This window comes from Sorangium sp. So ce176 (assembly GCF_051519835.1).
GTDB lineage: Bacteria > Myxococcota_A > Polyangia > Polyangiales > Polyangiaceae > Sorangium > Sorangium cellulosum_G.
Window position 1 is genome coordinate 1,952,882 of the sequence record NZ_CP150371.1, and the last position, 56,702, is coordinate 2,009,583.

The 56,702-nt window shown below is 72.3% G+C and carries 51 protein-coding genes and 1 pseudogene (2 of these 52 running past the window's edge); 27 read left to right on the top strand and 25 right to left on the bottom strand.

Features of this window, described 5'->3' with window-relative positions; all coding sequences use genetic code 11:
- The 5 genes from WMF42_RS07455 to WMF42_RS07475 all read right to left on the bottom strand — a co-directional run.
- Positions 1–774 carry the 5' portion of an ABC transporter ATP-binding protein gene (locus WMF42_RS07455; RefSeq protein ID WP_437691154.1) on the bottom strand. It extends 1,179 nt beyond the left edge of the window, so only the first 774 of its 1,953 coding nucleotides appear in the window; its start codon is at positions 772–774; its stop codon lies beyond the left edge, outside the window.
- Positions 771–1,694: a hypothetical protein gene (locus WMF42_RS07460; RefSeq protein WP_437691156.1), complete on the bottom strand. Its 924-nt coding sequence runs from the start codon at positions 1,692–1,694 to the stop codon at positions 771–773. The genes WMF42_RS07455 and WMF42_RS07460 overlap by 4 nt, the downstream gene beginning before the upstream one ends.
- Positions 1,695–1,708: 14 nt before the next feature.
- Complete coding sequence (locus tag WMF42_RS07465; protein ID WP_437691158.1) at positions 1,709–2,545, bottom strand: DUF692 domain-containing protein; 837 nt, start codon at positions 2,543–2,545, stop codon at positions 1,709–1,711.
- A gap of 628 nt (positions 2,546–3,173) precedes the next feature.
- The gene (locus WMF42_RS07470; RefSeq protein ID WP_437694223.1) at positions 3,174–3,473 is read right to left on the bottom strand and encodes a glutathione S-transferase family protein; all 300 of its coding nucleotides are present in this window, start codon (positions 3,471–3,473) and stop codon (positions 3,174–3,176) included.
- A gap of 75 nt (positions 3,474–3,548) precedes the next feature.
- On the bottom strand, positions 3,549–5,183 hold the full coding sequence (locus WMF42_RS07475) for a DUF1552 domain-containing protein (protein WP_437691160.1): 1,635 nt from the start codon (positions 5,181–5,183) through the stop codon (positions 3,549–3,551).
- Between the two features lie 538 nt (positions 5,184–5,721).
- Between WMF42_RS07475 and WMF42_RS07480 the strand changes: the two genes are divergently transcribed.
- The 4 genes from WMF42_RS07480 to WMF42_RS07495 all read left to right on the top strand — a co-directional run bounded on the left by WMF42_RS07480 (position 5,722) and on the right by WMF42_RS07495 (position 8,045).
- Complete coding sequence (locus WMF42_RS07480; RefSeq protein ID WP_061611329.1) at positions 5,722–6,159, top strand: hypothetical protein; 438 nt, start codon at positions 5,722–5,724, stop codon at positions 6,157–6,159.
- A 261-nt stretch (positions 6,160–6,420) separates the two neighbouring features.
- The gene (locus WMF42_RS07485; protein ID WP_155798819.1) at positions 6,421–6,636 is read left to right on the top strand and encodes a hypothetical protein; all 216 of its coding nucleotides are present in this window, start codon (positions 6,421–6,423) and stop codon (positions 6,634–6,636) included.
- A 130-nt stretch (positions 6,637–6,766) separates the two neighbouring features.
- Positions 6,767–7,072 (top strand): hypothetical protein, encoded by a 306-nt coding sequence (locus WMF42_RS07490; RefSeq protein ID WP_155798818.1) that lies wholly within the window; start codon positions 6,767–6,769, stop codon positions 7,070–7,072.
- A 172-nt stretch (positions 7,073–7,244) separates the two neighbouring features.
- Positions 7,245–8,045 (top strand): hypothetical protein, encoded by an 801-nt coding sequence (locus tag WMF42_RS07495; RefSeq protein WP_155798817.1) that lies wholly within the window; start codon positions 7,245–7,247, stop codon positions 8,043–8,045.
- Positions 8,046–8,133: 88 nt separating this feature from the next.
- Here WMF42_RS07495 and WMF42_RS07500 read toward each other — a convergent pair whose 3' ends face one another.
- On the bottom strand, positions 8,134–8,973 hold the full coding sequence (locus WMF42_RS07500) for a tetratricopeptide repeat protein (RefSeq protein WP_437691163.1): 840 nt from the start codon (positions 8,971–8,973) through the stop codon (positions 8,134–8,136).
- Positions 8,974–9,078: 105 nt separating this feature from the next.
- Between WMF42_RS07500 and WMF42_RS07505 the strand changes: the two are divergent.
- Both WMF42_RS07505 and WMF42_RS07510 read left to right on the top strand, forming a co-directional pair.
- A pseudogene (locus WMF42_RS07505) lies at positions 9,079–9,384 on the top strand (tyrosine-type recombinase/integrase); the annotation flags it as partial.
- Positions 9,385–9,790: 406 nt separating this feature from the next.
- Positions 9,791–9,940 (top strand): hypothetical protein, encoded by a 150-nt coding sequence (locus tag WMF42_RS07510; RefSeq protein ID WP_437691165.1) that lies wholly within the window; start codon positions 9,791–9,793, stop codon positions 9,938–9,940.
- An 8-nt stretch (positions 9,941–9,948) separates the two neighbouring features.
- Here the strand turns inward: WMF42_RS07510 and WMF42_RS07515 are convergent, their stop codons facing one another.
- Positions 9,949–10,074: a hypothetical protein gene (locus WMF42_RS07515; protein WP_267888133.1), complete on the bottom strand. Its 126-nt coding sequence runs from the start codon at positions 10,072–10,074 to the stop codon at positions 9,949–9,951.
- Positions 10,075–10,444: 370 nt separating this feature from the next.
- On the opposite strand from WMF42_RS07515, the gene WMF42_RS07520 reads away from it, so the two are divergent.
- Positions 10,445–10,678, top strand: a complete 234-nt coding sequence (locus WMF42_RS07520; protein ID WP_061611324.1) for a hypothetical protein — start codon at positions 10,445–10,447, stop codon at positions 10,676–10,678.
- Complete coding sequence (locus WMF42_RS07525) at positions 10,675–11,070, top strand: type II toxin-antitoxin system VapC family toxin (protein ID WP_437691167.1); 396 nt, start codon at positions 10,675–10,677, stop codon at positions 11,068–11,070. The genes WMF42_RS07520 and WMF42_RS07525 overlap by 4 nt, the downstream gene beginning before the upstream one ends.
- A 244-nt stretch (positions 11,071–11,314) precedes the next feature.
- On the opposite strand, the gene WMF42_RS07530 is transcribed toward WMF42_RS07525, so the two are convergent.
- The 3 genes from WMF42_RS07530 to WMF42_RS07540 all read right to left on the bottom strand — a co-directional run bounded on the left by WMF42_RS07530 (position 11,315) and on the right by WMF42_RS07540 (position 15,678).
- Positions 11,315–12,898, bottom strand: a complete 1,584-nt coding sequence (locus WMF42_RS07530) for a hypothetical protein (protein ID WP_437691169.1) — start codon at positions 12,896–12,898, stop codon at positions 11,315–11,317.
- Positions 12,899–12,934: 36 nt separating this feature from the next.
- Positions 12,935–14,506 (bottom strand): hypothetical protein, encoded by a 1,572-nt coding sequence (locus tag WMF42_RS07535; protein ID WP_437691171.1) that lies wholly within the window; start codon positions 14,504–14,506, stop codon positions 12,935–12,937.
- Between the two features lie 62 nt (positions 14,507–14,568).
- A complete protein-coding gene (locus WMF42_RS07540; protein ID WP_437691173.1) occupies positions 14,569–15,678 on the bottom strand; it encodes a PEGA domain-containing protein in 1,110 nt (369 codons plus the stop codon).
- A gap of 407 nt (positions 15,679–16,085) precedes the next feature.
- Between WMF42_RS07540 and WMF42_RS07545 the strand changes: the two genes are divergently transcribed.
- Entirely contained in the window at positions 16,086–17,129 is a 1,044-nt protein-coding gene (locus WMF42_RS07545; RefSeq protein WP_437691174.1) for an RNA polymerase sigma factor, read from the top strand.
- 383 nt (positions 17,130–17,512) lie between these two features.
- Positions 17,513–18,130 (top strand): RNA polymerase sigma factor, encoded by a 618-nt coding sequence (locus tag WMF42_RS07550; RefSeq protein ID WP_437691176.1) that lies wholly within the window; start codon positions 17,513–17,515, stop codon positions 18,128–18,130.
- Positions 18,131–18,445: 315 nt separating this feature from the next.
- Here WMF42_RS07550 and WMF42_RS07555 read toward each other — a convergent pair whose 3' ends face one another.
- The 8 genes from WMF42_RS07555 to WMF42_RS07590 form a co-directional block, all read right to left on the bottom strand.
- Positions 18,446–19,999, bottom strand: a complete 1,554-nt coding sequence (locus tag WMF42_RS07555; protein WP_437691178.1) for a dihydrolipoamide acetyltransferase family protein — start codon at positions 19,997–19,999, stop codon at positions 18,446–18,448.
- Positions 20,000–20,002: 3 nt separating this feature from the next.
- The gene (locus WMF42_RS07560; protein ID WP_061613444.1) at positions 20,003–20,977 is read right to left on the bottom strand and encodes an alpha-ketoacid dehydrogenase subunit beta; all 975 of its coding nucleotides are present in this window, start codon (positions 20,975–20,977) and stop codon (positions 20,003–20,005) included.
- 169 nt (positions 20,978–21,146) lie between these two features.
- On the bottom strand, positions 21,147–22,337 hold the full coding sequence (locus WMF42_RS07565) for a thiamine pyrophosphate-dependent dehydrogenase E1 component subunit alpha (protein WP_061613443.1): 1,191 nt from the start codon (positions 22,335–22,337) through the stop codon (positions 21,147–21,149).
- Between the two features lie 191 nt (positions 22,338–22,528).
- Positions 22,529–23,017, bottom strand: a complete 489-nt coding sequence (locus WMF42_RS07570) for a tellurite resistance TerB family protein (RefSeq protein ID WP_233562729.1) — start codon at positions 23,015–23,017, stop codon at positions 22,529–22,531.
- 210 nt (positions 23,018–23,227) lie between these two features.
- Positions 23,228–24,358 carry a lipoyl synthase gene (lipA, locus tag WMF42_RS07575; RefSeq protein ID WP_061613441.1) on the bottom strand — a complete coding sequence of 377 codons (1,131 nt, stop codon included), beginning with the start codon at positions 24,356–24,358 and terminating at the stop codon, positions 23,228–23,230.
- A gap of 87 nt (positions 24,359–24,445) precedes the next feature.
- On the bottom strand, positions 24,446–25,582 hold the full coding sequence (gene mtnA, locus WMF42_RS07580; RefSeq protein WP_081427136.1) for an S-methyl-5-thioribose-1-phosphate isomerase: 1,137 nt from the start codon (positions 25,580–25,582) through the stop codon (positions 24,446–24,448).
- Complete coding sequence (locus WMF42_RS07585) at positions 25,583–25,915, bottom strand: hypothetical protein (protein WP_061613440.1); 333 nt, start codon at positions 25,913–25,915, stop codon at positions 25,583–25,585. It lies immediately after the preceding gene.
- 10 nt (positions 25,916–25,925) lie between these two features.
- Positions 25,926–26,765, bottom strand: a complete 840-nt coding sequence (locus WMF42_RS07590) for an SDR family oxidoreductase (protein ID WP_434046225.1) — start codon at positions 26,763–26,765, stop codon at positions 25,926–25,928.
- A 760-nt stretch (positions 26,766–27,525) separates the two neighbouring features.
- Here WMF42_RS07590 and WMF42_RS07595 point away from each other — a divergent pair.
- From WMF42_RS07595 to WMF42_RS07610, 4 genes are all read left to right on the top strand, one after another.
- The gene (locus tag WMF42_RS07595) at positions 27,526–28,554 is read left to right on the top strand and encodes a CAP domain-containing protein (protein ID WP_081427135.1); all 1,029 of its coding nucleotides are present in this window, start codon (positions 27,526–27,528) and stop codon (positions 28,552–28,554) included.
- A 170-nt stretch (positions 28,555–28,724) separates the two neighbouring features.
- On the top strand, positions 28,725–29,534 hold the full coding sequence (locus WMF42_RS07600; protein ID WP_437691183.1) for an alpha/beta hydrolase: 810 nt from the start codon (positions 28,725–28,727) through the stop codon (positions 29,532–29,534).
- Between the two features lie 78 nt (positions 29,535–29,612).
- Positions 29,613–30,746, top strand: a complete 1,134-nt coding sequence (locus WMF42_RS07605) for an AAA family ATPase (RefSeq protein WP_061613436.1) — start codon at positions 29,613–29,615, stop codon at positions 30,744–30,746.
- On the top strand, positions 30,730–31,302 hold the full coding sequence (locus WMF42_RS07610; RefSeq protein ID WP_437691186.1) for a hypothetical protein: 573 nt from the start codon (positions 30,730–30,732) through the stop codon (positions 31,300–31,302). The genes WMF42_RS07605 and WMF42_RS07610 overlap by 17 nt, the downstream gene beginning before the upstream one ends.
- A gap of 52 nt (positions 31,303–31,354) precedes the next feature.
- Here the strand turns inward: WMF42_RS07610 and WMF42_RS07615 are convergent, their stop codons facing one another.
- Positions 31,355–32,374 carry a hypothetical protein gene (locus WMF42_RS07615; RefSeq protein WP_437691188.1) on the bottom strand — a complete coding sequence of 340 codons (1,020 nt, stop codon included), beginning with the start codon at positions 32,372–32,374 and terminating at the stop codon, positions 31,355–31,357.
- Positions 32,375–34,018 carry a hypothetical protein gene (locus WMF42_RS07620; RefSeq protein ID WP_437691190.1) on the bottom strand — a complete coding sequence of 548 codons (1,644 nt, stop codon included), beginning with the start codon at positions 34,016–34,018 and terminating at the stop codon, positions 32,375–32,377. It lies immediately after the preceding gene.
- Positions 34,019–34,634: 616 nt separating this feature from the next.
- Here WMF42_RS07620 and rlmN point away from each other — a divergent pair.
- A complete protein-coding gene (gene rlmN / locus WMF42_RS07625; protein ID WP_437691192.1) occupies positions 34,635–35,837 on the top strand; it encodes a 23S rRNA (adenine(2503)-C(2))-methyltransferase RlmN in 1,203 nt (400 codons plus the stop codon).
- On the opposite strand, the gene WMF42_RS07630 is transcribed toward rlmN, so the two are convergent.
- Positions 35,815–36,720, bottom strand: a complete 906-nt coding sequence (locus tag WMF42_RS07630) for a DUF5995 family protein (protein WP_437691194.1) — start codon at positions 36,718–36,720, stop codon at positions 35,815–35,817. The two genes, rlmN and WMF42_RS07630, sit on opposite strands and share 23 nt — an antisense overlap.
- A 564-nt stretch (positions 36,721–37,284) precedes the next feature.
- Here WMF42_RS07630 and WMF42_RS07635 point away from each other — a divergent pair.
- Positions 37,285–40,758: a nitric oxide synthase oxygenase gene (locus WMF42_RS07635; protein ID WP_437691196.1), complete on the top strand. Its 3,474-nt coding sequence runs from the start codon at positions 37,285–37,287 to the stop codon at positions 40,756–40,758.
- Positions 40,759–40,858: 100 nt separating this feature from the next.
- The gene (locus WMF42_RS07640; RefSeq protein WP_437694225.1) at positions 40,859–41,824 is read left to right on the top strand and encodes a serine/threonine-protein kinase; all 966 of its coding nucleotides are present in this window, start codon (positions 40,859–40,861) and stop codon (positions 41,822–41,824) included.
- A 46-nt stretch (positions 41,825–41,870) separates the two neighbouring features.
- Here WMF42_RS07640 and WMF42_RS07645 read toward each other — a convergent pair whose 3' ends face one another.
- Positions 41,871–42,140, bottom strand: coding sequence for a CVNH domain-containing protein (locus WMF42_RS07645; protein ID WP_061609160.1), 270 nt, complete (start codon positions 42,138–42,140; stop codon positions 41,871–41,873).
- A gap of 258 nt (positions 42,141–42,398) precedes the next feature.
- Between WMF42_RS07645 and WMF42_RS07650 the strand changes: the two genes are divergently transcribed.
- Positions 42,399–42,614, top strand: a complete 216-nt coding sequence (locus tag WMF42_RS07650; protein ID WP_155798515.1) for a hypothetical protein — start codon at positions 42,399–42,401, stop codon at positions 42,612–42,614.
- A gap of 9 nt (positions 42,615–42,623) precedes the next feature.
- On the opposite strand, the gene WMF42_RS07655 is transcribed toward WMF42_RS07650, so the two are convergent.
- A complete protein-coding gene (locus WMF42_RS07655; RefSeq protein WP_437691199.1) occupies positions 42,624–44,078 on the bottom strand; it encodes a UdgX family uracil-DNA binding protein in 1,455 nt (484 codons plus the stop codon).
- On the bottom strand, positions 44,075–45,322 hold the full coding sequence (locus tag WMF42_RS07660; RefSeq protein ID WP_437691201.1) for a putative DNA modification/repair radical SAM protein: 1,248 nt from the start codon (positions 45,320–45,322) through the stop codon (positions 44,075–44,077). Before WMF42_RS07660 ends, WMF42_RS07655 begins: the two co-directional genes overlap by 4 nt.
- 200 nt (positions 45,323–45,522) lie before the next feature.
- On the opposite strand from WMF42_RS07660, the gene WMF42_RS07665 reads away from it, so the two are divergent.
- The 3 genes from WMF42_RS07665 (at position 45,523) to WMF42_RS07675 (ending at position 48,550) form a co-directional block, all read left to right on the top strand.
- Positions 45,523–46,575 (top strand): hypothetical protein, encoded by a 1,053-nt coding sequence (locus WMF42_RS07665; protein ID WP_233561034.1) that lies wholly within the window; start codon positions 45,523–45,525, stop codon positions 46,573–46,575.
- 166 nt (positions 46,576–46,741) lie between these two features.
- Complete coding sequence (locus tag WMF42_RS07670; RefSeq protein ID WP_437691203.1) at positions 46,742–47,560, top strand: hypothetical protein; 819 nt, start codon at positions 46,742–46,744, stop codon at positions 47,558–47,560.
- Positions 47,561–47,713: 153 nt separating this feature from the next.
- A complete protein-coding gene (locus WMF42_RS07675) occupies positions 47,714–48,550 on the top strand; it encodes a DMT family transporter (RefSeq protein WP_437691205.1) in 837 nt (278 codons plus the stop codon).
- Positions 48,551–48,718: 168 nt separating this feature from the next.
- Here WMF42_RS07675 and WMF42_RS07680 read toward each other — a convergent pair whose 3' ends face one another.
- Positions 48,719–49,828 (bottom strand): VWA domain-containing protein, encoded by a 1,110-nt coding sequence (locus tag WMF42_RS07680; protein WP_437691207.1) that lies wholly within the window; start codon positions 49,826–49,828, stop codon positions 48,719–48,721.
- Between the two features lie 299 nt (positions 49,829–50,127).
- Here WMF42_RS07680 and WMF42_RS07685 point away from each other — a divergent pair, with 299 nt between their 5' ends.
- The 6 genes in view from WMF42_RS07685 to WMF42_RS07710 are tightly spaced (at most 56 nt apart) and all read left to right on the top strand, a layout consistent with a single transcriptional unit that may run on beyond the window.
- Positions 50,128–50,667: a response regulator gene (locus WMF42_RS07685; protein WP_437691209.1), complete on the top strand. Its 540-nt coding sequence runs from the start codon at positions 50,128–50,130 to the stop codon at positions 50,665–50,667.
- Positions 50,667–52,925: a chemotaxis protein CheA gene (locus WMF42_RS07690; RefSeq protein WP_061605834.1), complete on the top strand. Its 2,259-nt coding sequence runs from the start codon at positions 50,667–50,669 to the stop codon at positions 52,923–52,925. The genes WMF42_RS07685 and WMF42_RS07690 overlap by 1 nt, the downstream gene beginning before the upstream one ends.
- Complete coding sequence (locus WMF42_RS07695; protein WP_061605835.1) at positions 52,918–53,454, top strand: chemotaxis protein CheW; 537 nt, start codon at positions 52,918–52,920, stop codon at positions 53,452–53,454. Before WMF42_RS07690 ends, WMF42_RS07695 begins: the two co-directional genes overlap by 8 nt.
- Positions 53,455–53,510: 56 nt before the next feature.
- Positions 53,511–54,002 (top strand): chemotaxis protein CheW, encoded by a 492-nt coding sequence (locus WMF42_RS07700; protein WP_061605836.1) that lies wholly within the window; start codon positions 53,511–53,513, stop codon positions 54,000–54,002.
- Positions 53,999–56,134, top strand: coding sequence for a HEAT repeat domain-containing protein (locus tag WMF42_RS07705; protein ID WP_437691212.1), 2,136 nt, complete (start codon positions 53,999–54,001; stop codon positions 56,132–56,134). The genes WMF42_RS07700 and WMF42_RS07705 overlap by 4 nt, the downstream gene beginning before the upstream one ends.
- A protein-coding gene (locus WMF42_RS07710; protein ID WP_437691214.1) for a CheR family methyltransferase crosses the window boundary here: on the top strand, positions 56,131–56,702 show its 5' portion. Its footprint extends 340 nt past the window's final position; only the first 572 of its 912 coding nucleotides appear in the window; it begins with the start codon at positions 56,131–56,133; its stop codon lies off the right edge, out of view. The genes WMF42_RS07705 and WMF42_RS07710 overlap by 4 nt, the downstream gene beginning before the upstream one ends.

Genomic DNA, 56,702 nt, shown 5'->3' on the forward strand with positions numbered 1-56,702 from the left:
GGGCGTGTGCCAGTTCAGGACCTGGAATCGCTGCGCCCCGAACCGGACGGCGACCCAGCTCGCCGGCACCGCCCCCAGCGCGAGCGCCGCGGGGATCGACCAGTGCGCGCCGGCGACGAGGATCGAGAACGACAGCACGACAACCACGTTCCAGCCCAGATCGGCGATGACCTGCACCAGCATCGCCGGCCGGACGGACGCCTCGCGCTGCGCGCGCTGGAGCCGGTCATGGAACTTCGAGTCGTCGAAGCTCGCGTAATCGACGCGCCGCGCCTTCTCGAGGATATCGAGGTTGAGGCGCAGCGTCACCTCGTCCCCGAGCGATTTCTGGAGCGTGCGCTGGAGCTGGTAAACGACGTGGCTGCCCGTCATGACCGCCAGCAGCAGGCCCAGCTGGAGGCCTAGCGGCCCCGCGAGCGACGCGGGCGAGCGGCCGTCGCGCAGGCCGCCCACGACGACGTCGATCAGCCGCTGGAGGAGCTTCATGGTGAAGAGCGGCATGAGGGCCGAGGCCAGCGTCAGCGCGGCGATGAGCAGCGTGCCGCCGGGGCTCGCGCGCCAGAAGAGGCGCGCGGCCTGGGCCACGTTCGCGCCGGCGCGACGGAGGCGCTCCCACGGGAGCAGCTCGCCTGCCGCCGCCCTGTCGCGGAGCGGCGGCGCGAGAGACGCGGCGCCGGCCGGCTGCGCGGCTGCGCCGCCGATCGCAGCCGGGATGTGATCCGGCGCGAGCCTGTCCGCCGGGCCCGGCGCCGCGACTCCCCTTCCTCCTCTCATGCTGCGCTCCGTCGAGACGCCTCCGGGAGATCCGGCCTGCGCGCGCCCGCCTCGGACGTCACGAAATGAAGCCCGCGGAGCTGCAGCAGCACCTGACAGCAGCCCTGCTCCATGGCCTCCCGCTCCGCGTGTCCCAGCCGCGGATCGAGGATCTCCGCGAGGATCTCCCGGGTCGTCCGCCGGCCGTCGGCGCGCGCCAGGAACGTCTCCATCCTCCGGCCCACGCGGGCCTTCTGGACGCGCTCGTCCCCCGGGACCCTGCCGAACGCGATCAGCGTCGGAGCCGGCCGCGGCGCGGGCGGCTCCGCGCTCCTGGCGAGCGCCTGGACCAGCGGCAGGACATCGCACGAGAACGCGCGCAGCGCGACGTGCGGGCCCACGCGCACGGCGGCGTCGAGCACCTCCTCGCGGGTGAGGAAGGGCCGCGAGGCGTTGCGGGTCTTGAACTCGTTCGCGCTCTCGCCGAACGCTGCATCGCTCCACAGGAGGAACTCGGCGTGCTCGCAGCGCAGCACGTCCGCGAGGTAGGCGATCTCGAGCGCGCCCTCGTCGACGAGGCGCTCGACGAGCTCGGCGAACCAGAGGGCGTCGCGGAGCGAGCGGGACCACCTCTCGGATTTGATGGGTCGATACGCCAGGATGAAGCTCCGCTCCACCGCCGCGAGCGCCCCGTGGCGGCGGAGCAGCGCGAGCGTGGCCGGGTAGTACGACTCCATGCGCAAGAACCGCTTGAGGCCGAGCCCGTCTGCGGCCCATCGCAGCCGCTTCTCGTCAAGGGCCTGCAGCGCGGCCATCTGCCCGGCGTCGAGCGCGTGCTTCTCGGCGAAGCCCGCCGGGACGCCGTAAAAGAGGGCGATCTCCCGCGGATCGGTCAAGAGCCGCGCGAACGCTGCCTGGAACGTCAATGTATCTGTAGTCATGGTCTTCCGCTCCGCTACGCGAGGATGGCCCTCGCGCGGTCGAGCTCCCCCAGCATCTCGCCGAAGTCTTCCGGCGGGTTCGCGTCGCGCTCGATCAGGACGGCGCGCACCGGCGCTCGCTCGCAGAGGTAGGAGAGCAGTCTCCACACTTCAGGGTGGTTGTCGATCGGGTGGCTGTGCGTATCGACCCACAGATCCTCGTCGAAGACCCCTCCGGCCAGGTGCACTTGCACGACGCGATCGAGCGGGATCGCGTCGATGAACGCGTAAGGGTCGTAGTGGAGGTTCTGGGCGTTGATGTAGAGGTTGGTGAGGTCGAGCAGGATGCCGCAGTCGGCCTCGGTCACGACCGCGCTGAGGAACTCCGCCTCCGTCATGGTGGCGCCGGGGATCGCCATGTAATAGGTGATGTTCTCGAGGAGCAGCGGGACCCCCAGCATGTCCTGGAACTGCCGGGCCTTCTCGGCGCAGCGCCTGACGGCGACCTCGGTGAACGCGAGCGGCGTGAGCTGGCCCAGCTCGACGCCGTCGGCCTGCGTGAAGCAGAGGTGATCGCTGTACCACGGGGCGCGGACCGCCCTGGCGAGGTGGGCGACATGGCCGCAGTAGTCCATGTCGAGCGGCGCGTCGGTGCCCACGGACAGCTCGAGGCCATGGGGCGCGACGGGCATGCTCTCGCTCAGCTCGAGGGCGCGCTTGAACCGCCCGTCCGTCCGGCAGATGTAGTGATCGGCGCAGAACTCGATCCAGTCGATGCGATCGCGGTGCTGTTCGATGCCGCTCACGAAGGCGGGCCGGTGGGCGAGCCCCACGCCGAGGCGCGGCAGGTCGAACCTGGGTTTTCTACACATGGAATGATCCCTTGTTTGCACGAAAAAAAAAGGCGCCCGGGCAGCGCGACGGGGCGCGCCCGGGCACCTTCGACATGATCCGAGGGCTCCTCTAGTGATGGCAGCAGTGGCAGCAGTGGTGCGGCATCTCCATCGCCTCGAGATCGGTGCCCTCGTCGCCGACGATCAGCTCGAAATCAAACCCAGCAAACTCGGTGTTCATGATGCAATCTCCTTGGTCAGGGGAATGTCGGCAGGGTCCGCCAGCGCCGGAGGATTCCCGCGCTCGCCTTTCCCGTGCCGACGCGGGACGACATTGCAGCCGTCGTGCCACGGTCACGACGGCGCCTCGCCCACCGCTGCGAGCCCCTGATCTCGCGGCGTCGCACCCCGGGGCCCGTCGGTTGACCGGTCGCGCGCAAGCTCTTGCTCGCAGGGGGTTGCTCACTCACGCAAACGACCCAGATGGCGAGCGCTCGCGGCCTCATCTCCGCGACGAGAGGGGCCGCTGCTCCAGGGCTCCCGTCTCCGTCTCGCGCTGTGCCCCGCTGGTCGTCGGGGTCTCCTTCCTTCCGTCTGGCCGCTCATCCCGGCAGGGCCATCTCGCGCGCGCACCCGCCGCGGGGCCGCTCGGCGTGATCGCGGCGCATCAGCTCGCTCGAAAGGGGTTCTTGTCCGTGCTGCGCACGCTCTCGCGGGACGTGATCCGATCGTGCCAGGCGCGGAGGCGCGGGTGCGGTTCGAGGAGCGCCGCCTCGGGCGTGAGGAGCAGGTAGTGGACGAGCGGCGCGACCAGGATGTCGGCCAGCGTGAGCCGCTCGCTCGCGAGGAACGCGCGGTCGCCGAGGAACCGGTCGAGCTGCGCGAGGCTCGTCCGCGCCGCGGGGATGGCGGCCTGCACAGCCTCCTCGTCGGGCGAGGGGTGCCTGTCCAGGTGCGGCGAAACCAGGTGGGCGCCAAAGGGGACGGCGGTGAGCTCGTAAGGGACCTTCTATGACCCGGGCGCGCTCGGGAACGAGACCGCTCAGGAGCTCGCCCTGAGCGCGGCGAACTCGCCTGGATCGTGGAGGGTGGGGGGATTGATCCCGCCGCCGACGAAGTCCTCCGTCCGGTCGTACATACCGAAGCGGGTCACCGGCTCCGAGCCGCCCGGCGCCGCGAAGCCGTCGCTGCCTGCCTTGACCCCGAGGGCGTTCACCAGGTTGCAGAAGTACTTGTTGATCGGCGCGTTGGCGAGCGACGGATCGGTCCCCGTGGCCTGGGTGGTCCCGTCGACCTCGTTCGGAGCGCCGTCGACACACACGATCTCGCTGTTGCCGGTCGTGAGATCGGGCGAGCCGTCCTCGACGTTCACGGCCCAGCCGGTCTTGAAATAGCCGCCGGCGCTGCCGACCTGGACGATCGGCAGGTTGTTGAGGTTGCGGGCGCAGCCGTCCGACGCGTCCTGGAACCAGACGACCGCGCAGTTGTCGAGGAGCGTCCCGTCGCCCTCGTCGATACGGTTGAGCTGCTCGACGAGGTGGGCGAGCTTCCTCGCGTAGTAGTCGTCGATCTTGAGGAGCATGTCGATCACACCCGGGACGCAGGTGCCCTGCATGCCCGCGTTGCCCAGGCGATACGAGAGACTGGCGCTCTCCATCGTCAGGCCGAGCCCCCGAAAAAGGAAGTTCGCGGGGTACTTCAGGAAGACGACGGGGGTCGCGTTGCACGCCGCCGCGAGCACGGCGAGGTTCGAGTAGAGGTCCGCGCCGTCGAGGCTGTCCGAGATTCGCCGCGTCAGCACGTCATCGGCGCCCGGGGGCGTGCTCGCCATGTCGACGTTCTCTTGCGTCGCGCCGAGCGCCGCGGCGAGGGACGCGTTGCACTGCGCAGAAGCGACGGTGCTCACGGTCTCGTGGAGGATGGCCTTCCAGGCCTCCAGCTTGTTCTTGTCGGCCTGGCTCATGTCGACGCGCGCGAGCGTGTCGAGATCGTCCCGCACGAGGTCGATGATGCTCTTGCCGCGGATGGCCTTGTACGTGTCCGGAGAGGGGCGGGGGTCCGTGAACAGGCCCGTGAGCTTGGCCAGGATCTCCGCCGGCGCGCCCAGACCCGGATACAGGGTCGCTGGCGCCGAGTACGAGATCGCCGAGGGCGGGCCGTCGCGGAAGTTTCCCACGCGCATGAGCAGGGGCTCGCCGTCCGGGCTGAGCTGTCGTGCGATCACGTGGTCCAGCGAGGGACCGGTCGGTTGCGCGTTGAACTTCGTCGCGGACTCGAAGCTGAACGGATCGTCGCTGTTGGGAGTGACCGGGTGGCACGTGAAGTACGACGCGTTCACCTGCAGGTGGCGATCGTTCCCCTGCCCCCGCTCCATCTTCGGCGTCCACTCGTTCATCGCGCGGATGCCTCGGGGCATGAGGAGCTTGTCGACGTGAGGCGCCAGGTGCTTGAGCGTCGTCGACTCGAGGTCCGCGGCGGTGAGCGGGCCGTGCGACCTCCTCGGAAAGAACCGCGTCGTGATGCAGCCATAGTGCGTGTACATCACGATCAGCCGCTTCGGCGGCGTGGCCGGCTGCGCCTTCGCGGTGCGGTCGGCGATCGATCCGAGGAAGGGCGCTGCGACGCAAGCGCCGCCGAGCCCCCGGAGGAAGATTCTTCGGCTCGTGCGCTTTGCCATGGTCGTATTCTCCCAGCCTCAATGAAAACGCCCGGCTGCCATTCGGGACGCCCTATGAATGCCCGCGTCGGCCGGTCTCGATCACTCTTCCGCCGGGGAGCGGCGAGGCGCCGACGCCCGCGGCCACTCCCTGGAGCCCGACCGAGGTTGCCGGGACCCCGACGGCGCATCGCCGGCGCGGGCGGCGGGCGCGGCATGGCGAGCGCTGCACCGTCGGAACCGGAGATCCGGCTGAGCAGGCCCCGCGATCTCGTCCTGCCCCGTCGCCGCCGCTGTCTGCGTCCGGCGCCGCGCTGAGCAATGTTTGCCTCGCCAGGCAGCATCTGCGTTCTCCTCGAAGAGGGCCACGCAGTTCTTGCCGAGTCGCTCCGGCGCGCCCCGCGCATGGCGGCATCTCACGACATCTCGGCCTGGCCCGCGCATTGCTCTCCGCTGCTCGCGTCGCGGCGCGGAGCAGGCGTGAAGCCCGCTGGCCGCGCCGGCGTGTCGCTGTGAGCTCCGGGAGCGCGGGTGCGCTCCCTGAACAGAGAGGTATCTCATGCGCAAGATGATGACGGCAGGGTTGTTGGCGATCTCCGGAGTCCTGGCGGCCTCGATGGGCTGCATCGCGCCGCCCGCGGACGAGCCGATCGCGGACGAGGGGGTCGCCGCCGAGGTCGAGGAGGCGGCGGCGGAGCCGACGGGGGAGGCCGCGGACGAGCTGTCGGTGTGCGGCGGTGGGCTGGTGTGCCAGTGGGCCTTCGCGAGCGGCGCGCCCCAATGCGAACAGTACCCTTCGGGCCCCAGGCTCTACTGCTGTCCGTCGGGGTATGGGCTCGTCAACAACACGTGCGTCCCGAAGTGCGGCTCGGGGCTCCAGTGCTCGGGCAGCAGCATCCCCGGCTCGCACTCCTGCACCCAGCGGGACACGGGCTCGAGCGTCATCCATTGCTGCGAGTCGGGACAGCGCATCTCGGGCGGCCGCTGCGTCTGGTGAGGGGGTTGGTCTGACCAGCTCGCAGGCCAGTGAGCCCGCGAGCTGGCTCGCCCTCGAGATGGGTGAGGGGAGGCCGTCTTCTCGAGGCTGGCCTCCGGGCACGCGTTCCCACCCGGCCTCGGTGAGGCGTCCACCCCGGCCGCCAGCCGCTGGCGCCGGCACCTCGTCTGCCGCTCGCTTGTGGTGGGAGAGCGCGCATGGTACCGCCTCGACAGCTTGCTGGTGGTGGAATGCCGCCAGTCATGGTCCGGAGAGGGTGGGATGGCGAAGCGCGCGGCTCAGGGGTTGGCGGCGGTCGTGCTCGTGAGCCTCGCCGCGCATGCGGTCGTTCCCGGATGCGTCATCCGGGTGGGCCCGGGAGACAGGGACGGCGATGGAGCGTGGCCTGGCTCCGGTGACGGGGACAGCGCCCCCGAGGACGGCGCGGGCGGCAGCGTTCCCGTCGACGACGGCACGAGCGGCAGCAGCCCCGTATGACGGTACGGGCGGCAGCAGCCCCGTTGACGACGGCACGGGCGTCAGCTCGGAGGAGCAGCAGCTGGGCGAGGAACTCTACGCTCAACTTGACCCAGAGGAGCTCGCGTTCGCCTCGGCCCTGGCCGGGAACATGACGTGCGCTCTGGCCGGCGCGGTCGAGGTCACGCAGTTCGATCCGGCCACGCTCGATGATGAGACCCTGAAGGCGCTCCTGGAGCAGTACGCGCCGGGAGCGATGGAGCAGGCGCGGGCGTGGCTCGCGGGCACCGACCCGTCGATGCTCGCGTATAGGGTGACTCCGAAGTTCGAGTGCGCGCGAGACTACGGCTGCGAGCCTACTCTACCGTGCCAGCAAGGCTACATACCCGCCGTGAATCATCTTTGTTACATCGACGACTGCGGAACGGCGAAGTGCCCCACCTGCCGGACTTCGTGAACGGGATCCTTCAGAATATCGTGATACGGTCGTGGTGCTCTTACGTATGCGTCAAGATCGGAACATCGCCGCCCGAGGTTGTCGCCATCGGTGCCAGCGCCATCTCGGCGCTAAGGAACACCTTCTTCGGACCGATCTGCAAATCGTATCCGTGAGCAAGAGAGACGATGTCATGAAGCCCGATCTCCCGAGAGAGTCGCGCACCATCCGCCGAACGTGCCACGGCCACAAGGAGTCCGACGCGCTCAACAACGCCTTCTACCTGCTGAGTGAGATGACCTCGGCCTGCCGGCTGTCGACCCTCGTGAGACGACCGACGCGCTCGGAAGTCCTCCAGGCGGCGGACGACTACATCGCGTACTTCCCGCTCGAGCAGCCCCAAGAGCGAGCGCGCGAGCTCCGGGAGGCGGTCCTCACCTGGAGAGAAGGCGAGGAGATCCCGCAGGCGGTCTACGAGGCCACCCGACAATTCGTGCTCTCCCTCGGCGTGCGGGAGCCCACCGGCGGCTGGGAGAACGACGACGGCTACCAGGCCCGAGCGATCGATCGCGACACGGACGACGCGGAGCCGCCGGAAGCGGCGGCAGCGGGCGTGCCGGGGAGCTACAGCGATGCATCGAAGAGGGCGGCCCGGCTGGCCCAGGCGGTCGCGGGCGCCGTGAACCTCGCCGGCGTGCTCGCCTCGCCGCGCTCGTGGGCCAAGGCGACGTCATGGCCGTCGCGAGAGCACCTGGTCGAGCACGTGGACCAGCTCCTGTCCGCCTTCGGAACGGAGCTCGATCAGCAGAATTTCGCCGCGCCCGCCCGGAGGCTACGCGCGCTGCTGTCGGCCTGGGAGCCGGGGCCCGAGGTCCCCGCCGACGTCTCGGAGGCCGCCCGCGATCTCCTCGCCGCGCTGGGGATCGAAGAGCCTCCCGGCGGGTGGGACGCGCTTGAGGGGCCGCCGGAAGGGCCGAGCAACGACAGCGGATGAGGCTGGCTCGCCGGCTGCGCTGCATGTGACCCGAGCCCACGACGCGAGGTGGACGTTCCCGCCGTGGAGAGCATCCACGGGAGGGCCGTCAACGCAGCGGCTGGTCCTGGGCGAGATCCGCGGCGAGGAGGACGCGCATCGCGCTCGGACCGAGCCCCGCGAGCACTGAGCTCACCCGGAACCAGAGGCCGAGGAGCAAGCTCTCGCGCGCCTTGATGGCGGCGAGGAGCCTCAGCGCGTCCGGATCGCTCACCTCGGTGCGGATCGCCCCGACCGCGTGCTCGCGCGCTCCGCTCACGTCCCCGCGCCGGAGGAGCACGTGCCCGATGAGGACGAGCGCGTCGGCGTGCTCAGGCTCGGCCTCCAGGGCGGCGCGCGCCCAGCGCTCGGCATCGTCGACGCGGCCGCGCGCGAGGTGCGCATCGCCGAGGACGACGAGCGTCTCGACGTCCTCCGGGGCCAGCTCGAGCGCCTGGGTCAGGAGCTCGACGGCGCGATCGTCGCGATCAGGGTACCGCTCGACGGCGGCGAGGCCGCGGAGGGGCGCGGGGTCCGATGGAGCGAGGCCACGGGCCGTGGCGACATGCTCCCGCGCCTCGCTCGGCCTCCGGTGCGCGAGCAGGACGCGGCCGAGGACCAGGTGCGCGAGCGGCGCCTCGGGGGAGAGCCGGCGCGCCGTCTGCACCTCGATGAGCGCCGCCCCGAGCCGCCTCTGCCGCACGAGGGCCACGGCGAGCAGCGCGTGCGCGCGCAGCTTGTCCGGAGCGAGCGTGAGCGCCCGGCGGAACTCGTCGATCGCGGCCGGGAGTTGCCCGCGATCGAGATCCTCGGTCGCGACGGCAAGGGCAGGAACGATCGCCTCTCGATGCTGCCGCTCCGCCTGGTTCCCCCGCTGCGCGATCGCCTCACCGCCGTGCGCGCCCAGCAAGCCGCCGGTCTCGCGGCCGGCACCGGCTGGGTGAGCCTCCCCGACGCGCTGGACCGCAGGTATCCAAACGCCGGCCGGGAATGACCCTGGCAATGGGTCTTCCCCGCGACGCCCGCTTTGCGCGACAAGGAGACAGGGCAGCTCCGGCGGCATCCTCTGCACGAGACGATGCGCCTGCGCGCGGTACGAGAGGCGGCCCTCGCCGACGGGCTATCGAGGCGCGCGCGCTGCCACACCCTCTGTCACTCCTTCGCCGCGCACCTGCTGGAAGCCGGCTACGACATCGGCACGATCCAGGAGCTCCTCGGCCACGACGACGTGAGCACGACGCTGATCTACATCCACGTGCTGAACCGCGGCGGCCTCGCCGTCCGCAGCCCCCTCGAAGGCCCCTTCGATCCGAGGTGGTGAACGGACCGGGTTGTGCCCGGCAACCTGTCGATGAGGTGGTCGGACCGTGGCATCCTGGCGCGACGCGGCGGGATGCGTCGCGACGCCTCCGGCTGCGCGTCCGGCGCGCCCCTCCAGGCGCCCCCAGCCCCCGGAAAGACGGCGACTGCCGCCGGTGTTAGATATGGAGCTACCCTATGGCGCTGGACAGCATTTGGGCCTTGCGGCGCAGAGCCGAACCGCGAGATTTCCCGTGGGGGGAGGTCACAGAAGGCGGCGATCTAGACAGACCTGATCCGGCGGCTTCGGTTGACCAATCGACTGATAGTTCGGCGGACTGGGTTGCCCCGCGATTGGATTCAGCGAGAACGTAAGGCGACATGGTTCCCATCAACAATGCAGTGAACAGCCAAAGGTGGAGGTCGATATGAGCGGCAAAGGTGGCGGTGGTGGTGGCAAGGGCGGTGGTGGTGGCAAGGGCGGTGGTGGAACGGGCGGGGGCAGGCCTGCAAACGCGCCGAGCACCACGGGGAATCTTTCCGGCGGCGGTAGGGGCAACAACCCGCCTTCGAAGTGAGGTATGGCTCACCGCGCCATGTACGTCGTGATCGGATAAGTAGCGGGGAACGGCGTGCCATGATGGTTCACCGAATCCACTTCGGCGAGGTCGCCTTGCGGTTTGCTGGGCAGACGAGCTGCGGAGGTGCCCATGGCGGCTCCCTCCACGCAACGGCGGTCCGCGCTCATGATGGCGAGACGGAAAGCGCGGCACGATGGTTGGAACCGGCAGCAGGTAGCGACCGTGGCGCGTCTCTCTGAGGAGGCCAGCGACCGGCATGCCACATCCGGTGGCCACGGGATGCGGTCGGGCCGAGCCGCGCTGCCGCCCCTCGACGAGAGCCCGGCCTCCAAGGAGAGCCGGGCCTCCAAGAGCCGGGCCTCTCGATGGACCTCGAGCGAGAGATCGAACGCTCGGCTCACCCCCGCCTGCGCCGCCTTCGCCTCACGGTCCTACCGGCACCCTCCGTCTGTCCGCATGCGAAGGATGGACCTTCGGCGTCCGCTGGCGCATGCTAGGAGCATGCAAGCCCTCAAGATGCATGTGATGGTGGATGACACGGTCGTTCGTGCTCTGCCAGCCCTTTTGCCGCTCCGCGGTCAGCGCGTCGAGATCATCGCGCTCGGCGAGGCGCAGCCGCAGGCATCCGTCGCCCCGGTTGCAGGTGGTTTGCGTGGACAAATCCAGCTCAAAGACGACTTCGACGCCCCTCTTCCTGACGACGTTCGGCGAGCATTCGAGGGAGACGGGCCTTGAAGTGGCTTCTCGATACGCACGTCGTGGTCTGGTTTGCCGCTCAACCCGAACGCTTGAGGTCGGAGGTCGTGGATGCGCTCCAGGACCCCGGCGCGCAGATACTCCTATCGGTCGCCTCCTGGTGGGAGCTTGCGATCAAGCACGCCCTCGGACGCCTGGAGGGTAGCCTGCCGCCGGAGCAGCTTCGAGCGTGGTGGCTCAGCTATCCAACGGTGCGAGAGCTGGCCATTGAAGCGGCGCACGTTTGGACGGCGACATCCTATCCACTGCACCATCGTGACCCTTTCGATCGAATGCTGATGGCGCAAGCTCAGATGGAGGGTGCAACGCTGATCACTTCAGATGACATGCTGCGTTCCTACGCGGTGCCGATGCTCTGGGCGTGCAAATGATTGGCGGATGTCACAGGAGCGTTCTCCGAGCGCTTCCTGGGGGTCTCTATGATGTGATAGGAGATGGCCCAGCTACGCCCGCTGCCCTGCGTCGATACGGGTCTCGGTGCGGTCGGCGGTCGGATAGCTCTCGTTGCTCGATGACCGCTCGCGCGCAACAAGCTCAAGCCCAGCTCGCTCGTCCTCCGCTGCTCCCGATCGGGCAAGGGGGAGCGGTCGCGGGCGGCAATCCCGGGCGCAGACCCTACGGCGAGAAGCGCATCGTCTCGGCAGCGAAGCCGTCGCTGCCTCGGTTCGCCTTGTCGCGCGTCTCGTCCTTGACATCCGCGATGCCGCCCGGGCCCCCTGGGCCGATCTCGAACGTGACGCCATCCAGGGTGAGCTGCTCGTCGGCGGCGTAGGCGATGCCGATCGACGGCCCGCCGGCGCCCCCGCCGCCGTAGCCGCCGGTGCCGCCCCAGCCGCCGTAGCCTCCTCGGCAGGCGTACTCGCCCCCCATGGCCGGCGCCCGCCCCGGCGGGCCTCCTTGCACGCCCTGCCCGCCCATCTGACCTTCGCCGCCCCGGCCTCCGGGGCCGCCCGAGCCCGTGATGACGCGCGTCTCCCGGAGGGTCAGCTTGCTGCCCGATGGAGCGAAGATCGCGATGCTCGCGCCGCCCGCGCCGCCGCCGCGGCCGCCCGAGCCGCCGCAGCCGCCGCCGCCGCCCGAGCCGCCCGCCGCGCCGCCCAGCGCCGCGTTGCCGCAGGCGCCCCGGCCGCCCGGCGCGCCGCCGCTCCCGCCGCCCCCCTGGCCGGGCGCGCCCGTGCCGCCCTGGCTACCGGGCACGCCTTCCCACCCCGCCTCGGTGAGGCGTCCACCCTGGCCGGCGACGCCGGGCGCGCCCGGCGCGCCGTCGCCGCCACGGCGGCCGTCCCGGCACGGGGCGCCGTCTCTTGCGCCCGCGCCGCCTAGGCCCGCGTCGCCGGGGTTCGTGGTGGACCGCGGCTTCCCGTCCTCGCCGTCTCCGCCGCGGTCCGGCGTCCCGTCGCCCCCTCTGCCGCCGGTCGATATCAAGTCGCCGCACACGGTCATCACGGCGGCCCCGCCGGCCACGGTGGCTGCCGAGCAAGCGTCCTTGCCGATCGCGCCGATCTCCCCGTCCGCTGGCAACGGATCAACGTAGTCCGCGTCCGCGCCGTGCGCGCCCGTCAGGCCGGCGGCCGCCCGGATCTCGCTCCGAAGCACCTCCACGACCGCACCCGGCTCGAGCCTCATCGCGACGACATCGAGGCGCGTCTCCAGTGGACCCTCGGCGAGCAGCCGCATGTCCACAATCGTGGATACGCCGTCGGTGGTCACGTCGCTGTCGGTCTGCGCCGCCGTCACGGTGATTGCGGGACCTCTGGCGTCCAATGAAACGATTATTGCCGGTTTGTTGGTCGCCCCTTCCGTGTAATGTCGCCATCTCGACCAGCAAGTGAAGCCGCCCCACAGATCGACGCCGGAGGGCAGCGTGACGGCCTCGGAGAACCAGCCAGCCGCGCACGCGAACACCCGCCCGCGTGCACGCGGCGCGAGCTCGATCGCGCGGGCGAGCGTCTTCACCGGCTTGTCCATCGTGCCGGGATTGCCGTCGTCTCCCCATATCTCGCTGGCAAACACCCCGCAGCCGGCCTGCACGCGCAACGCGGCGAGGCCCTCGAGGCACGCCTCCTCCGATGGCTCGGCCGCGGGCCCGGCGTCGCAGGTGCCCCCCTCCGCGCACGGTGGGGTGAACGGCTCCGTGCCGCACCCCAGGGCGGCCGGCGAGGACAGCAGAAGGATCCATGCAGCGGTTGTGATCTTCATGATCCTCTCTCCCTGGTCATCCCCGTGCGAAATCCGCTATCGGGGCGGCACAACCAGCTCGGGGAAATCCCAGAGTGGGGCGGTTTTGCCGCTCGCCCCGTTGGCTGTCATGTCGTTCGGACCGCGTCCGCCGCCAAGCCCACCAGCGCCGGCTGCTCCGAAGGCCCAGTCGGCGCTCTCCGTGAGGTGAACGCTGCTGTCCACGCGAGCGACGGCGACGGAAATGCCACCGAGCCCTCCGCCGCCATGGCCGCCTTTGCCTCCGGTGCCGCCGAACCCGCCCTCGCAGGCAAAGTAGGAGGAGAGTGGGATAGCTCCAGCGGGGCCGCGTGGCCCGCCCCCACCACCGTCTTGCCCCCGCCCGCCGTTACCGCCGCGACCGCCGTCGCCGGTAATGATGGTGGTTTTGTCCACCAGGACGTGAGCATGGAGGGCGACGATGCCGAAGCTACCGCCCCCGTAGCCGCCCCCCCGGCCGCCACGCCCCCCGCAACCGCCGCCCCCGCCCGAGCCGCCGGATGGTCCGCCTTGCGGATCCACGGCGCGACACTGCCCGTTCGGTCCGACGCCGCCTCCGCCGCCGCCTCCCTGGCCGATCCCCCCGTTCTGGCCGTTCTGTCCCGAAAAACCCTGCCAGCCGCGCGCGCTGATGCTTCCGTAACGGAGCGGCTCCTCCAATCCCGCCCCGCCTCCGACCCCGTTCGCGCCGGGCTCCCCATCGCCGCCCCTTTTGCCGGTCGTACAGCTCATCGCCCCGCCTTTTCCCTCTTCGCCGTTGTCGATCGAGCCAGGCCCCGGCGCCGGCGCGCCCGGCTCGCCGTCGCCGCCCGCAGCGACGTCGCCGTCGCCGCCCGCCCCGCCGATGGACGTCGTCCCGTCCTCGCACACGGTTACCGGGGGCGGAGCGCCCTCGGTCCAGTCCGCCAGGCACCCCGGCGCGCCTGGATGGCCAGGCGCCCCATCCGGCGCCCGCCAGGGATTATCCTGCGGAGCGCTCTCCCCATCCGCCCCATCCGCCCCGTTCCCCGCCAGGATCTCGCTCGATACCACCTCCACCGCCGCGCCCTCGCCCACGATCATCCCGATGGACGACCCGCTCGGCCGGGTTGCGTCCGCCGCCGCGAGCCGCACCCCGAAGACCGCCGACGTCATGCTCGCCTGGCGCCCCTCCACGGTGAGCGGCACCCGCCCCGGCTCGGGCGCGATCCCGGTGAAGCTCTCCACGCCGCCCCAGGTCCACGCCGCCGCGCCGCAGTCCCGGCCCCCCCAGATCGCGACCCCCGACGGCAGCACGACCGCCTCGTCGAAGTCCTCCGCGCACGCGTACACCCGCCGCGTTCCCCCGGGCTCCGCCGCCTTCTCCACCGCGCGGCGCAGCGTCCTCACGGGCGCTCCCCTCGTGCCGTCGCTCGCGTCGTCCCCATGCCGCGCGACGAACACCCCGCACCCGTCCTTCGCCGGGCTGGTCGCGGGATCGCCGTCGCACGGCGACGCCGGCAGCGCCGGAGGCGCCTCGCCGGGGAGCGGCGCGCAACTGTACGTCGTCGCGCAGTCCTCGGCATAACATCCCGCGCCGCCCGCGGCGCTCCCGCAGCCGAGCGCGATCACCGCGACCGAACGCAGCGCTCCTCGACCTCGCCCCCCGCGCGTCCCCATCGCCCCTCTTCGCCTCACCACACGCCCTGAAGCACGAGCCCGGCCTGCGTCCCCGTCGCGCTCGGCGCCACCCGGACGCCTCCGCGGGCGGGCGCCTCGTCGAGGATCCACCCCTCCGCGAGGAACGACGCAGCCGTCGCGATCCCGAACACCGCCCCCGTCGCCAGCGCCACCTTGCCGAGCGTGGCGAACAGAGCCCGCTCCGCCGCGTCGTCGCGGATCTCCGCGCACGCCTCGGGCGCGTTCGGCCACCAGCACGTCGACGACGTCCAGCCTCGTTGCCGGCGGAACACGACGTCGCGCTCGGCGAGGTTGCCGTCGATCACATCGGCCCGCAGCAGGAACACCGTGCCGGCCGCCAGCGCCGCCGTCGCCAGCGCCGCGCCCCCGATCCGCAGCTCCGTCAGGGGGAGCGCCCGCGCGGCCGGAGCCGTCGGCCGCGCCGCCGGAGCCGGCGGACCCGCCGCCCGCCCCGGCCCGACCCCTGCCGCCCCCGCCTCACCGCGCTCCGGCGCGCGAGGCAGCTTCAAGCTCAGCGAGCTCTCCTTGCCGGCATGCCCCTCGAACGCGCCCACCACCTCGGTGTGGCCGTCCAGCCGCGCCCTCACGGTGTGGTGCCCCGGCTCCAGGAACAGCTCGTAGGTCGGCGCCGGGCGCCCCAGCGTCTTGCCATCGACGAGGACCTCGGCGTCCGGTGGGCTCACACCGAGATAGAACGTCACCACCCGGCTCTCGGCCTTCTTCAATCCCTCTTCGGCCCGCCTCGCCAGCCCGCTGCGGAGCGCATCACGGTGCCTCAAGCCCTGCGCCAGGTGGCTGGCCGCGTCTCGAACCATGCCCAGCGCGAGCTCGCACAGGCCGAGCTCCGCGGCGATCTCGGCGCGCTCCGCGTCGGTCGTCCACGCCGCATCGGCCGCCTTCAGCGCAAGCTCGTATGCCGCCTCGGCCTCGACCCACCGTCCGGCGTCGCGCGCCTGCCGAGCGCCGCGCAGCCGATCCTCGACGGTCGATGTCTCTCGCGTCCCCGCGATCCCCTGCGGATCCCGCGCGTCCGCCGCGCCCTCCAGCGCCGCGACGACTCCAAGGAAGACGCACGTCAAGAAGGCGTGGCGCGCGCGGCACACCGCCCGGTGGATACCCCTTCGCGCGGGCCCATGTCAACGAGCCATTCTCCGCAAGCGCTGGGCGTTCCCGTTCACGATGGCGGGCGTTCAAGACGGCCAGAATCGTCATCGGCCCAGGGAGTGATAGAGAACTGGAGCATCGATGAAGGAATGCTGTGGTTTCACCGGAAGGGACAGCGCTTCCAGACCGGAACCGGAATGGGTGGCGCGGCAACGGGCGGCCACGGCGGCGGTGGGCGAAAGCTCAGCTCCCCCGGCTGGCCGGCGCAGCGCTCCGCGCGGAGGACATCTCGCCGCGCCCGTGTCCCCCTCGTCGCGGTCGCGTACAGTGGCCGCCTGTCCCGGCCTTTGCGCGGGCGCGGTCGATTGTTGAACCTTCCGGCCGGGTCCGGATCGTCTGTTGAATCGTGGACCGAGCAACGCCGATCCCCCATCCGCCCGCGCGCGTGAAGTCGCTCGTCGCCTGCGTCGGGGTGCCCTCCCGGGACCTCGAGGACGTCATGCAGGACGCGATGATCCGGCTGTGGGAGCGGCGAGAGCAGGCCCGATCGGCCAGGAACCCCGGCGCCTTTCGCGACAGCGTCGTCCTGAACACCGCCCGCGATCACCGGCGGGCGGCGCGCCGGCGCGAGGAGGCGCTCGCGGACCTCGACGAGGCGGCGCTCTGCGACGAGCGCCGGAGCCCCGAGGATCACGCCATCGCGCGCGAGGAGGCGGCGCTGGTGCGGCAGCTCATCGACCAGATCGGCGAGCTGGGCCGCGCGGTCTTCATCGCGTGCGAGCTCCTGGAGCGGCCGATCGCCGACGTCGCCCGGGAGCAGGAGATCCCGCTGGAGACCGCGCGAAGTCGCCTGCGCCGGGCCTGGGAGGAGTTCGAGGAGGCGGCGGCCCGCTGGGAAGCGAGGCAGCGAGGCCGCGGCGCTCGCCGGCGGCGCGCGGTGCTGTTCCCGCCGTGGCTGCTGGAGCGGCGCTCCTTTCGGCGAGGTGGTCCCGCGCGCTGGATGGCCCGAGGCGTCGCCATCGCGTGTGCGGCGGTGCTCGGCGCGCTGGCTGCGGGCCCGACGGAGCCTGTCGAGCCTCTCCGCGCCTCCCTGGCCACCCTGGTCTCCGGGAGGACGACCTGGCCGTCGACCGCGCCGGCCGCGCGGGACCCCGCCGCGCCGGCGCGCGTGGCCGGCGCGCTGGACGGGGCGGTGACGGCCCCTCCGGCGCTGGAAGAGGTGGTGACGGCCCCTGCCGCTCCCGCCAGGCCGGCTGGCCAGCCAGCGGCGCAGCGCCCGGCGATCAGCTCCCGCGAGCGAGATCTCGTCGCCCGCGCACGGACGGCCGTGGAGGCCGGTGATGTCGTGTCGCTCGTCGCGGCGCGACGCCTGCTGGAGGAGCACGGACGGAGATTCCCTCGCGGCCGGCTGGCGGGCGAACGCGAAGCGCTGCTGGACCAGCTCAGGTGAGGACCGTGCAGCAGGCCATCACCGGGCGCGAGGCGGCCTTCGTGACGAAGGCGGTGCTGGACCACAGCGGCCCGTGGTCGCCGCCGTAGGGGATCGAGCGTCTCCTGAGCGGGTGTCGCGCGCCGAGCGACGCCTGCTCAGGAGCGCTCGTGTCCGCGCGGACGAGGGGGCGCGCGGAACATTCATGTTTCATCTGGAGGCGAGCCATCGAGCTCCTGGCGCTACCCCCACGCGGGGCGATCATCCATTGCGTCGAGACACGCGTCTTCGCCGAGGACTCTGCCCCTCTGGCGCGACACGCGAGGACGGCTCGTCCGAGCGCATCCGGCGCGCCGTGCGCCGCGGCGCGGACGAGATCTCGGCCGGGATCTCGGCAGAGCGCGTTGAAGCCTGCGGCGGCCCCCGACCGGGAGCACGCGTTCCACCATGTATTCCAGGCGGGGACGATCCAGCGCGTCCGCCGGTGGCTCGCGAAGCTCCGTGTGCCCGAGCGCGATCGGCTCGACCTGACCCAGGAGGTCTTCCTGGCGGCTTTCACGAGCTTTGGCAGCTATGACCCGGCGCGGGGCTCGATCGCACGGTGGCTGAACGGCCTCGCGGTGAACCTGGCTTCGCGTTACCACGCGAAGGCATCTCAGCGTCACGAGGTCATCACGGATCCCGCGGCGCTGTGCGAGGTCGGCGGCAGCGAGACGCCCCTCGATCTCCTGCTCGCGGCGGGGCGGCGGCGCCTGTTGAGATCTCTCGTCCTGGAGTTGCCCTACGAGCACCGCTCGGTGCTTTTCCAGCACGACCTCCACGAGATCTCGATGAGAGACATCGCCGCGACGCGGGCGATACCGCTCAGCACGGTCTACAAATGGCGCACGAGGGCGCTCCACGGCGCGCAGGGAGCGCTCGCGAGGCGCCTCGCTGCGGAGGCGGAGGAGCGCTGCGCGAAGCCCCGTGGGGTCTCGGGCGACCTGGCGCGGCCAGGTCCGGCGCTGTGGCGTGTTGTGTAGCTTACACCTGGCGTGCGCAGGAGGGAGAACGTGTTGCGTAGCTCACGTCGTGGGATGCGCAGGAGGATACCGGGGCTGCGCAGGAGGGGGGACGGCGGTGCGCAGGCGTCGGACGCTGGTTGCGTAGGACACCAGAGGGGGCGCGCAGGAGGGCACCGGGGCTGCGCAGGAGCCGCGCGATTGTGACATAGGACACGTCGTGGGCTGCGCAGGAGGGCGCCATGGCTGCGCAGGAGGGGCGCCGTGGCTGCGCAGGAGGGCGCCGTGGCTGCTCAGGAGGGACCCCCGCGGGCCTCTGCCGCGGGTCGTCCTCGCTCAGCCCATCTCCAGGAACAGCCGATCCGGATCCTCCAGGTACCCGATGACCTCGTAGGCGAACGCCGCCCCCACGTGGCCATCGATGATCCGGTGGTCGAACGACAGCGACAGCAGCATCACCTCGCCGATCACGATCTGCCCGTCGCGCACCACCGGCTTCTGCTTCATCTGGTGGATCCCGAGGATCGCGACCTCGGGGAAGTTCAGGATCGGCGTCGCGAACAGGCCCCCTTGCTGGCCGAGCGACGTGATCGTGAACGTCGAGCCGCCGAGATCCTCCGGCTTCACCCGCCCGGCCTTCGTGTCCTCGCCGAGCCGCGCGATCTCCTTCGCGATGTCCAGCACGCTCCGGCGATCCGCGTCGCGCACAACCGGCACGATGAGCCCGGCCTCGGTCGCTGACGCGATGCCTATATGATAGCTCTTCCTGACGACGATCTCCTGCGAGGCCTCGTCGAAGGCGCTGTTCAGCGTCGGGTGCTTCTTGAGCGCAGCGACAACGGCCTTCACGAAGAAGGGCAGGAAGGTCAGCTTGACGCCCGCCTTCTCGGCCAGCGGCCGCAGGCGCGCGCGGCGCTCCTTCAGCGCCGAGACGTCGCACTCCTCGACGAAGGTGAAGTGCGCCGCCGTGTGCTTCGACCGCGACATCGCCTCGAAGACTCGCTTGCGCACGCCCCGCAGCGGGACGCGCTCGTCGCCGGGGATCGCGGGCAACCCCCGCGCGCGCTCCCCCTCGGGCCGGGCCGCCCCGCGCCCGTGGTCCTCCTCCAGCAGCTCGGGCGCCGCAGCCGCCCCGCGCTCGACCGCTGCCCTCGCGCGCTCGACCGCTGCCCCGGCGTCCGCCGCGCGCGCTTCAGCGCTCGCCGCGCCCGCGCCGCCCGCGCCCCGCGCGCCAGCCCCCAGGGCCGCCCCCGCGCCCCCGGGCGCCGCCGCCCTCGGCGCCATCGCAGCGGGCAGCGGCGCCGTCTCGGGCTCCGCCTCGGGCGCCTCGAGCGCCCGCACGTCGTCCTTCGTCACGCGGCCGCCCGGGCCTGTCGGCGGCACGCGCCGCAGGTCGACCCCGAGATCGCGCGCCAGCTTGCGCGTCGCCGGCGTCGCGAGCGGCTTCTCGTTGAAATAGGCCGCCGCGCCGGCGCCCATGCTGCCGTTCATCCACGCGGCCGGCGCCGGCGACGGCGCCATCAGGTTCATCCCCGGCAGGTCCTCCCGGATGTCGCCGACCGCCGTCGCCGCGGGCTCCGCGGGGCCCGTCTTCGCAGCGGACTGCCGCATCCCCGTCCCCGACGCGGGCGACGGCGCGGCGGGCTGGTCGTCGAGGTCGAACACGACGAGCACCGAGTGCACAGGGACGACCCCGCCCACCTTGCCCCGCGTCTCCACGATCCGGCCCGAGCGCGGCGACGTGATCGTCACCGTCGCCTTGTCGGTCATCACCTCGACCATCGGCTGGTCCTCGGCGACGACGTCGCCCGGCGAGACCAGCCAGGTCACGATCTCCCCCTCCGTGACGCCCTCGCCGATGTCCGGAAGCCTGAACTCGTACTTGCCCATGCGTCAGTACCTCGCCGTCTCGAGGATCGCCGGAAGGATACGATGCGAGAGCGGGAGGTACTCGTTCTCGAGCGTGTACGGGAACGGGGTGTCGAAGCCCGTCACCCGCACCGGCGGCGCCTCCAGGTTCAGGAACGCCTTCTCGTTGACCAGCGCGACGAGCTCGGCCCCGAGGCCGCAGCTCTTCGGCGCCTCGTGCACCACGACGACCCGGCCCGTCCGCTTCACCGACTCGATGACTGTGTCGATGTCGAGCGGCCACAGCGTGCGCAGGTCGATCACCTCGCACTCGACGCCCTGCGCGGCCGCCTGGTTCGCCGCGTCGAGCGCCTCGTAGAGCATCGCGCCCCAGACAACGAGCGTCACGTGCCAGCCCGGCCGGACCACCTTCGCCTTGCCGAGCGGGACCGTGTAGTCGCCCTCGGGGACGTCGCCCTTCGCCGCCCGGTAGATGCGCTTCGGCTCGAAGAACAGCACCGGGTCCGGATCCCGGATCGACGCGAGCAAGAGCCCCTTCGCGTCCGCCGGGTTCGACGGGCACACGACCTTCAGGCCGGGCACGTGGATGAACTGCGCCTCCGGCGACTGCGAGTGGTAGTGCCCGCCGCGGATGCCGCCGCCCACCGGCGTGCGGATGACCAGCTTCGACGGGTACTCGCCCCCCGAGCGGTACCGGTACTTCGCCAGCTCGGACACGATCTGGTCGTACGCGGGGTAGATGAAATCCGCGAACTGGATCTCCGGGATCGGCACGAGGCCGTAGAGCGCCATGCCGATCGCCGCCCCGACGATCCCGCCCTCGGAGAGCGGCGTGTCGATCACCCGATCGTCCCCGAACTCGTCGAACAGGCCCTGGGTCACGCGGAACACGCCGCCCACCTTGCCGACATCCTCGCCGAGCACGACGACCCGCGCGTCCCGCCGCATCTCGTGGCGTAGCGCGTCGTTGATCGCCTGGACCATGTTCATCTGAGGCATGCTCTTCGTCTCCGTCTCTCGGCCAGAAGGTGGGAGTGCAACCTCACAGGCGACCCCGCTCCCCTGGGGACCCCGTCGATCGCGGGCGGCGGCGCCACCCCGGCCTCACGGCGCCGGAAGGCGAGCCGCCCCGCCGACCACGCCGTCGTCAACGCCGCGCCCGCGCGCCCTAGTGGCCGCCGTGGCCCTTGGGCCTCGGGCCCGCCTTGAGCTGCTCCCGTTGCTCCACGAGGTGCCACGGCGGCTCCGCGTAGACGTCCTCGAACATCGAGTCGAGCGACGGCGGCGCCACCTTCTCCGAGGCCACGATGCAGGCCTTGACCTCGGCGTCGACAGCCGCCTCGATCTCGCGATCCTGCGCCTCGGTCCAGCCCTGGGTGCGCTCCAGGTGCCGCCGCAGCCGCGCGAGCGGGTCGAGCCGCCGCCACGGATCGAGCCACGCGTCGGGGCGGTACGCCTTCGGGTCGTCGCTCGTCGAGTGGCCCGACAGGCGGTACGTCATCGCCTCGATCAGCGTCGGGCCCTCGCCGCGCGCGGCGCGCGCGATCGCGTCGCGCGTCACCTTCACGACAGCGAACAGGTCGTTGCCGTCGACCCGCACCCCGGGGACGCCGTACGCGACGCCCTTGCACGCGAACGTGTGGCTCGACGTCTGGCGCTCGGTCGGCACGCTGATCGCCCAGCCGTTGTTGCGGCAGAAGAACACGACCGGCACCTTGAACACGCCCGCGAAGTTCAGCCCGTTGTGGAAGTCCGACGAGCTCGTCGCGCCGTCGCCGAAGTAGACAAGCGTGGCGAGCTCGTCGCGCTTCAGCTTCGCGGCCCACGCGAAGCCGACGGCCTGCGTGATCTGCGTGCCGATCGGCGAGCTCACCGAGCCGAAGTGCCCCTCGCGGTAGGTGTAGTGGTCCGGCATCTGCCGCCCCTTCACCGTGTCGTTCGCGTTGCCGAACATGTTGTCGATGTACCGCTGGAGCGGCAGCCCCCGCCAGAGCGCGGCGCCGAACTCGCGGTAGCAAGGGAACACCCAGTCCTGCGCGCGCGTGGCGGACACGCTGCCGAGGACCGCCGCCTCCTCGCCGAGCGAGCCGATGTGGAACCCGATGCGCCCCTGCCGCTGCAGCGCGACGAGGCGCTCGTCGAGCTGGCGCACGCGCACCATGGCCTTGTAGAGGGTGACGACCTCCGACGGGTCGAGCTTCGGGTCGTGCGCGGGATCGAGCGAGCCGTCGTCGCGCAAGACCTTGATCACGTCGTCGGCACACGTGTCGAGCGGGTGCCGGGCGACGGCGGCCTGCGGCTCCAGGCTTGCCCCTGAGACGTTCGGCGGGCGGTCGGTGGAGTACGTCGCGGTGCTCATCGGCTCGCGGGACACTAATCAAAGGCGCTGCCCGAGACCAGTGCCGAGACGCTGCGGTCGCTCATTCGCTGTGCTCGCGACGTTGACTCGTCGCAGCGAGCGCGCCGTCCGTTTGACTCGCCGCGGCGATCGCGCGCGCACCGTCCCGCGCCGCACGTCGCGCGGCGCACGTCGCGCCGCGGATGTCCTGGCTAGACGCCCACGTGCCCGGCCGCCTGCGTGATCGCCTCGTCGACAGCGGCCATGTCGAGCTTGAACCCGCGCGCGAGCTGCTCGAGCACGCCGCGCTCCGGATCGCTCACGCCGCTCGACGCGTGCGCCATGTACGCCGCCACGCGGAGCACCTCGCGCTGGTGCTCGGTCCGCCCGATCGTGCGGGCGACCATGCTGACGCGCTTCTCCATCCCGTCCTCGGCGAGCATCTCGCAGAGGTCGGCGATGAGCGCCTCGAGCTGCTTCTCGTGGACGAGGTTCTGGCAGGCGTCCACGACGATGGCCTGGAAGCGCGCGCGCTCCTCCTCGTCGAACTGCCCGTCCGCGTTCGCGACGAGGAACGAGGCCTCGATGATCGTCTCGAAGAGCGCCACGGCGGCGGGATCGAAGCCGGTGGGCATCGTGATGTCTTCGATCGGCGGGCGCGCGCTGTAGGCCCGCGCCGCCTGGGAGAGGATTGACGCCACGCGCGCGCGCGGCGTCTCCGAGCCGAGCCGCGGGGCACCTGGAACAACGCCGCCTGGGCGCCTATCGATGGGAGCGGACATCGTTGTGTCGGACCCTCCTGCGTAGGTCACGCTCGGCCAATCGCCGGGAAGCGTCAAGGCGCTTGGTGTTGCGTCCCCCCGCCCGCAACCCCCAGCGCCGTGAATTTGTTCAGCCTCTACAGCCCCGCTCTAGCGGCGGACGAGGGAGGCGGCGGGTACGAGGCGAGCGGGGCTGGCGGGCGCGGCGTCGAGCGGGCGGGGCTCGTCCGGGTCGAGCTCCGCGGTGAGGCGGGCGGCCTCGCGCCGCGCCACGGCGAGGCGCTCCTCGAGCAGCGCCTCGACCTGCGCGGCGCCGGCGGCGCCGTCGCTCGCCGGGGCGCCGGCGGGCAGCGCGGCGCCGTCGCGGTCGATGAGGCTGCGGACGAAGACCTCGGCGGCCTTGTAGCTCGACCGCACGAGCGGCGCGCTGGCCGCGTAGAGGAAGCCCATCTCGAGCGCCGCCCGCTCGTAGGCCGCGAACGTCGCGGGCTCGACGAAGCGCTGCACGGGCGCGTGCTTCGGCGAGGGGCGCAGGTACTGGCCGAGGGTCACGATGTCCACCCCGGCCGCGCGCAGGTCGCGGAGCGCCTCCAGCACCTCGTCGTCGGTCTCGCCGATGCCGACCATGATCGAGCTCTTGGTGAGCCGCCGCGGCGCCGGCGCGCCGCGCTCGGCGGCGTCCGCGGCCAAGCGCCGCTGGCGCTCCTTCGCGCGCCGCAGCACGGCGAGCGACTGGTCGTAGCTCGACCGGACGTCGCGGATGACGCGGGTGATGCGGCGGACGACCTCGACGTTGTGCGCGAAGACGTCGGGACCGGCGTCGACCACCGTGTCGACGCCGCTCATGTGCCCCTGGAAGTCGCCGACCAGCGTCTCGATGAGCAGGTCGGGGCGGAGCGCGTGCAGGCGGCTCACGGTGCGCGCGACGTGATCGGCGCCGCCGTCGAGCAGGTCGTCGCGGTTGACCATCGTCATCACGACGTACTGGAGCGAGAGCCGCGCGATCGCGCGGGCCACGTGCTCCGGCTCGCGCACGTCGACGGCGCCGCGCGGGTCGCCGGTCGTGACAGCGCAGAAGCGGCAGCCGCGCGTGCACACGTCGCCGAGGAGCATCACGGTCGCCGTCCCCTCGCGCCAGCACTCGCCGACGTTCGGGCAGCGCGCCTCCTCGCAGACCGTGTGGAGATCGAGCTTGCGGAACGTCTCCTTGAGGTGGTGGTAGGTGTCGCCGCCGGGAGCGCGGACCTTGAGCCACTCGGGCTTGGGCGAGAACTGCGCCATCAGGGCTGTCCTTAGCCCATGCGGCGGGGGAGCGCGAGGGGGAGGCGGCCCCTGGGGCGACCGCGCGTCATGTCAACCGGGCGGCGGCTAGGCGGGCGGCGGCACCGAGCGGCTGATCTCGCGCGACGTGAGCTTGCCGCGCTCGGTGAAGATCGCCGTCACGAGCTCGGCGGGGGTGACGTCGAAGGCCGGGTGGCGGACGGGCACACCGGGCGGGATGACGCGGCGACCGCCGACGACGGCGACCTCGTCGCGGCTCCGCTCCTCGATCGGGATCGACGCGCCGCTCTCGGTCGCGAGGTCGATCGTGCTCCACGGGGCGGCCACGTAGAAGGGCACGCCGTGGTGGCGCGCGAGGCAGGCGAGGCCGTAGGTGCCGATCTTGTTCGCGACGTCGCCGTTCCGCGCGATGCGGTCGGCCCCGACGACGACGGCGCCGATCTCGCCCTTCTGCATGAACCACGCGGCCATCGAGTCGGAGATCACCTCGACGGGGATGCCGTCGCGCTGGAGCTCCCAGGCCGTGAGGCGGGCGCCCTGGAGGTACGGGCGGGTCTCGCACGCGAGCACGCGGATCATCTTGCCCTCGGCGATCGCGGCGCGGATGACGCCGAGCGCGGTGCCGTGGCCGCCCGTCGCGAGCGCGCCGGCGTTGCAGTGGGTGAGGACCGTGCCCGACTCGGGCAGGCGCGCGGCGCCGGCGCGGCCTATCTGGTGGCAGGCGGCGACGTCCTCGCGGTGGATCTCGCGCGCGAGCGCGGCGAGCTCCCGCGCGCGCTCCTCGCCGCGGCGGCCGGCGTGCTCCAGGGCCGCGGCGACGGCGCGCCGCACCGCCCACCCGAGGTTCACGGCGGTGGGCCGGGCGGCGGCGAGGTGCTCTCCCGCGGCGCGCATGGCGGCGACGTAGCCGGAGGCGACCTCGCCGCGGGCGGCGCGCGCGGCGAGCGCCATCCCGTACGCGGCGGCGATGCCGATCGCGGGGGCGCCGCGGACCACCATCGACCGGATGGCGTCGGCGACGCCGGCGACGTCGGTCGCTGTCACGTAGCGCTCGCGCTCGGGCAGCTCGCGCTGCTCGAGGAGGAACACGCGGTCGTCGCCCTGCGCGAGCTCGACGGCCGAGTAGTCGGCGCCCGAGATGGCCTCGGCCGGCGCCCAGGGCGGCGTCGCCCGCGCGCCGTCGGCTGCCTGGGACCTCTGCTCTGCTTCGAAGCTCGTGCTCATTCAGCGCCTCCCGTTCGAGCGTGACGGCTCCCCCTGCGATCCCGCGTCCGTCCCGGAGCCCTCGGCGCTCGCGGCGAGCCGGCCGCGGATCTCCTCGGCGACGGTCGCGAAGTCCTCGGCCGCGTCGGCCTTGCGGTCCGCGAGGTAGGCGCGGAGCGCGTCGGCGGCGAGCAGCGCGATGCTGGCGTTGATCCCGCGCGAGGTGAGCGCGGCGATGACGTCGCCGTTCTTGAGCAAGGTCTCGAGGTCGTCGAAGACAGCGGCGAGCTCCGGCCCGGGATCGATGCCGCCGCCGGCACCGGGGCGCTCCTCCTCGTCGTCGTCGCGGCTCACGGTTCGCGCCTCATTTCCTGGTGGTCGTCGCCTTGGGGATGGCCGAGAAGGGGAAGTGCGGCGGCTCGACGCCGGGCACGCACTGGTACCTGGAGAAGTCGGTGACGCCCTCGTCGCGGAGCAGCGCCTCGTCGATCCACGCCTGGCCGCGCCGGGCCGACGGCTCGCGCGAGAGCAGCGCCAGGGTCGCGTCGGCGAGGATGTCCGCCTTGCGCCAGAGCTCCGGGCCGCCGAGGCCGAAGTTCATTGTCGCGTAGCTCTCGATCGCCGTGGCGGGCCAGAGGGCGTGGGCCGTGACGTTGTGCTCGGCGTACTCCTCGGCGATGGCGTGGGCGATCATCGTCATGCCGAATTTCGAGACCGCATAGGCCCCGTGGTGGGCGCAGGACGCGGCGTCGACGGGGGGCGACATCATGATGATATGGCCGTACCGCTGCGCGATCATGTGGGGGAGGACGGCCTGCGACAGGGCGAACGACGCGCGCACGTTGATGCCCATGATGAGGTCGAACTTCTTCATGGGCGTGTCGACGACATCGGCCCACCAGAGCGCGCCCGCGTTGTTGACGAGCGCGTCGACGCGCCCGAGGCGCTCGACGGCGGCGGCGACGGCGGCCTTGCAGGCCTCGTCGTCGCGCACATCGAGCTTGAGGGGCAGGGCGCGGCGGCCGAGCGCCTCGACCTCGCGGGCGACATCGTGGATCGTGCCCGGGAGGCGCGGGTTCTCGGCGACCTCCGTCTTCGCGGCGACGACGATATCGGCACCTTCGCGCGCGCAGGCGAGGGCGACGGCCCGCCCGATGCCGCGGGAAGCTCCGGTGATGAAGACAACGCGGTCTTTGAGGCGCATGGGAGTGCGGTCATAGCACATGCGCCAGCGCGGGTGCGGTCCGGCGTTTCGCCCCTCCGGGCAGCCGTCGCGAGCGGAGCGCGGCGCAGGGGCAGGCTCTGCCGTGGACGGCAGCGGCCGAGGGCGCTGATCGGGCGCGCCGCGCGGCCTCGCGACGACCGGCGAGCCTGGCTGGGATGTCAGGGGGCTCGCAAGAACCGGGGCGCCGCCCCGCGCGTCGGGTCGCGCTCCGAGAGGGCGCGCCGGGCCGCGACGCCGGCCCCTCGGCGCGCGAGAAGGGGCGGACGCGAGGCGCCTGACAGCGCGCTTCGCGGTCGCTGACGTGGCTTTGCCGACGCCGGGCGACCGCTGGCCGCGGTCTCCCCTCGGAGCACGCACACCCACCCTTCGGCTCAAGGGAGATGGGGTGTTCCACTGGCACCCTGCTGCGCGCCGACCTCGGTTGGAGAAATCCTCTCTCATCGAGTCCAGGGCAGAGTGGTTTCACGACTTTTGGAAAGATCCAGCCATGGAGCGGTAAATCATGCGTGCTTGATTGTTTCGTCTCTGGACATGGCAGGGTTCAGGTGACACCGTGCTGAGAGCGAACGGAAGGGAGGCGTTGCGCTGCGCCGAGACGCGCAGGGCGCTGTTCGGCCCCCTGAACAACGCTTACTGGGTAGCCTGTCGAGGCGATGGCGCCCTGGCGTGTCTGTCGGCGCGAGCCGCGACGCCGGTGCGAGCCGGGCCGGGACAGGCTCACAGAACAAGGAGCCTTCAAATGAGTGCTTTGCATCGGACGCTTGTCCTCGCCTTCATCGCTGGTGTCTCTGCCGTGGGCTGTCTGGGCTCGACCGGCGTCGACGAGGAGCTGTCTGATCAGAAGTCCGAGCCGCTGGAGGGAGCGGTCTGCGACACCGCTGCAGAGAACTCGGACGTCACGCTCTCCTGCCCGGCGGGGGAGGTGATCGCGGCGATCGATTTCGCGAGCTATGGCCGGCCTCGAGGGGTCTGCGGCGGCTTCCAGGCCACCTCGTGCAACGCCTCGACGTCGAAGGCCGTGGTGGAGCGCGCGTGCGTCGGGCAGTCGAGCTGCACCGTGCCGGCGAACAACGCGACCTTCGGCGATCCATGCAGGAGGACCACGAAGCGGCTCTACGTCCAGGCGGCGTGCGCCCCCGCGCCGGGCGGCTCGACGAGCGGCGGCGGCGGCTCGACGGGCGAGGGCGGCTCGACGAGCGGCGGCGGCGGCTCGACGGGCGAGGGCGGCTCGACGGGCGCCGAGGTCTGCGGCAACGGCGTCTGCGGCGCGGGCGAGGACTGCTCGAGCTGCGCGAGCGACTGCGGGGCTTGCCAGTCGTGCCAGGGCGCGGGGCCCAGCACCACGCCGCTCGACACAGAGGAGCAGGCCTTCCTTCGCATCATCAACCAGTACCGCGCGGAGAAGGGCCTCGGCGCGCTCTCGGCCTGCACCTCGATGAACCGCGCCGCCCAGGGGCACAGCGAGGACATGCGCGACAAGAACTACTTCTCTCACTCGAGCCAGGACGGCCGGACGCCCTGGACCCGCATGTGCAACGCCTGCTACGAGCTCGGCTGCGGGGGGACCGCCATGGCCGAGAACATCGCGGCAGGCAACTCGGGGGCGCAGGGGACGTTCGACCAGTGGAAGAACTCGGACGGCCACAACAAGAACATGCTCGGATCGAACTTCAAGGTGATCGGCATCGGGCGGGCGACCGGTGGCGGGACCTACGGGTCCTACTGGACCACGGTGTTCGGCGGCAGCTCCGAGGCGAGCTGCAACTGAGCCGCAGCGCGCCTGCTCGGAGCAGCCTGTCACGCGTGAGGCGTTCCGCTACAGCGGAACGCCGCGGTCCGGGCGCCAGCCCACCCGATCCGCGCCGCGCGCCGCGCTGAGGGCGTCAGCCGCGGCGCGGCCCGGCGATTGCTATACGCCGGGCCGGCTTCGAAACAGACATGGCTGAACACATCATCTATCTCCTCGGGCCGTATCGGATCCCCGGCTTCCAGGGGGAGCGCAACGTCCGCGTCTACCTGCCCAGCGAGGGCGCGAACGCCGAGCCTTCCCCCGTGCTGTTCCTGTTCGACGGGCAGAACGTCTTTCACGACGATCCCTCCTTCAGCGGCGGCTGGCACCTCCACGAGGCCGTGCGCGAGCTCGCGGATCGGGGCGTCGTGGCGCCGGTCCTCGTGGGGATCGATCACGGCGGGAGCGAGCGGCTGACCGAGCTGTCGCCTTTCCCTGGCGACGGCAGCGACGGGCGGCTCGACGACGTCCTCGGCTGGCTGACGTCGGAGATCGTGCCGGCGGTGCGGGAGCGCTTCCCTGTGCGGCGCGACGCGGCCGGGACGGCGATCGGCGGCTCGTCGATGGGAGGCCTCGCGGCGCTCTACGCCCATTTCCGCCGCCCCGACGTGCTCGGAGCGGCGCTGTGCATGTCGCCCTCGCTCTGGTTCGCGGAGCGCAGGATCTTCGATTTCATCGCAGCGCAGCCGGTCCCGGCGAGCTCGCGGCTGTACGTCGACGCCGGCGCCCAGGAGGACGACGGGTCGGTGCTGCGCGACGCCGCGCGGCTCGTCGAGCACCTGCGCGGGCGGGGCTACGGCGAGGGCAACCTGCTCTTCTGCCCGGACGAGGCCGGGACCCACGGCGAGGACGCCTGGCGCCGGCGCGCCCCGGGAGCGCTGCAGTTCCTGTTCGCCGAGGCGGCCAGGGAGCAGCCCGGGGGCGCCGGGGCGCCGGAGGGGTCGCAGCAGGCTGCCTGAGCCGAGGGGAGGCGCGCCTGCGGAGGCGAGGGAGGACCGAGCCTCACCGCCGTGATACATTGTGCGCGCGGCAGGCTCATGCTCACCAGCGTCCTCATCCACAATTACAACTGCTTCGTGGACTTCACGATCGATCTTCCCCGAAGGCTCCTGATCGTCGGCAGCAACGGGTCGGGGAAGACGAGCCTGTGGGAGGCGCTCGCCGGTCTCCAGGACGTGATCGTACGGAGCACGGAGGCAGCGAGCGCATTCCCCACGCGCTCGCTCACTCGCTGGCTGCGCGGCGACCCTGTGCAGCGGTTCGCGATCGACCTGGAGCTCGACGCCGAAGCATATCACTACGAGATCGAGCTCGTTCACGATGTCGCCCGACAGCAGGCGTCAATCCGTCGCGAACGGTTGACCGTCGACAGAAAGGCGCTCTACGAGGCGATCGAGGGCGATGTGCGCCTCTACGGAGACAGCCCGAGCGGAGCTCCGCATACGACCTTTCCGTTCGGCCGCAAGCGCTCGTTCCTGCCGGACATGGAGCCACGTCACGACAACAAGCGCACGATCGCCTTCCGCGAGGCGCTCGCCAGAGTCTGGCTCCTCGCGCCCTCTCCGCGGCGGATCGAGCCGACCACGGTGGGCGAATCGCCCTGGCTCGATCGCGACGGCAGGAATTTCTCGTCATGGTTCCGCGGTGTCCTCGTCGAGAGACCGGGGCTCGGCAACGCGCTGTTCGAGGCGCTTCGCCCGACGTTGCCGGGCTTGCGAAGCATCGCCTTCGAGCGCATCAGCAGCGAGGTGCGCGAGCTGATGTTGACCTTCCGCGCCGAAGGGACGGACTACAAGCTCTCCGCAGGAGAGCTCTCCGACGGTCAGCGTTCGCTGGTCGTGCTCTACGGCTTCCTCCTCGGCGCGATCGAGCACGCCGCGCTGGCGTTCCTCGACGAGCCGGAAACCGGCCTCGCACCTCACGAGATGCAGCCCTGGCTCGCCGCGATGTCGACCGCGCTCGACAAGCACGATGGCCAGGCCCTGGTGAGCTCACATCATCCTGCGGTCATCGATTACATGGCTCCTGCGCGGACCGTCCGATTCTCACGGCCGTCCGGAGGGCCGGCGCGCATCGACGAGGTGACGCTGGAGACGGCCGGCGGCGCTCGTGTCTCCGAGTGGCTCTCGCGCCCATGGGCGTACGAGGACGAGCATGAAGAAGCGTCGTAGACTCTACGTCCTCTGCGAGGACGCTTTGCAGCAGCGGTTCGTCGAGCGCCTCGCCGACCGGTGGGGGATCGGACCGAGGCAGCGTAAAATAGACGCTTCACCCAGGGCGCGTGGATCCGCGGCGCAGTATGTGCTCGAGCGCTACACGGACGCGGTGAGGCAGTGGAGGGCCGAGAGCCACGACCCGAACGTCGGGCTGCTCGTCGTGGTCGACGGCGACGAGCACGGCGTTGCCCGACGCCGGCAGCAGCTCGCACAACGGCTCAAGGATTCGAAGCAGGAGCCGATCGCCCCCTCCGATCCCGTTGCCGTCATCGTTCCCACCTGGCACATCGAGGCCTGGATCGCCTGGCTGTGCGGGCATCGCCCGATCGACGAACAGACGCGCAACAAGGAGGACGACGAGGAGGGGCGCGTCGTCGCTCGCAAAATCGAGCATGGCGCGTACTCCCCGCAGCGCGCAGTCGACGCCTGGACGCCTCCCGCCAGTGACGAGGAAGCTCATGTGCCTTCCCTGACAGACGCTCGCCGCGAGGTTCGTCGGCTCGGCGTTTGAGCTGAAAGCCCGAGCGCTCCCCGACGACCCGCCGGCGTCGCAGCCTGCGGCTCTACCGCCGCCCCTTGCTCCGCTTGCGCGTCCCCTGGACGATGCGCGCCGCGTCGCGCGGGGGCGGGGCGCTCGCAGAGAGCGCGGCGGTGAGCCGGCCGGTCTCCGCGTCCGAGAACGACCCCTTCCGGAGCGCCGCGATCGCCTGCGCCACCACGTCGCGCGACTCGGGGCGCTCCGCCTGCGTCTTCTCCTCGAGCCAGCGCACGACCTCGGGGAAGCGGGCCGCGAACGTCGCGATCTGCGCGGGCATCCCCTGCCGGAGCAGGCGCAGCCCCTGCAGCCGCTCGTCCGCGCGCGGCGAGCGATCCGAGATAGCGAACGCCTCCTCCAGCCGCGCCACCACCTCCGCGCCCGCCGACAGCCCGGTGAGCAGCGTGCGCTCCGCGAGCGCCTCGAGCGCGACGTACGCCTGCAGGTAGCCGTCGGTCCAGGACGAGAGCTCGCCGACCGCCGCGTCGCCCCGCGCCGCGATCACGGCGCGGAGCGCCGCCACGACGCCGTCGCGCACGAGGCGCCGCGGATCCTCGGCGATCTGCTCGAGCTCCGCCAGCGGATCGAGCCCGCCCCGGGCGCCGCGAGCCCCGCGGCCGCGCTGCCGGCCTCCCGCTCCGCCCGCCCCCGCCGCGCCCCCCGCGCCCGCCGACCGCTCCGCCTGCGCCTCCCGCGTCGCGAGCGCCGCGAGCGCCTGCGCGGCCACGATGAGCGCGTACTCCTCGCTGCTCGCGCAGAGCGCCCGCAGGAGGCGCTCCGCCGGCGCGCCGCGGTCCGCGATCGCCGCGCCGACGGCGCGGGCGAGATCCAGGTTCACGCGCGGCAGGGGCGCGTTCGGGCCGAGATCGGGGCCGGGCGCGCGCCCGCCGCCGCGCCGGGCGGGGAGCCCGGAGCTGCGATCGAGCAGCGCGAGCAGCTCGGCCGGATCGCCGGGCTGCACGGCGCGATCGATCGCCGCCTCGATCTTCGGGTTGCGCAGCGCGCCCGGAGGCGTCGCGCCCCGGCGCAGATCCGACGGATCGGCCATTCAGAACCCCAGGGAGAAGCCGACCTCCGGAGAGAGGACGGCGGTGACGGCAGGAAAGGTGAGGCCCGCGCGGAGCGCGAGGTTGAGCGAAACGGCATCGATGGGCGCATAGGCGACGCCCACGCCGGCCGACGCGAACCCCTGGCCCGCCTGCCGGGTGGCGGCGAGCGTCTGCTGCCGGGGCTCGACGCGACCGCTCCGGCCCGGCCTCGTGCACGGGCTCGTGATGTCGGCAGCCGCCCCGCACGCTGTCGCGTCCTCGAGGACGCGCACGTCGACCTCGGCGTCGACCTGCGCGACGCCGGCCGCGGCGAGCACGAACGGGCGGGCGCCGATCTGCTCGAACGGCCGCGCCGTGAGGAAGTACTGCGCGCGCGCCTCGAGGTGGAGCGGCAGGAACGAGGCGCCGCCGCCCGTCGTGCCGCCCGCGGCGAAGCCGACGCGGCCGCCGACAGTGAGGTTGTCGAGCACCAGCCGATCGTAGGCGATCGCCACCCGCAGCGTCGCGAGCGCGAAGCCGAGGTTCACGTCGTTCGCGACCCCCGGCGTCGGCGTGCCGTCATACCGGGTCCCGTCGCCGCGCAGGCAGACGTAATTGTCGCTCGCCTGCGAGCCGACAGCGCACACGTCCCGGCCGGAGAACAGCGCGACGTCGGGGGAGAAGGTGAGCGCGACCCAGTTCCTGCGGACCTCCGGCGCGCCCTCCGCCACGGCGTCCGACGCAGGTCGCGCGACGCACGCGCCGCCGGCGCAGGCGAGCCCCCGGCTGCACTGCCGGTCGTCGAGGCACTGCGGCGGCCGCTCCCTCTCGGGCGCCGCGCACGTCGCGGGGGGCGCGTGGCCGGGCCAGCGCGGCGGCGGCGAGGTGAGGCTCGCCTTGATCTGCGTTGTCAGCGGGGCCTCGCGCGCGCCCGCGCTCGCGAGGATCGCGCCGTCCCCGTCGACGGCCGCGACGTGGTAGCGGAGCGTCCCCTCCCGCCCGAGCGCCTCGCACGGCACGTTGATGCCGAACCCCGGGCCCCGCAGCTTCTTCATGACCAGCGGGCGGACCTCGTCCTCGCCGGGCGGCTGGTACCAGACGGTCACCTGCTTCACGCTGGGCAGCAGATCGTCCGGGACCTCTACATAAAGAGGGACGGGCGTGCGGACGCGCTGCTCGGGCGGCGGATCCATCCGGAGCCGCGCTCCGGCCGCGCCGGACGTCGACGCCGCCCCGACGCCTGTCGCGGCGCGCGCCTGCTCGAACGCGAACGAGACCTCCGGGGCCGCGAGACGCGGGTCCAGCTTCGCCGACGGATCGACGCGGAGGGCGTCCGCGAAGGCGTCGCGCGCGTCCCCCAGCTCCTTCTTGCCCTGGGCGAGCACCGTCCCGAGCGCGACGTGCAGCCGGGCCCTGGCCGCCGGCGAGCAGCCCGACGCGCCGCAGGCGTCGATCGCGGCCCGGAGCTTGCGCTCCGCCTCATCGAACCGGGTCTCGAGGTAGTCGGTCCCCATCGCGTCGTTCAGGGCCGCGTCCGCCTGCGCGTCCCGCGGCAGCGCCTGCGCAGCCGCCGCGCCCGCTGTCATCCACCCGGAGAGGCCGACCACAGCGATCGCGAGCAGCGCGCGCGGCGCGCAGGATGCGGGGCCGTTGCGTACGGGCATCGGCCCGCAACGTAGCCCACCGGTGTGTCCACGAGCTTCACAAAAGCTCTGGAACCCGGCCTCCCGCTCGCGCGAGCGGTGCCCGCCAAGGGCGCAGGACGGGCAAGTAATCCACAGGTTCCTCCCAGCTTGTGGAAAGCCCGCACGAATTTCCTGCCACCTTCAAGGAAGCTGCCCGGTCCTCGTTTGCTCGCGCGGGCGGCAGCTCCTCCAAGCCCCGGCGCTGGCAACAGCCAGCCCGGGCATGGACGCGCCGCCCACACCGATGCCACCGATTTTCTGCGATCTCGGGCACTCCGCGGCTCGACGCGCCGCAGAACTTCCGGGCGCTAAACTCCCTCCTCCGGCACCGATCCGCAACCCAAAAATCACGCGTTTGAGCCGCGGTTTGGCGGTCCACAGGGTTGTCCACAGGTTGGCCACCCGATGGCCCCAGACCACGCCCAGGTTCCGTCCCTGCCCGGCAGATCCTGACCTGGTTCGCGGGTTCTCGTTGACAGCTATGCGACGACATGGAGGGGAATCCGACGGTGAGCGACGGTGAGCGCCGGTGAGCGACGGTGAGCGATGGTCGCTGGACCGCCCGGCGCCGCGCGGGGCGTGCTAGCTGGTGCGCATGCGCGTTCCGGAAATCCCCGAGGAGATCGCGCCGGCCGTCAGCGCCGGCGACCCGCCGGCGCCGGCGCCTGTCGCCGCTCGCCCGCTGATCCGGAGGAGCGCGCGCGTCCCACGTTGGCGCGCGCGGCTCGCCGACCACGACGCGGCCTCGCTCGCCGAGCTCCTCCGCAAGGCCGGCGGCACGGCGTCGGCGGCGCGCGCTGTCGCCGGCAAGGTGGTGCGCCACGCGTTCGGGGCGGAGCCGGGCGCGCCCGCGCCGGCGTGGGACGCGCCAGCGCTCGCCGCCCTGGGCGTCGGAGCGTGGGCGCACGAGGCGCTGCTCGCGCTCGACCCCGGCCTGTCGCTCGAGATCGCCGAGCTGGCGCCCTCGACGGACGACACGCTCCGGCTCGTCCTGCGCGCGCGCGACGGCGCGCTCATCGAGTCGGTGCTCATCCCGGGGCCGGCCCGCACGACGCTCTGCGTCTCGAGCCAGGTCGGCTGCGCCCGCGCGTGTGCCTTCTGCGAGACGGGGCGGCTCGGGCTCGCGCGCCAGCTCGCCGCCGGCGAGATCGTCGATCAGGTCCGGATCGCGCGGGCGCTCGCGGCCGGGCGCGGCGGCGCGCCGCTCCGGAACCTCGTCTTCATGGGCATGGGGGAGCCGTTCGACAACCTCGGCGAGGTGCTCAAGGCCATCCGGCTGCTCACCGACCCGCGCGCGTTCCGGTTCGCGCCGTCGCACGTGACCGTGAGCACCGTCGGGGTGGCGGACAAGATCGAGCCGTTCTTCCGCGAGGCGCACGCGGAGCTCGCCGTCAGCCTCAACGCGCCGGACGACGCCCGGCGGCAGGCGATCATGCCGGTGAACGCGCGGTTTCCGATGGAGGCCCTGAAGGAGGCGCTCGCGCGATCGCTGCCGCAGGGCCGGCGCGTGCTGTTCGAGTACGTGCTCTTCGACGGCTACAACGACGCGCCGGAGGACGCGGACCTGCTCGCGGCGTACGTCGCCGGGCTCCGGTGCCGCGTGAACGTCATCCCGTGCAACCCCGGCCCCGATCCGGCGCTCCGCCCGCCGTCCGCGGAGCGGCTCGACGCCTTCGTCGCGCGGCTGTCCGGGCACGGCGTGACAACGCTGGTGCGCCGGCCGCGCGGGCGCGACGTGGGCGGCGCCTGCGGGCAGCTCGCCGGGATCGCCCGCCTCAGGCCGCCATCGCCAGCGTGATGGCGGCGGCCCGGAGCCCCACCGCGCTCGGGACGACAGCGCGGAGCGCCCCGTTGCCCGCCGCGAACGTGCGTGCGACCTTCCCCGCGTGCTGGTTCATGCGCGCGACAACCGCGCGCCGGTCCGCCTCGCGCTGCTCCGCGAGCAGGGAGAGCAGGTCGTCCCAGACCCTGTCGCGCCACATCTTGAGCAGGAAGAGCACGGCGCCGGAGACCGTGCGCTGCACGTCCCTCGTGAAGGTCGCGATCCGGGCGAGCGGGCAGCCGTAGCGATCGCTCAGGATCGCGAAGATCTCCGGCATCGCCGCCGCGAGAATTTCATTCACAAGGTCGTGGTCGTGGCGGTAGCGGGCGAGGAGCCGGGCGTCCTGCTCCGCCCCGTGCTGGACGATGTTCTGGTAGAGGCCGAGGGCCAGGTCGTAGTTGATGTGCGCGTTGATGCCGAGGAGGGCGTGCACCGCCGCCGCCGTCCCGCGCGCGCTGTTGCACTGGAACGCCACGTCCCACGCCTCGACGCCCGTGGAGCGCCCGTCCAGCGAGGCCGCGAGCGCCTTCAGGTAGTACTCGCAGAAGATCCCGGCGAGCCGCGAGATCCACGCGGGCTCGAGGAACCTGTCATCCGTGCCGTCGACGACCGCCTCCTTCACGCGGCGCGTGATCACGGCGTAGACGTCCGGGAACACAGCGCGCGGGTCGTTCTTCTCGCGCAGCCGCGCGGCCACCGTCTGCAGGGCGACAAGCGCCTCGGCGACGTTCGCGGGCCTCATCGCCACGCCCTCGAGGACGGCGTGACGCGCGGTGTCCACCGCGGGACGACGCGCGGCCGACGACCGCGTCTGCTTGCTCATCTTCGCCAGGGGCCGCTCGGAAGTAAGGGTGTTCATGGCTGCGCTCTGAGCGAGCGAATTCAAGGATCGTGCCCGTATGTCCGGTTCGCAGTCATACACTTGGCGTCGCCACCCCGAGGCGCGCAGCGCGGAGCTCGAGCGCGCGCCGGCCGGGCCCGCCCGCGTCGGTACGTCCCGCGCGATCGCGGCGAATTTCCCGCAAATCCAGCGAAGATCGCGCGCCGAAACACCCGGCGAGGGCGAGCCGTCCCCGGCGACGGTCAGCGGCTATCCGGACCGCGATCGAACCGAGGTCGCTGCATGGACGCCATCTCCCGACAAGGTGAGAAAGCTGACCAGCGCGCCAAAGTGCCTCATGGGGCAGATTGTTACGCGCAGACGGATTACCTCCACGAAGAATGCGGGAGCTCCCGACGTAGCGCGTCGTTTCTGCGACTTGATACGACAGTGTGTGATGCGCGCGCTTGCATCTGGATCTCGGCCCGCGGGGCGCTGCCGCGTATCCTGGACGGAGCGATCCGCGCGTCCGCGCGCATCCCGTCCATCGACCGGCGCGCGGGGGGAGCCGCTGCTCCTCTGCGGTCGCCACTGCCGAGCACCATGAGCTTCCTCAAGATTGTCTGCTCCGAGCCGACCAACGACCTCGCCTCCTTCCTCCAGGCCCTGCCGTTCGAGCCCGCGGAGCCGGCCATCGCGCTCGTGCTGAGCACAGCGGATCTCGCTTACCCCCTCGTCGCGGCGCGGACCTTCCTCGCGTCGGCCAGGGAGAGCGGCGCGTCCCACCTCGTCTGGGTGGCGCCGTACCTTCCTGCCTCGACCAGCGTGGGGCGGCAGATTCGCGACGCTGAGGCATTTCTCCGCGCCGCCTGTCCGAGGTTGACCCTCGTCTCTCACGGACCGTTGCTCAGCGCCCTCGACCTCTGGCGCGACGACATCCGGCTCCGTCGCACCTTGCCGCTGCCGCTCGGCGACGGCGCGCTGCCCTGGGTGGCGCCGGCCGACGTGGCCCGCATGACGCAGCGCGCGCTCGAGCAGCCCGGCGCCGCGCTGCCCGTCGTTTGCGGCCCGGCCACGTGCACGGGCGCGCAGGTGGCGGCCGCGCTGTCCCGCGCCGTCCGGGGCGGCCTCGCGAGCGAGCGCTTCGCCGGGCGGCGGTTCGAGGAGATCGATCGCGACAACAACCGGGCGCTCAGCGAGGACGAGATCCTGCCGTACCTCACCGGCCTCGGTGTCCCGGCCGACGAGGCGAGGGCGCTGCTCCACGTGGCGGACACGACCGGGGACGGGACGATCGATTTCGAGGAGTTCACCGCCGGGTTGCGGGGACGGCTCGACAACCTCGTCCAGCAGCTCCTCCGCGAGGACAGCTTCGAGATCCGGTACGCGGACACGCCGGCCGACGCGTCGGTGGCGGCGCTGGTCCGGGCGGGGCTGCGGAAGGCGGCGGCCGAGGCGCTGATCGAGGGATGGATGAGCCTGGCGAAGGAAGGGATCCCCGAGGGGGCCCGCGGGGCCGACGAGGCGTGGCTCGAGCTGCCGCCCGCGAGCGTCGACGCGTGGGCCGAGCGGCGCGCGCTCGATTACGTGAACGTCCACCTCCTGCCCGGGCAGGGGCTGCTCTCCCTGCGCGAGGGGATCGTCGAGAGCAGCGCCGTGATGGGCGCGCTGGCCGGCAAGGCGGCGGCGATCTCGAAGGTGGTGGACGGCAACGGCCGGATCCTGGCGCTCTCCCGCGCGCTCGACGGGAGCGGCGTCTCGGCGCGGTGGCTGGACGCGCCGGCCGCGAGCCTGCGGTGGGTGGTGTGCGGGGACCGCGACAAGCGGCGCGCGCTGCTCGTCTCGGACGGGCAGCTCGTGGGGGTGCACGTCGAGGGCGAGTGGCAGGGCCTGCCGTCCGCGATGCGGCTGCTGATGGCGCGCGCCTCGCTGCCCGGCTGGCAGCTCGCGACCTTCCGGGAGCTCGGCGAGCTGAAGCTCGATCAGCCCGCGGCGCTGTTCGAGCCGGAGGAGGTCGTGTGCAACTGCGCCGGGGTCAAGCGCGGGCAGATCGCGAGCCTCATCGAGGCCGGGTGCGAGACCCGCGCCGCGCTGTCGGAGCGGACGCGGGCGGGCCAGATCTGCGGCGGGTGCGTCCCCGCGATCGAGGAGATGTTCGGCGGGTCGAGCCTCGTGCAGGCCGAGGTGAAGGGGGCGCAGGAGCTCGCTCCTGGGATCTTCCAGGTCAGGCTCGCGCCCGTCGGCGGCGCGCCGGCGGCGTCGGCGCCCGGGCAGCACGTGCTCGTGCAGGGCTACCTCGATCGGCGCTGGGTGGCGCGCGCGTACACGCTCTCGGCGCCGGCGGTCGCCGGCGGGGAGTACGAGATCACGGTGAAGCGCGAGGAGCTCGGGGTGTTCTCGCGGTGGCTGTGCGAGCGCGCCGCGGCCTCGCTGCTGCGCGCCTCGGCGCCGCGGGGCAGCTTCGTCCTGCCGGGGCCGCCGGTGGACCGGGTTGTGTTCCTCGCGGGCGGGATCGGCGTCACGCCGGCGATGGCGATGCTGCGGGCGCTCGACGGGCGGGCTGCTCGCGCCGACCTGCGGGGGTTCCTGCTGGACTGGTCGGCGTCGCACGCGGGGGACTTCCTCTATTTCGAGGAGGAGCTGCGCGCGATCGCCGGCCGCGCGCCCGGCGTCGCGTTCCGCCTGCGCCCGACGAAGGCGGAGGGGCGGCTGTCGCGGGGGGAGGTGGCCGAGCTGTACCCCTATCGGCCGGGGTCGCGGGCGCTCGTGTGCGGGCCCGAGGGGTTCATGCGCGACGCGCACGAGCACCTGCGCGCGGCGGGCTGGCCGGAGGACGCGATCCAGCGGGAGCTGTTCACGTCGAACGTCGACACCGCGGGCGCGATCCGGCCGATGCCGCTCCGGCGGGCCGGCGCCGCCCGGGCGCCGGGCGGGGTCTGCGCGGTCTGCCCCGTAGAGCACGGGTCGTTCCACCTGACGCCCACAGCGCCGGCGGCGGCCCTGACCGAGGCCGAGGCGTTCCTGCGCCAGTGCTACGCGGAGCTCGGGGTGCCCTCCGCCGCGGAGGAGCGCTGGCAGGAGGTGCGGGCGAGCCTGGAGAAGCACGGGACCTACGCGCACCTGCCCGACGAGCTCGCGTACGGGGCCCGGCTGGCGTGGCGCAACAGCTCGCGGTGCATCGGGCGCTTCTTCTGGTCGACGCTGCACGTGCGCGACCTGCGTCACCTGAAGACGGAGGAGGAGATCTTCGGGGCGCTTGTCGAGCACCTCGACCTGGCGACGAACGGGGGCGACATCCGGGCGATGATGTCGGTGTTCAGGCCGGGGGAGCCGCGGATCCGCATCTGGAACGGGCAGCTCGTCCGGTATGCGGGCTACCGGCTGCCGGACGGGGGCGTCCTCGGCGATCCGGCGAACGTGGAGCTGACGGAGCAGGCGCTGGCGCTCGGCTGGCCGGGCGGGGAGCGGACGCGCTTCGACCTGCTGCCGCTGATCGTCCAGATCGGCGACGCCCGGCCGCGGTGGTTCGAGCTGCCGCGGGAGCGGGTGCTCGAGGTGCCCATCGCGCACCCGCGCCACGCGTGGTTCGCGGAGCTCGGGCTGAAGTGGCACGCGCTGCCGGCGGTCTCCAGCATGGCGTTCGACGTTGGCGGGGTGCAGTACACGGCGGCGCCGTTCAACGGCTTCTACATGGGGACCGAGATCGGCGCGCGCAACTTCAGCGACGTGACGCGGTACAACCAGCTACCGCTGATCGCGGATCGGCTCGGGCTCGACCGGTCGCGCAGCGACACGCTGTGGCAGGACGCCGCGCTTGTCGAGCTGAACATCGCGGTGCTGCACTCGTTCCGCCAGGCCAAGGTGCGCATCCTCGATCACCACGCGCTGTCGGAGTACTTCAAGAAGTTCGAGCAGCAGGAGCGGGAGTGCGGGCGCCCTGTCTATGCGGACTGGACGTGGATCGTGCCGCCGATGTCCGCGTCGACCATGGCGGTGTTCCACACCAACATGGAGAACAAGATCCTGAAGCCGAACTATTTCTATCAGGACGACGCGTGGAAGCCGCAGAAGGGGTGACGGGAGTCCTTCGGCGAGCGCGGGAGGGGGGTATTCCGGGGCGTCAGCGGGACTTTCTCGACCGTTCCAGCGGCTGCCTTGGTAGGCTCGCGGGCGCGTGATGATGGATGATGAGGAGCTCGCGGCGCAGCGCGTCGGCACGCGGATCGGCACCTGGACGGTGGAGCGCGTGCTCGGGGGCGGCGGGATGGCGAGCGTCTTTCTCGGCCGGCGCGCCGACGGCCAGGTCGCGGCGGTGAAGGTCCTTCACCCGTCGCTCAGCCACATCGACGAGCTGCGGAAGCGGTTCCTGCGCGAGGGGCCGATCGGCAGCGCGCTGGCCGCGGTGGGCCCGCTCTGCCAGGGGCTGCCGCTCGTGCTGGAGTCGGGCGTCGCGGACGACGGCGCCGCGTACCTGGCGATGGAGGTGCTCGAGGGCGAGACGGTCTTCGACCGCATGGCCCGTGCGGGGACGCTCCCCGCGGGCGAGGTGCTGGCGCTGGCCGAGCGGGTCCTCGACGTGCTGGTCGTCGCGCACGCGCACGGCGTCATCCACCGGGACATCAAGCCCGAGAACCTGCACATCGGGTACGACGGGCGGGTGAAGGTGCTCGATTTCGGGATCGCGCGCGTGCTCGATCCGCTGCCGTTCGGCATGGGGGAGCTGCCGGACAAGACGGCGACGAAGACGGGGGTGGCGCTCGGCACGAGCGAGTACATGGCGCCCGAGCAGGCGACGGGGAACGTGCGCGAGATCGATGGCCGGACCGACGTTTTCGGGCTGGGCGCCACGATGTTCCGGCTGCTCTCCGGCCGCGCGATCCACGGCGACGTCGCCGACGCGCGCCTGCTCATCGCCGCGGCGACGGAGCGGGCGCCGTCGCTCGCGGCGCACGCGCCGGCCGTGCCCTCCGAGGTGTGCGACGTCGTGGATCGCGCCCTGTCGTTCCACAAGGCCGAGCGCTACCCGGACGCGGCGACGATGCGCGCCGACATCCGCGCGGTGCGGGCCGGCCGGCTGCCGCCGTACGTGGTGGCCGTGGAGGAGGGGCGGATCCCGGCGGGGGCCCCGCTTCCGCGTCGCTGAGCGAGCCCTCCTCGCGGAGGGCCGCCCTGTCCGGCTGCGGCGCGCGTCAGCGGTGGCCGGCGCAGCGGAGCTGACCGTTGTCGTTCATGATGTCTCCCGGGCACCGCCGGAAGTCCACCATGCGCGTCCTGTGGTAGTTCCCCCTCCGGTCCTGGCACCTCGCGTACAGCGTGCCTCTTTCCGTCCGGACGTTTCTGCACGTCCTGAGGTAGGAGCCCTCGGGCGGCCGGCGTTGCGCTTGCGCCACATCGCTGCTGGACATCACGGTGGACAACGAGAGCGCGCCGAGGACCAGCGCGACGAGCGTGTTCTTCATGGTTCTCCCCCCACGTTGGCGCAGCGCCTCGAAGGGCGATGCGTTGCTGAGCTCATGGGGCGGGGGCGCCGGGGGCGCAATCCTGCTGGAACGGTGAGGGGGTGAAGTGTAAATGGGAAGAATTGAACCACAGAGGCACAGAGGGCACAGAGGGGAGAGAGGGAGATAAAGAATCAGGCCTCTGTTTCTCCATCCTCTTTTCTCTGTCCTCTGTGCCCTCTGTGCCTCTGTGGTTCAATCTCTTTTATCTTTCACGACGTGTCGAGCCGCCCGCGATCTGGCCTGCAGGCGGGCGTCCCTCGGCGCGTGGAGCTCTTCGCGTGCCCGGATGCGCTCGGCATGGCGGGGACGGCGGAGCCGCACGTCTTCGTGGACGGGGACGACGCGGTGGGCGGCGCCGGGGCGGTGCGGCTCATGGTGCGCGGGGCATTTCCGGAAGGGCCGCTGATGCTGCCGCGGCCGTTCCGGTGCTGAGCGGCGCTCCTATCGACTCCCGTGCTCCTCGCCCGCGAGCAAGCTCGCCGCCTGCGCGAGATCCGCCTGGAAATGCGCCCTCGCCGCAGCGCGCGCCGCCTCGTCGGGCATGCGCAGGAGCGCCGCCGGGTGGTAGGTCGCCATCCACGACTCCGCCCACGGCGTCTTGAAGACCTGGCCGCGGCTCTGCGTGACGCTGAACCGACCGCCGAGGAACGAGCGCGCCGCCGTCGCGCCGAGACACACGATCACGCGCGGCCGCACCGCCTCGACCTCCGCCTGGAGCCAGGCGCGACAGGCCTGGATCTCCGGGCCGACGGGCCTCGCGTGCAGCCGGCGCTCGCCGCGCGGCTCCCACTTGAAGTGCTTCACCGCGTTCGTCACGTAGATGCCGCCGCGCGACAGGCCCGCTCCCGCGAGCGCCTCGTCGAGCACGCGCCCCGCCGGCCCGACGAACGGCCGGCCGCAGAGGTCCTCCTCGTCGCCAGGCTGCTCCCCCACGAGCATCAGCGCCGCGTCCGCCGGACCCTCGCCGAACACCGTCTGCGTCGCCCGCTCGCACAGCGCGCACGCCTGGCACGACGCCGCCGCCTCGCGGAGCACCGGGAGCGCGCGCGAGCCGGGCACGTACGTCTCCGCCGCGCTCGCCGCCCCGCTGCGGCCCGCCTGCATCGCGTCGACGCGCGACGCCGCGTCCCGCACGAGCTCGCTCATCACCGAGAGCTCCGGGAGGGCGCTCCAGTGCTTCACGGGCATCTCCGCGCGCATCGCCCGGAGGTTCACCCGCGCGGGGTTGTAGATCGCGCGGTAATAGGTGCGGAACAGCTCCTCCAGCTCGTCCTCGCGCGGCGCCGCGTCGCGCGGCAGCCCGGGGCCGTAGCGGAGCTCGGCGCCGTCCCAGTGCGCCGACTCGTCCGGCGTCAGGATCGACCACGCCATCGACGGGAAGCGCCGCTCGAAGAACGGCGCGCCAAGGCGCACGATCCGGTGGTCCGGGCGGTACCACGCGACGTAGCGCTCGCCGCCGCCCTCGCCCTCGACCCGCCGGAAGCGCACGAACGCGTGCAGCTTGTGGACGTCGCGCCGCACCGCCTGCTCCAGGGCGCGCAGCCGCGCCACGTCGGGATCGGCGGCGAGCTCGAGCAGGTAGGGCTCGCCGTGGGTCAGGCGGAACAGCGCGCGGTAGAGCAGCGCGAACCGCGCCGCGTCGCGGTGGCAGGCGACAGCGGTCGCGAGGCGCATGTAGGCGGCGGGGACGCGCGGGCGCTGCGCGTCGTCGGACGCGGCAGGCGCCGCGGGCGCGGCGCCGGCGGGGGCGGCCGGCGCGGCGCCGAAGAGGACGCCCTGGCCCTCGGCCGCCACGTCTTCCCAGAGGACGTCCTCGGGCGGCGTCCCGCGGGCGAGCAGCGCCCGGGCGGCGTCGCGGAAGGCCTCGAACGTCGGCGCGATGGGCGCGCGGATCACAGCTCCCCGGAGCGCGCCACCTCGCGCGCCTCGAACAGGCCGAGCTGCGTCGGCGGGCGGACCCGCTGCGCGAGCCCGGCGCTGTCGAGATCCCGCGCCGCGCTGCGGTGCTCGTCGGCCGTGACAAGGAACGGCGCCGCGCGGGCGACCGGGACGCGGAGCCGCGCGAGGTCGGCCATGCGGACCGCCCGGTGGCGGCGCATCGTGAGCACGCGGTTGATCGTCCGCACCCCGAGCCCGGGCACGCGGAGGAGCGCCTCCCGGGGCGCGGTGTTCACGTCGACAGGGAAGAACGCGCGGTGCGCGAGCGCCCACGCGAGCTTCGGATCCATCGTCAGATCCAGGTTGGGCGAGGCAGCGCCGAGGAGCTCGCCCGCGGAGAAGCCGTAGAACCGGATCAGCCAGTCCGCCTCGTACAACCGGTGCTCGCGCGCGAGCGGCGGCGACTCGGCCGGGAGCCGGGCGTCGGCGTGCGGGATCGGGCTGAACGCGGAGTAGTAGACGCGCCGCAGCCCGTGCGCTGTGTACAGCCGGGAGGCGGTGGCGAGGATCTCCTTGTCGCTCGTCGGCGTCGCGCCCACGATCATCTGCGTGCTGTGCCCCGCGGGCGCGAACGCGGGCCGGCGCGGGCTCGGATCGTCGCGGGCCTCGACGATCCGCGCGTGGATCTCCGTCATGGCGGCCTCGATGGCCGGCATCGTCTTCTCGGGCGCGAGCGCCGCGAGATCCCGCTGCGTCGGCAGCTCGACGTTGACGCTGAGCCGATCGGCGTACCGACCGGCCACGTCGAGGAGCTCGGGCGAGACACCCGGCGCCGCCTTCAGGTGGATGTAGCCGCCGAACCGGTGCTCCTCGCGCAGCGACCGGGCGACCGCCACGAGCTGCTCCATCGTGGTGTCGGGGCTCTTGAGGACTCCCGAGCTCAGGAACAGCCCTTCGATGTAGTTCCGCCGGTAAAAGTCGAGCGTGAGCGCGACCACCTCGCCGGGCGAGAACCTCGCGCGCTCGACGTCGCTGGACAGGCGGTTCACGCAGTACTGGCAGTCATAGATACAGACGTTCGTCAGCAGGATCTTGAGCAGGGAGACGCAGCGGCCGTCCGGCGTGTAGCTGTGGCAGATCCCCATGCCTTCCGTGCTGCCGATCCCCTGCGGCAGGGCGGGGCGGCGGGAGCCGTTGCTCGCGCACGAAGCGTCGTACTTTGCTGCGTCCGCGAGGATCGCGAGCTTTCGCTTGAGCTCCATCAGCCGGAGCAACCTTGGGGACTCCGCCCCTCTTGGCAAGCCCGCGCGGCGCTCCGCGCGCGGCTTTCGGCCGCGTCGTGGTCCTCGGGATCGCGTCCGTGTCGATACGCCTCGTGACGCGCCGCGCGCCTGATGAGACGGCTCGTTCACGCTCGCTCGCCTCGATCGTCGTGTGGTACTCCGGAGGAATGCGAACTTTCTTGAAGAGCGCAATCGTCCTCATGTCGGCTGTCCTCGGCTCGAGCAACGCCGGTTGCGGCGACGATGGCGCTCCCGGGGCGGGAAGCCAGTCCGGATCAGGCGGCCTCGGCGGCGGCGGCGGCAGCGGCGGCCTCGGCAGCAGCGAGGGCAGCGGCGGTCTCGGCGGCGGAGCCGGCGAGGCTTCGTCTGCGTCGAGCAGCGCCGAGGCGTCGAGCTCGACCGGCGCCGGGGGCGGGGACGCGGCCCTTGTCGACCGGTTCGGGATCGCGATGCTGCGGCCCACGCTGCCTTCCGGCAAGGCGTGGTTCTCGACATGGGACAACGGCGTCGCGCGCACGTTCTCGGGGATCGACCCGGCCGACGCCTGGTTCGACGCCGACCACGGCGATGCCTCCTATGACACAGACGGCCACGGAATCCTCACGATCAGCGGCGACGTCCCGCGGATGTACGTCCACGATCCCGAGCTCGCCGACCCGTGGACCGACGTCGAGGTGACCGTGTATTTCCTGCGCGCCGACGACGACGGGACACCTTATGGAGGCCTCGTCGCCATGGCGCGCACCAACCACGGCACGATCGGCGACGAGGACGTCAACAGGTGCGATACGCGCGGGATCGCCGCCCGCATGCGCTACGACGGCAGGATCGATTTCGAGAAGGAGACGAGCCACCCCGCCTCGACGGCCATCCTCGGAAAGACGTACTGGGAAGGCGGCATGCCGGAGCAGGTCTGGATCGGCTACAAGCAGCTCGTCTACGACCTGCCGAACGGCGATGTGAAGCAGGAGCTCTGGATCGATGAGACCGACGGCGCGAACGGCGGCGCCTGGGTGAAGATCCACGAGCACGTCGACCAGGGGACCGACTTCGGCGTGGGGGGCGAGCCCTGCCAGCCTGGGATCGATCCCGCGATGCGGCTCACCCGGGAGCCGAGCCGCCCGGGCTCGGAGACGGGCAAACCGAATCTCAGCGTCTACTTCCGGAGCGACGGGGTAGGCCCCGACGGGCTCCTGTACAAGAAGGGCAGCATCCGGGAGATCGCGCCCTGACCGGCGCGCGCGGGCCTCTCGGCGCCCGCGCGCGAGGCCAGCGCGGTTGGCGCCCTACGCCGGGATGCGTGGAACGGGCGTGCCGGTGGGGCTTTACGCACGGCGCGACTTCGCCGATCCTTGTGCAATGCACCTACGTCTTGTTCCTGCGCTGGCTTTCGCTGTTGTGCTTCATGGCTCCGGGTGTTCGGACGCTGGCACCGGGGATCCCGTCGGCCCCCACGCCGGCTCCGGCGCCGGGGGCGCGGGGGGTGGTGGCGGGAACGATCTCGGTGAGATCGCCGGGGGGGTCGGTGGGGGGAGCGGGCTCTCGACCGACGTGAGCGTGATCATCACGGCCGACAACGCCTATGGCTTCGGCTACGGGACAGGCGACAAGCTCCTGAATTACTTCGGCGGCGTCGAGAACCTCCTCGCGGACGAGATCTTCTCCTGTCCCGTCGGCCACGGGCCCGAGTCGTACACGGTGCCGGCCCGGTCCGCCGACGCCGGAAGCTATCTCTACATCGTCACCTACGCCGACATCCTCACGACGCAGGGCGTGCTCGGCCAGTTCTTCCGCGAGGGCGCCGAGCCCGTCTTCACAGGCAACGGCGCGTGGGAGGTCTGCGCGACCGGCGAGGACTACGATCTCGGCTCGCACGGGCCGACGCTGGAGACCGTCAACCAGCACATCGCGCGCTGCAACGGTGGAGACATGGATCCGCAGACGACCAGCGGCGGCTGGGTGACCACGGAGGTGTCGGACCGCGGTCATGTCGTGTTCGGCGAGGCGAACGACACCGCCCGCGACAACCCGCAGCCCGGCAACGAGTTCCCGATCGTCTGCGGCATCGACGAGGGGGCCCGGTGGATGTGGTACGAGTGGGACCCGAGCCGCAGCACCGGCAGCCCGTTCATGTGGCCCGGCGGCAGCAGCAACGTCATCAGGGATTTCTTGATCTTCCGGCTCGGCGCCGAGTTCATCCCCGAGCCGCCGCGCTGACAGGCGGCCAGGCTCATGGGCCAAGGGAATCATGAGCCGTCAGGACGCCAGGAGCGCCAGGAGACAAGGCGTCCTCTCCTGTGCTCCCCCTGAGCATCGCGTCGACGTTCCGCTAGGCTCGGCGCCCGCCCCGTCATGGTCCGTGCTCGCCTGATGATCCTCGCCGCCGCGGTCCTCTGGTCCACCGGAGGCGCGGCCATCAAGCTGGTCTCCCTCGATGGGTGGCAGGTCGCCTCGGGCCGCGCGCTTGTCGCGGCGCTCGCGCTGGGCCTGGCCATGCCCGGCGCGCGCCGCTGGCCCTCGCGGCGCGCGCTCGCGGCCGCGGCCGTCTACGCCGCCGTCATGGTGCTGTTCGTGCTGGCCACCAAGCTGACCACGGCCGCGAACGCGATCTTCCTCCAGTCCACCGCGCCCGTGTACGTCCTGCTGCTCAGCCCCTGGCTGCTCGGGGAGCGGCCCTCGCGCAGCGAGAAGCTCGCGGCGCCCGTCTTCATCGTGGGCCTCGGGCTCTTCTTCCTGGACCAGCTCTCCGCCGGACAGCTCCTCGGCAACGCCCTCGCGCTCCTCTCCGGGCTCGCGTTCGCGCTGTGCGTGATGGCGTTCCGCGCGACCCCGGACGACAACCCCGTGGTGCTCGTCTGGGGCAACCTCCTCGCGTGCCTCGGCGCGCTGCCGATGGCGCTCGGCGGCGCGGCCCGCCCGGGGCCGCTCGACCTCGCGCTCCTCGTGTTCCTGGGCGCGGTGCAGATCGGCCTCTCCTATGTCCTGTTCAGCCGCGGCATGCGCCACACGCCGGCCGTCGAGGCCTCCCTGCTGGTGCTGGTGGAGCCGGTGCTCAACCCCGTCTGGGCGCTCCTCTTCGTGGGGGAGCGCCCAGGGCTCTGGTCGACCGTGGGCGGCGCGGTCATCCTCGGCGCCACCGCCTGGCGGACCCTGCACGCCGCGCGCGCCGCGACCCCGCAGGCGCCGCTGCCGAGCTCACAAGCGTGAAGGCGGTGGGGTGGGGGAGAGGCGGGAGAGGGGGAGAGGCGGAGAGACGGGAGAGGGGCAGGGAGGCGCGCCTCGCTGGGACGCGCGCCTCGGTGAATCAGGCTCGCCGGGCGGCGCAGCCGGCTCGCGGCGCCGCGCCGCGGCCGCCACGCGCGGCCGCGACGCCGGTCACTTCGCCTCGACCTTCACGTTGGCGTTCGCCTTGAAGTTCGCCTTCGCGCCGCCGCTGCCGCCGCCGTCGGCGTCCACGGGCGTTGTCGCCTTCAGATCGAACGACGGAGGCGTGTTGGGATCGCACTCCGGCGGCGGCCCGAACCCGTCGGCGTTGAACTTCCACGCGACCGATCCCGACGCCGAGGGATCCTTCCGGATCGCCTTGATCTCCACCTCGTGCTCCCCCGCGCGCGCCGGCGTGCAGTACGAGAACAGGTAGAAGCGCTTCATGTGCGCCTCGATCTTCGCCGCGATCTTGTCGAACGACTCCTTGACCTTGGCCTGGTCCGCCGCGAGCTCGGTCCCGTCGCGCCCGATCTCGTCGAGCCGCGCCTTCTCGATCTCGGCGCCGACGCCGACGACGAAGATCTGGTAGTTCCCGTACTCTTCCTTGTCGAGCTCCTTGAGCATGTCCTCCCGGCTCACGCGGTTCGCGCGATCGGTGCCGTCGGAGAACACGACGAGCGTGCCGAACTTGAGCGGCCGCCGGTCGCGGTCGAGCTGCTTCTTGAGCTCGCGAACGCCCTCGACCACGCCGCCGTGGAGGTTGGTCGACGTGTCCCGCGGCTTGTAGGTCCGGAGCCCCTCGAGCCCTCCCTGCACCGAGCCCTGCGCCTCGGTGAACGGGACGACGGAGTGGATCTTTACCTCGCCATCGAACGCGTAGACGCCGACCTTCTGGCTCTTGCCCACGCGATCGCTGAACGACTGCGCGGCGTCGACGAGCGCGTCGGCCTGGCCCGACTCGGTGATGCTGCCGCTCATGTCGACGAGCAGCATCGTGTACATGACCGCCGCGACCTCCGGGTTCTGGATGGTCTGCTTGCTCTCGAACTTCGAGACGAGGTCGCCGTCCTCGTAGATCTCGAAGTCCTCGGCCGTCAGGCCGCCCACAGGCTCGTCCTCGCCGGCGTCGACGCTGAAGAACACCCAGACGTTGTTCGGCTTCTTCTGGGCGGAGTTGATCCGGGTCACCCGCAGTCCGCCGCCGCAGGCCACGCTCGAGAGCGCGAACAGGGCGGCGAGCAGGATCCGGAACGCTGGAGAACAAAGGAGAATTTTCACGGCCGGGATTAGCGCGCATCGGGCGCCGCCGTGTCAATTCACTGTGTGCAGGCCGCCCGGCGGCGGGCGCGCCGGGCGGGCACGGCCGGACCCGGGGGAGCCGCTTCCTCGGCCGGCGGCGCCGCGCGCGGCGTCCTCCGCGGCCGCCTCACCGGTCCGCGCCCGAGGGCCACCGCGCCGGTTTACACCGGGAACGAGACCGCCGTACATAGGCCAGCGCACCTCCGAGGAGCGCGGCGGGCGCGCCCGCCGTCAGCGAGTTGCTCCTACCCAGCGGATTTCCGTTACCCTGTCGCCGCATGGCACGCATCCTGATCGTCGAGGACTCGCCGGCAATGCGAGCGTACGTACGCTCGACGCTCGAGGACTGCGTCGTGGGGCTCGCGGGCGACGTCGACATCGTGGAGGCCATGAACGGCTTCGACGCGCTCCGGCTCCTGCCGCGCGGCGCCTTCGACCTCGTGATCACCGACATCAACATGCCGGACATCAACGGGCTCGAGCTCATCCGCTTCGTCCGGCAGAGCGATCGCTACCGGAGCGTCGCCATCCTCATCATCTCCACGCAGGCGGCCGAGCGCGATGTCCAGCGCGGGCTCAGCCTCGGCGCGGATCTCTTCCTCCCGAAGCCGTTCACGCCCGAGGCCCTGCGCGACGCGGTGGTCGCCTGCCTCGACGGGCGCGCCGAGCGCGCGGCCGACACCGACGCCACCGAGCTCGCCGGCGACGCGCCGCCGATGGGCCTCGCCGGCGACGTCCGCTCCCCGCCGCCCGAGCGCGCCCCTGAGCCGGTGACCCGCACCAGGCAGCCTGGCTCCGGCGAGGAAGGCGGCGGCTGATGGTGGACAGCGGCGATCGCGCGCGCGAGGAGTTCTTCTCGGAAGCGCAGGAGATCGTCGAGGGGCTCGGGCGCGACCTGCTCGCGCTCGACGAGGCGGTGCGGACCAACAAGGTCGACCCCGACGTCATCAACGACGTCTTCCGGGCCGTCCACACCCTGAAGGGGCTCGCCGGGCTCTTCGGCGCGACCCGGATGGCCACCCTGTCGCACGAGCTCGAGGAGCTGCTCGACAACCTGCGCCTCGGCCGCATCGAGATCAGCGCGTCCGTCCTCGACCTGCTGTTCCGCAGCGTCGAGCTCTACGGGCGCATCCTCCAGAACGAGAAGGACGGGCGCGACGCGCCCATGCCCGAGGTCGACGACCTCCTCCGCCTGCTCCACCAGGACGCCGGCCCGAGCGCGGCCGGCCTCCCGGACGACAACTACGATCTCGATCCGGGGCTGCTCTCCGTGCTCACCGAGTACGAGGAGCACCGGCTGCGCACGAACATCGCGAGCGGGATGACCCTGTTCCGGCTCCGCGTGCAGTTCCACCTCGCGACGATCGACCAGGCGCTCGACGACCTGAAGATCACCGCGAAGCCGTACGGCGAGATCATCACCTACCTGCCGACGGGCGCCGGCGCGGACCAGGACTCGATCGAGCTCGACATCCTCATGGCCTCGCGCGCGCCGCTCGAGGAGCTCCAGCGCGCCCTGCACCAGGCCGGCGCCGCGGTCGAGGAGATCCCGCGGCGCAACAACAACGGGCACGGCCGCGTCGCGCCGCCGGGGATGCCGTCGATGTCGGCCGCGCTCCGCGGCGGCGTGCCCACGGGCGTGTCGCGCGCGGTCGACCTGACCGGCTCGATGGCCGCGAGCCCGCCGTCGAGCGCGCGCGGCAACCGCAAGGGAGAGCTGAGCTCCATCCGCTCCGTCGCGCAGACGGTGCGCGTCGACATCCACAAGCTCGACCGGCTGATGAACATCGTCGGCGAGCTCGCCCTCGTCCGATCGGCGCTCGGCCGCCTCGTCGAGCGGCTCCGCGCGGCGCCGACCGAGCGCGAGCTGAGCCTCGACCTCCACCGGCTCCAGCGCACGTTCGACCGGCACCTCGCCGCCATGCAGGCGGGCATCCTCGAGGTCCGGATGGTCCCGCTCGGGCAGGTCTTCGACAAGCTCGCGCGCGTCGTCCGCCAGATCAGCCGCGACGCCGACAAGCTCGTGAACCTCGTCATCACGGGCGCCGAGACCGAGGTCGACAAGCTCATCGTCGAGGAGCTCAGCGACCCGCTCATGCACATGATGCGCAACGCCATCGACCACGGCATCGAGTCGAAGAGCGTGCGCGAGGCGGTGGGCAAGCCCGCGGTCGGCACGATCGCGCTGAACGCCTTCCAGAAGGGCAACCACGTCGTCATCGAGATCGAGGACGACGGCAAGGGCATCGACGTCGACAAGCTCCTCGACGCCGCGCTGCGCCGAGGGGTCATGACCCCGGAGGACGCGCGCACCACGAGCTACCGCGAGGTCCTGAACCTCATCTTCCAGCCGGGCATCTCGACGAAGACTGACGTGAGCGAGATCTCGGGGCGCGGCGTCGGGATGGACGTCGTGAAGACGAACATCAGCAAGCTCGGCGGCGTCATCGACGTGCACAGCGAGCCCGGCATCGGCACCAAGATGACGGTGACGCTGCCGATCACGCTGGCGATCATCAGCGCGCTCATCGTCCGCGTCGCCGACAGGCTCTTCGCCATCCCGCTGACCAACGTGCAGGAGGCGGTCGCGCTCGACGAGGCCACGGTGCGCCAGATCGACGGCCGCGAGATGATCACGCTGCGCAACAGCACGCTGCAGCTCTGCTACCTCGCGCGGCTCTTCGGCCTGAACGAGGAGGAGGAGCTCAGCGCGCGCATCGCCGGCCTGCTCGGCGGCGCGCGCGGCGGCTCCGCGGCGCGGCCCGCCGTCGGCGGGCGGCGCGGATCGGACGGCCGCGGGACGCTCGGGCTCCGGGAGGCGAGCAAGCGCAAGTACATCGTGGTGGCGTCGGTCGGCGCGCGCAGGCTGGGGCTCGTCGTGAGCACGCTCATCGGCCAGCAGGACGTCGTGATCAAGGCGCTCGGCCCATCGCTCTCGTCGGTGCGCGGCTTCTCCGGCGCCACGGAGCTCGGCGACCAGCGCATCGCGCTCGTCCTCGACGCCCCGGCGCTCATCGAGGAGATCCTCCACGGCGGGGACCGGCAGCGCAACGATCCGCGGAGCACCCATGGCTAACCTCTCCCGAAGGCACGCCCGCATCCCGGTGTCGAAGCGGAACCCGCGCGCGCAGGCGACCGGCCCGCGGACCGAGTACCTCGCGTTCACGCTCGCGGGCGACACCTACGCCGCGCCCGTCTCGCTCGTGCGCGAGATCCTGAAGCCGCCCCCGCTCACGCCGGTGCCGCGCGCGCCGGACTCGACGATGGGCATCGTCAGCGTCCGCGGGCAGCTCGTGACCGTCATCGATCTGCGGCGGCGGATGCGGCTGCACGAGGGCGCGCCGCAGCGCCGGGCGCGCATCCTGCTCGTCGACGCGGCGAACGGCGAGACGCTCGGCCTGTTCGTCGACGAGGTCCAGCAGGTCTACCGGCTCGCCGACGCCGAGATCGAGCACGCCGCGACGGCGCTCGGCGGCGACGTCGCGGGCCACATCGCCGGCATCGCCCGGCCCATGCACGGGGCGACCGCGTCGGACGGCGCCCAGGGCGAGGCGCAGCCGCGCGTGATCATCCTGCTCGACCTGCAGGCCATACTCGCGTCCTAGAGGACGATTCGTCCGCGCCCGGGCGGCTCGAAGAGCCCGGTCGCTCGGAGGCTCAGATGCCGTTGACTGGAGAGCGCAGCCGTCCCGACCCGCAGAAGAGCCTCGTCGGCTTTGTGGTCGGCGACGTGCACTATGCGATCGACATCACGCGGGTGCGCGAGATCGTGAACCCGCTGTCGGTGACCACGCTGCCGCACACGCCGCCCGAGGTCGCCGGCGTCGCGAACCACCGCGGCGAGGTGGTGCCCGTGATCGAGCTCCGCATGCGCTTCGGGCTCCCCCCGGTCGAGCCGAGCCGCAGCACCAAGTGGATCCTTGTCGACGTCGGCACGCACACGGTCGGGCTCGTCGTCGACGCCGTGACGGAGGTCTTCGGGACGAGCGGCGACTACCGGCCGACGCCGCCGGTGGGCGGCAGCAGCGATCTGCGCGGCATCGTGGGCGTGACGACGCACGACGAGCGGATGATCTTCGTGCTCGACGTCGGGCGCTTCATCGAGCTCGCCCTCGCCCTCGCCGCGTCGGGCGCGCTCCTGGAGGCCCCGTGAGCCGCGCCTTCGACGACCTGGGCCCGTACAGCGGCCCGCGCGTGAGCGACGCGGGCGCGTGGCCGACCGAGCCCGAGTCCATCTCGCCCAGCGTGCGCAGCACGCCGATGCCGATCTCGGCCATCGCCGCGGCGCTCGACGCGGACGACGCCGAGGAGCGCCGCCAGGCGGCCGCGCGGCTCGGCCGGGCGGACGTCGCGGAGGCGCTGCCGCTCCTGCTCCGCGCGCTCGGCGATCCCGACTGGCGCGTCCGCAAGGAGGCGACCTACGCGTGCCACCGGCTGATCCAGCAGACCTCGTCGTCCGCCGCGCCCGCCGAGGGCGAGCGCCCGGCGGCGATGGAGGGCGCCGAGGGCGCCGAGGGCGCCGAGGGCGAGCGCCCGTCGGCCTCGCAGCTCCTCGTCGGCGCGGTGCTCGACGCGCTGCGGACCAGCGACGACGTCGGCCTGCGGAACGCGGCCATCGAGGTGCTCGGCTACTGCGGCCGCGACGCCACGCCGGCGCTCGTCGGCGCGCTCGCCGAGCTCGCGGGCGACGAGCGCAAGCTGGTCGTCGACGCGCTCGGCCGCACGCGCGACCCGGCGGCGCTCGACGCGCTCTACGCGACGCTCGGGGAGAAGGACGACAACCTGCGCCAGAGCGCGATCGAGGCGATCTCCGGGATGGGGCTCATCGCGCGCGAGCGGGTGACGGACATCCTCTACGAGCGGCTCGCCGACCGCGATCGCTTCGTGCGGCTGACCGCGCTGAACGGCCTCAACGGCCTCGAGGCGCCGGTGCCGTGGCGGGTGCTCGCGCCGCTCATCGACGACCCGATCCTCCGCTCGTCGGCGCTGGTCGCCGCCGCGCTCGCGGAGAGCCCCGAGGCGCCGCGGGCGCTCTGCGCGGCGCTCGCGACGGCGCGCGGCGGCGCGTTCGCGCAGCTCGTGCGGGCGCTGGCGCGGCTCGCGGAGGGGCCGCTCGCGTCGCACGTCGTGACGTCGCTCCGCGCGGCCCCGCTCGAGGTGGGCGCCCGCCTCGTGCAGGCCGCCGCCGCGCAGGGCTCCGGCGGCGCGGAGCCCCCGTCGTGGCGCGGCTTCGGCGCCGATCCGGTGAGCGGGCGCGCGCAGGCGCTCGTGCTCGCGGCGATGGCGCGCGCGCCCGGCGCGGCCGACGCCGCGGTGCAGGCGATGATCGAGCCGGCGCTGGTCGAGACGGCGCAGCGCGCGCTCGGCCTGCTCGGCGAGGAGGCGCTGCCCGCGGTGCTCGCCTACCTCGAGCGCCACGTCGATCCCGACCCGGATCTCTGGGAGGGGCTCGACGACGCGACGGCCGCGCTCATCGACGGCGCTGTCGCGATCGCAGAGCAGCGCGGGCGCGGGGGCGATCCGGCGCGGCCTGCCCCGGACGCCGCGCCCGATCCGCTGCTCGACGAGCTGCTCGGCGCCGTGCGCCGGTCGGTCAAGAGCCCCTCGACGCTCGTGGCGACGAGCGCGCTCTACGGCCTCGCGAAGATCGGGACCGCCGACGACTTCGAGCTCGTCGTGTCGCAGACGCGCGCCGTCTCGCTGCCGGTCGCGCGCGCGGCGGAGAGCGCGCTCGCGGGGCTCTCCGAGCGCTACCCCGAGGCCGCGCGCGCGCTCGCGCGGCGGCTCATGCAGGCGGAGCGGACGCACCTCGCGGCGGCGATCGTGATCGAGGCGCTCGGCTCGGCGGATCCGGAGGAGCTCGCGTTCCTGAGGAGCGCCGCGTCGGCGGGCGACGTGCGCGCGCGCCGCGCGGCCGTGACAGCGGTGGCCGTGGCGGCGGGCATCGCGGCGCTCGACGTGCTGAGCCTCTCGCTGGCCGACGAGGAGCGGGAGGTCCGCCTGGCGGCGGCGCGCGCGCTGGGCCGCCTGTACGCGTCGCTGTCGGACGCCGGCCCTGCCGGCGACGAGCGGGCCCGCGCCCGCGAGCTGCTCGGGCTGGTGCGCGCCTCGGGCGAGCCCGAGCTCGTCGCGGCCGCGGCGCAGGGCGGCGCCCCGTTCCGCTCGGATCCCCCCTGGGGCGAGGCGGGGGATCGGCTGAGCGCGCCCGTCTCGATCGAGGTCGGCGAGGGCGCCGTGTCCACGCCGGGGATGCCCGGCGGGCCGCCGTCGGGGAAGGTGCCGTGAACCGACGGCGGGACGACGAGATCCGTCTCTTGCCCGACGAGTTCCAGCGGCTGCGGGACCTGTTCAACAAGCACTGCGGGCTCCAGTTCGGGCCCGAGGCGCGCACGTCCATGGAGCGCCGGCTCCGCGAGCGGGTCGTGGTGCTCGGCCTCTCGTCGTTCGCGCAGTACCACGAGTACCTGCGCCTCCACAGCCGCGGGCGCACCGAGCTCGACGAGGCGATCGAGCTCATCACGGTCAACGAGACGTACTTCTTCCGCGAGGACTACCAGCTCCGCGCGCTGACGACCGAGATCGTGCCGATGATCGTGAAGGCGGGCGGCGCCAGGAGCCGGCTGTCCATCTGGAGCGCGGGCTGCTCGACGGGCGAGGAGGTCTACTCGATCGCGATCACCGTGCGGGAGGCGGGCGCCGCGGATCGCCGCGAGGTCCGCGTCTTCGGCAGCGACATCTCGCGCCGCTGCGTGGTGGCCGCGCGCAAGGGGGTGTACGGCGCCTCGTCGTTCCGCGTGACGCCCCCCGAGCTCAAGCGGCGCTACTTCACCGAGCGGCCGGACGGGTTCCACGT

Bases quoted from the DNA above. Each gene is read 5' to 3' on its own strand.
- WMF42_RS07610 (WP_437691186.1), top strand. From the start codon at position 30,730: ATGAAGAAGCGTCGTAGACTCTACGTCCTCTGCGAGGACGCTTTGCAG.
- WMF42_RS07605 (WP_061613436.1), top strand. From the start codon at position 29,613: ATGCTCACCAGCGTCCTCATCCACAATTACAACTGCTTCGTGGACTTC.
- WMF42_RS07590 (WP_434046225.1), bottom strand. From the start codon at position 26,765: ATGCGCCTCAAAGACCGCGTTGTCTTCATCACCGGAGCTTCCCGCGGC.
- WMF42_RS07675 (WP_437691205.1), top strand. From the start codon at position 47,714: ATGATCCTCGCCGCCGCGGTCCTCTGGTCCACCGGAGGCGCGGCCATC.
- WMF42_RS07645 (WP_061609160.1), bottom strand. From the start codon at position 42,140: ATGAAGAACACGCTCGTCGCGCTGGTCCTCGGCGCGCTCTCGTTGTCC.
- WMF42_RS07480 (WP_061611329.1), top strand. From the start codon at position 5,722: ATGCGCAAGATGATGACGGCAGGGTTGTTGGCGATCTCCGGAGTCCTG.
- WMF42_RS07495 (WP_155798817.1), top strand. From the start codon at position 7,245: ATGAAGCCCGATCTCCCGAGAGAGTCGCGCACCATCCGCCGAACGTGC.
- mtnA (WP_081427136.1), bottom strand. From the start codon at position 25,582: ATGAGCACGAGCTTCGAAGCAGAGCAGAGGTCCCAGGCAGCCGACGGC.
- WMF42_RS07555 (WP_437691178.1), bottom strand. From the start codon at position 19,999: ATGGGCAAGTACGAGTTCAGGCTTCCGGACATCGGCGAGGGCGTCACG.
- WMF42_RS07475 (WP_437691160.1), bottom strand. From the start codon at position 5,183: ATGGCAAAGCGCACGAGCCGAAGAATCTTCCTCCGGGGGCTCGGCGGC.
- lipA (WP_061613441.1), bottom strand. From the start codon at position 24,358: ATGGCGCAGTTCTCGCCCAAGCCCGAGTGGCTCAAGGTCCGCGCTCCC.
- WMF42_RS07460 (WP_437691156.1), bottom strand. From the start codon at position 1,694: ATGACTACAGATACATTGACGTTCCAGGCAGCGTTCGCGCGGCTCTTG.
- WMF42_RS07620 (WP_437691190.1), bottom strand. From the start codon at position 34,018: ATGCCCGTACGCAACGGCCCCGCATCCTGCGCGCCGCGCGCGCTGCTC.
- WMF42_RS07640 (WP_437694225.1), top strand. From the start codon at position 40,859: ATGATGGATGATGAGGAGCTCGCGGCGCAGCGCGTCGGCACGCGGATC.
- WMF42_RS07700 (WP_061605836.1), top strand. From the start codon at position 53,511: ATGCCGTTGACTGGAGAGCGCAGCCGTCCCGACCCGCAGAAGAGCCTC.
- rlmN (WP_437691192.1), top strand. From the start codon at position 34,635: ATGCGCGTTCCGGAAATCCCCGAGGAGATCGCGCCGGCCGTCAGCGCC.
- WMF42_RS07630 (WP_437691194.1), bottom strand. From the start codon at position 36,720: ATGAACACCCTTACTTCCGAGCGGCCCCTGGCGAAGATGAGCAAGCAG.
- WMF42_RS07515 (WP_267888133.1), bottom strand. From the start codon at position 10,074: ATGGGCACCTCCGCAGCTCGTCTGCCCAGCAAACCGCAAGGCGACCTC.
- WMF42_RS07690 (WP_061605834.1), top strand. From the start codon at position 50,667: ATGGTGGACAGCGGCGATCGCGCGCGCGAGGAGTTCTTCTCGGAAGCG.
- WMF42_RS07615 (WP_437691188.1), bottom strand. From the start codon at position 32,374: ATGGCCGATCCGTCGGATCTGCGCCGGGGCGCGACGCCTCCGGGCGCG.
- WMF42_RS07565 (WP_061613443.1), bottom strand. From the start codon at position 22,337: ATGAGCACCGCGACGTACTCCACCGACCGCCCGCCGAACGTCTCAGGG.
- WMF42_RS07685 (WP_437691209.1), top strand. From the start codon at position 50,128: ATGGCACGCATCCTGATCGTCGAGGACTCGCCGGCAATGCGAGCGTAC.
- WMF42_RS07560 (WP_061613444.1), bottom strand. From the start codon at position 20,977: ATGCCTCAGATGAACATGGTCCAGGCGATCAACGACGCGCTACGCCAC.
- WMF42_RS07600 (WP_437691183.1), top strand. From the start codon at position 28,725: ATGGCTGAACACATCATCTATCTCCTCGGGCCGTATCGGATCCCCGGC.
- WMF42_RS07595 (WP_081427135.1), top strand. From the start codon at position 27,526: ATGAGTGCTTTGCATCGGACGCTTGTCCTCGCCTTCATCGCTGGTGTC.
- WMF42_RS07660 (WP_437691201.1), bottom strand. From the start codon at position 45,322: ATGGAGCTCAAGCGAAAGCTCGCGATCCTCGCGGACGCAGCAAAGTAC.
- WMF42_RS07490 (WP_155798818.1), top strand. From the start codon at position 6,767: ATGACGTGCGCTCTGGCCGGCGCGGTCGAGGTCACGCAGTTCGATCCG.
- WMF42_RS07510 (WP_437691165.1), top strand. From the start codon at position 9,791: ATGAGCGGCAAAGGTGGCGGTGGTGGTGGCAAGGGCGGTGGTGGTGGC.
- WMF42_RS07520 (WP_061611324.1), top strand. From the start codon at position 10,445: ATGCAAGCCCTCAAGATGCATGTGATGGTGGATGACACGGTCGTTCGT.
- WMF42_RS07695 (WP_061605835.1), top strand. From the start codon at position 52,918: ATGGCTAACCTCTCCCGAAGGCACGCCCGCATCCCGGTGTCGAAGCGG.
- WMF42_RS07465 (WP_437691158.1), bottom strand. From the start codon at position 2,545: ATGTGTAGAAAACCCAGGTTCGACCTGCCGCGCCTCGGCGTGGGGCTC.
- WMF42_RS07485 (WP_155798819.1), top strand. From the start codon at position 6,421: ATGGCGAAGCGCGCGGCTCAGGGGTTGGCGGCGGTCGTGCTCGTGAGC.
- WMF42_RS07530 (WP_437691169.1), bottom strand. From the start codon at position 12,898: ATGAAGATCACAACCGCTGCATGGATCCTTCTGCTGTCCTCGCCGGCC.
- WMF42_RS07635 (WP_437691196.1), top strand. From the start codon at position 37,285: ATGAGCTTCCTCAAGATTGTCTGCTCCGAGCCGACCAACGACCTCGCC.